The sequence below is a fragment of the Pseudarthrobacter sp. NamE5 genome, assembly GCF_005796225.1.
In the GTDB taxonomy this organism is placed as follows: Bacteria; Actinomycetota; Actinomycetes; order Actinomycetales; family Micrococcaceae; genus Arthrobacter.
In genome coordinates this window covers 1-57,062 of sequence record NZ_VAHO01000009.1, presented here as the reverse complement: position 1 = coordinate 57,062, position 57,062 = coordinate 1, and the positions used below count along the sequence as shown (strand labels likewise).

52 protein-coding genes are annotated in these 57,062 nt (G+C 65.4%); 16 read left to right on the top strand and 36 right to left on the bottom strand.

The genetic code is table 11. The annotated features are described in order from the left end of the window. Positions 1-49: 49 nt before the first annotated feature. The 4 genes from FDW84_RS12090 (at position 50) to FDW84_RS12075 (ending at position 3,652) form a co-directional block, all read left to right on the top strand. Complete coding sequence (locus FDW84_RS12090; RefSeq protein ID WP_138609785.1) at positions 50-490, top strand: VOC family protein; 441 nt, start codon at positions 50-52, stop codon at positions 488-490. Positions 491-512: 22 nt separating this feature from the next. Next, positions 513-1,466, top strand: a complete 954-nt coding sequence (locus FDW84_RS12085; protein ID WP_138609783.1) for a 1,4-dihydroxy-2-naphthoyl-CoA synthase — start codon at positions 513-515, stop codon at positions 1,464-1,466. A gap of 14 nt (positions 1,467-1,480) precedes the next feature. Further along, positions 1,481-2,701: an AMP-binding protein gene (locus FDW84_RS12080; protein ID WP_138609781.1), complete on the top strand. Its 1,221-nt coding sequence runs from the start codon at positions 1,481-1,483 to the stop codon at positions 2,699-2,701. A 69-nt stretch (positions 2,702-2,770) separates the two neighbouring features. Beyond that, positions 2,771-3,652: a 1,4-dihydroxy-2-naphthoate polyprenyltransferase gene (locus FDW84_RS12075; RefSeq protein ID WP_138609779.1), complete on the top strand. Its 882-nt coding sequence runs from the start codon at positions 2,771-2,773 to the stop codon at positions 3,650-3,652. Positions 3,653-3,692: 40 nt separating this feature from the next. Here FDW84_RS12075 and FDW84_RS12070 read toward each other — a convergent pair whose 3' ends face one another. Next, the gene (locus FDW84_RS12070; RefSeq protein WP_171046767.1) at positions 3,693-4,004 is read right to left on the bottom strand and encodes a DUF4229 domain-containing protein; all 312 of its coding nucleotides are present in this window, start codon (positions 4,002-4,004) and stop codon (positions 3,693-3,695) included. A 62-nt stretch (positions 4,005-4,066) separates the two neighbouring features. On the opposite strand from FDW84_RS12070, the gene FDW84_RS12065 reads away from it, so the two are divergent. Then, the gene (locus FDW84_RS12065; protein WP_138609775.1) at positions 4,067-4,459 is read left to right on the top strand and encodes a PLD nuclease N-terminal domain-containing protein; all 393 of its coding nucleotides are present in this window, start codon (positions 4,067-4,069) and stop codon (positions 4,457-4,459) included. A gap of 36 nt (positions 4,460-4,495) precedes the next feature. Here the strand turns inward: FDW84_RS12065 and FDW84_RS12060 are convergent, their stop codons facing one another. The 10 genes from FDW84_RS12060 to FDW84_RS12015 all read right to left on the bottom strand — a co-directional run bounded on the left by FDW84_RS12060 (position 4,496) and on the right by FDW84_RS12015 (position 17,875). After that, positions 4,496-5,983, bottom strand: a complete 1,488-nt coding sequence (locus tag FDW84_RS12060) for a dynamin family protein (protein WP_138609772.1) — start codon at positions 5,981-5,983, stop codon at positions 4,496-4,498. Beyond that, a complete protein-coding gene (locus FDW84_RS12055; RefSeq protein ID WP_138609770.1) occupies positions 5,980-7,869 on the bottom strand; it encodes a dynamin family protein in 1,890 nt (629 codons plus the stop codon). The genes FDW84_RS12060 and FDW84_RS12055 overlap by 4 nt, the downstream gene beginning before the upstream one ends. 51 nt (positions 7,870-7,920) lie before the next feature. Further along, complete coding sequence (locus tag FDW84_RS12050; protein WP_138609768.1) at positions 7,921-8,631, bottom strand: IniB N-terminal domain-containing protein; 711 nt, start codon at positions 8,629-8,631, stop codon at positions 7,921-7,923. A gap of 164 nt (positions 8,632-8,795) precedes the next feature. Next, the gene (locus tag FDW84_RS12045; protein ID WP_240721488.1) at positions 8,796-10,775 is read right to left on the bottom strand and encodes a helix-turn-helix transcriptional regulator; all 1,980 of its coding nucleotides are present in this window, start codon (positions 10,773-10,775) and stop codon (positions 8,796-8,798) included. Positions 10,776-10,866: 91 nt separating this feature from the next. Beyond that, complete coding sequence (locus tag FDW84_RS12040) at positions 10,867-12,879, bottom strand: Hsp70 family protein (RefSeq protein WP_138609765.1); 2,013 nt, start codon at positions 12,877-12,879, stop codon at positions 10,867-10,869. A gap of 151 nt (positions 12,880-13,030) precedes the next feature. Then, entirely contained in the window at positions 13,031-14,110 is a 1,080-nt protein-coding gene (gene ccsB / locus FDW84_RS12035) for a c-type cytochrome biogenesis protein CcsB (RefSeq protein ID WP_138609763.1), read from the bottom strand. After that, a complete protein-coding gene (locus FDW84_RS12030; protein WP_138609761.1) occupies positions 14,110-15,816 on the bottom strand; it encodes a cytochrome c biogenesis protein ResB in 1,707 nt (568 codons plus the stop codon). The genes ccsB and FDW84_RS12030 overlap by 1 nt, the downstream gene beginning before the upstream one ends. Continuing rightward, positions 15,816-16,571 carry a cytochrome c biogenesis CcdA family protein gene (locus FDW84_RS12025; protein WP_138609759.1) on the bottom strand — a complete coding sequence of 252 codons (756 nt, stop codon included), beginning with the start codon at positions 16,569-16,571 and terminating at the stop codon, positions 15,816-15,818. Before FDW84_RS12025 ends, FDW84_RS12030 begins: the two co-directional genes overlap by 1 nt. A 9-nt stretch (positions 16,572-16,580) precedes the next feature. Then, positions 16,581-17,120 (bottom strand): TlpA family protein disulfide reductase, encoded by a 540-nt coding sequence (locus FDW84_RS12020; protein ID WP_240721497.1) that lies wholly within the window; start codon positions 17,118-17,120, stop codon positions 16,581-16,583. A 74-nt stretch (positions 17,121-17,194) separates the two neighbouring features. Beyond that, a complete protein-coding gene (locus FDW84_RS12015) occupies positions 17,195-17,875 on the bottom strand; it encodes a histidine phosphatase family protein (RefSeq protein ID WP_138609757.1) in 681 nt (226 codons plus the stop codon). A gap of 204 nt (positions 17,876-18,079) precedes the next feature. Here FDW84_RS12015 and FDW84_RS12010 point away from each other — a divergent pair, with 204 nt between their 5' ends. The 3 genes from FDW84_RS12010 to FDW84_RS12000 all read left to right on the top strand — a co-directional run bounded on the left by FDW84_RS12010 (position 18,080) and on the right by FDW84_RS12000 (position 20,092). After that, complete coding sequence (locus tag FDW84_RS12010) at positions 18,080-18,628, top strand: YceI family protein (RefSeq protein WP_138609755.1); 549 nt, start codon at positions 18,080-18,082, stop codon at positions 18,626-18,628. A 101-nt stretch (positions 18,629-18,729) separates the two neighbouring features. Further along, positions 18,730-19,197 (top strand): hypothetical protein, encoded by a 468-nt coding sequence (locus FDW84_RS12005; protein ID WP_138609754.1) that lies wholly within the window; start codon positions 18,730-18,732, stop codon positions 19,195-19,197. Between the two features lie 109 nt (positions 19,198-19,306). After that, positions 19,307-20,092: a heme-copper oxidase family protein gene (locus tag FDW84_RS12000; RefSeq protein ID WP_138609752.1), complete on the top strand. Its 786-nt coding sequence runs from the start codon at positions 19,307-19,309 to the stop codon at positions 20,090-20,092. A gap of 47 nt (positions 20,093-20,139) precedes the next feature. Here the strand turns inward: FDW84_RS12000 and FDW84_RS11995 are convergent, their stop codons facing one another. Together FDW84_RS11995 and FDW84_RS11990 are read right to left on the bottom strand one after the other, a co-directional pair. Further along, complete coding sequence (locus FDW84_RS11995; RefSeq protein WP_138609750.1) at positions 20,140-20,865, bottom strand: redox-sensing transcriptional repressor Rex; 726 nt, start codon at positions 20,863-20,865, stop codon at positions 20,140-20,142. A gap of 104 nt (positions 20,866-20,969) precedes the next feature. Continuing rightward, positions 20,970-21,224 (bottom strand): glutaredoxin family protein, encoded by a 255-nt coding sequence (locus FDW84_RS11990; RefSeq protein WP_138609748.1) that lies wholly within the window; start codon positions 21,222-21,224, stop codon positions 20,970-20,972. A 90-nt stretch (positions 21,225-21,314) separates the two neighbouring features. Between FDW84_RS11990 and FDW84_RS11985 the strand changes: the two genes are divergently transcribed. Continuing rightward, positions 21,315-22,133 (top strand): HAD family hydrolase, encoded by an 819-nt coding sequence (locus FDW84_RS11985; RefSeq protein WP_138609746.1) that lies wholly within the window; start codon positions 21,315-21,317, stop codon positions 22,131-22,133. A gap of 121 nt (positions 22,134-22,254) precedes the next feature. On the opposite strand, the gene FDW84_RS11980 is transcribed toward FDW84_RS11985, so the two are convergent. The 10 genes from FDW84_RS11980 to FDW84_RS11935 form a co-directional block, all read right to left on the bottom strand. Further along, a complete protein-coding gene (locus FDW84_RS11980) occupies positions 22,255-22,353 on the bottom strand; it encodes a 30S ribosomal protein bS22 (protein WP_003792170.1) in 99 nt (32 codons plus the stop codon). A 151-nt stretch (positions 22,354-22,504) separates the two neighbouring features. Then, positions 22,505-22,717, bottom strand: coding sequence for a helix-turn-helix domain-containing protein (locus tag FDW84_RS11975; RefSeq protein WP_066278759.1), 213 nt, complete (start codon positions 22,715-22,717; stop codon positions 22,505-22,507). A 143-nt stretch (positions 22,718-22,860) separates the two neighbouring features. Beyond that, positions 22,861-23,994, bottom strand: a complete 1,134-nt coding sequence (locus tag FDW84_RS11970) for a 3-deoxy-7-phosphoheptulonate synthase (protein WP_138609744.1) — start codon at positions 23,992-23,994, stop codon at positions 22,861-22,863. Positions 23,995-24,210: 216 nt separating this feature from the next. After that, positions 24,211-25,539, bottom strand: a complete 1,329-nt coding sequence (locus FDW84_RS11965) for a glycoside-pentoside-hexuronide (GPH):cation symporter (RefSeq protein WP_138609742.1) — start codon at positions 25,537-25,539, stop codon at positions 24,211-24,213. Between the two features lie 57 nt (positions 25,540-25,596). Further along, a complete protein-coding gene (locus FDW84_RS11960) occupies positions 25,597-26,616 on the bottom strand; it encodes an acetylxylan esterase (RefSeq protein ID WP_138609740.1) in 1,020 nt (339 codons plus the stop codon). A gap of 16 nt (positions 26,617-26,632) precedes the next feature. After that, entirely contained in the window at positions 26,633-29,200 is a 2,568-nt protein-coding gene (locus tag FDW84_RS11955) for a glycosyl hydrolase family 95 catalytic domain-containing protein (RefSeq protein ID WP_171046766.1), read from the bottom strand. 62 nt (positions 29,201-29,262) lie between these two features. Further along, a complete protein-coding gene (locus FDW84_RS11950; protein ID WP_138609735.1) occupies positions 29,263-30,756 on the bottom strand; it encodes a rhamnulokinase in 1,494 nt (497 codons plus the stop codon). Further along, a complete protein-coding gene (locus tag FDW84_RS11945) occupies positions 30,753-32,789 on the bottom strand; it encodes a bifunctional aldolase/short-chain dehydrogenase (protein WP_138609733.1) in 2,037 nt (678 codons plus the stop codon). Before FDW84_RS11945 ends, FDW84_RS11950 begins: the two co-directional genes overlap by 4 nt. A gap of 5 nt (positions 32,790-32,794) precedes the next feature. After that, on the bottom strand, positions 32,795-33,961 hold the full coding sequence (rhaI, locus tag FDW84_RS11940; protein WP_138609731.1) for an L-rhamnose isomerase: 1,167 nt from the start codon (positions 33,959-33,961) through the stop codon (positions 32,795-32,797). A gap of 87 nt (positions 33,962-34,048) precedes the next feature. Next, positions 34,049-34,396, bottom strand: a complete 348-nt coding sequence (locus tag FDW84_RS11935; protein ID WP_138609729.1) for an L-rhamnose mutarotase — start codon at positions 34,394-34,396, stop codon at positions 34,049-34,051. A 149-nt stretch (positions 34,397-34,545) separates the two neighbouring features. On the opposite strand from FDW84_RS11935, the gene FDW84_RS11930 reads away from it, so the two are divergent. Next, on the top strand, positions 34,546-35,568 hold the full coding sequence (locus FDW84_RS11930) for a LacI family DNA-binding transcriptional regulator (protein WP_138609727.1): 1,023 nt from the start codon (positions 34,546-34,548) through the stop codon (positions 35,566-35,568). 17 nt (positions 35,569-35,585) lie between these two features. Here the strand turns inward: FDW84_RS11930 and FDW84_RS11925 are convergent, their stop codons facing one another. Next, the gene (locus FDW84_RS11925) at positions 35,586-35,960 is read right to left on the bottom strand and encodes a DUF7793 family protein (protein ID WP_138609725.1); all 375 of its coding nucleotides are present in this window, start codon (positions 35,958-35,960) and stop codon (positions 35,586-35,588) included. A gap of 129 nt (positions 35,961-36,089) precedes the next feature. On the opposite strand from FDW84_RS11925, the gene FDW84_RS11920 reads away from it, so the two are divergent. Then, a complete protein-coding gene (locus FDW84_RS11920) occupies positions 36,090-36,299 on the top strand; it encodes a hypothetical protein (RefSeq protein WP_138609723.1) in 210 nt (69 codons plus the stop codon). Positions 36,300-36,352: 53 nt separating this feature from the next. Next, a complete protein-coding gene (locus FDW84_RS11915) occupies positions 36,353-37,417 on the top strand; it encodes a spore photoproduct lyase family protein (RefSeq protein ID WP_138609720.1) in 1,065 nt (354 codons plus the stop codon). 25 nt (positions 37,418-37,442) lie between these two features. Here FDW84_RS11915 and FDW84_RS11910 read toward each other — a convergent pair whose 3' ends face one another. The 6 genes from FDW84_RS11910 to FDW84_RS11885 all read right to left on the bottom strand — a co-directional run bounded on the left by FDW84_RS11910 (position 37,443) and on the right by FDW84_RS11885 (position 43,025). Further along, a complete protein-coding gene (locus FDW84_RS11910) occupies positions 37,443-38,087 on the bottom strand; it encodes a DUF1961 family protein (protein WP_240721487.1) in 645 nt (214 codons plus the stop codon). Positions 38,088-38,114: 27 nt separating this feature from the next. Then, positions 38,115-38,807, bottom strand: a complete 693-nt coding sequence (locus FDW84_RS11905) for a rhamnogalacturonan acetylesterase (protein ID WP_138609715.1) — start codon at positions 38,805-38,807, stop codon at positions 38,115-38,117. A gap of 20 nt (positions 38,808-38,827) precedes the next feature. Further along, positions 38,828-39,700, bottom strand: a complete 873-nt coding sequence (locus FDW84_RS11900) for a carbohydrate ABC transporter permease (protein ID WP_138609713.1) — start codon at positions 39,698-39,700, stop codon at positions 38,828-38,830. A 2-nt stretch (positions 39,701-39,702) separates the two neighbouring features. Next, positions 39,703-40,677, bottom strand: coding sequence for an ABC transporter permease (locus FDW84_RS11895; protein WP_138609711.1), 975 nt, complete (start codon positions 40,675-40,677; stop codon positions 39,703-39,705). Next, the gene (locus FDW84_RS11890) at positions 40,678-42,207 is read right to left on the bottom strand and encodes an extracellular solute-binding protein (protein WP_138609709.1); all 1,530 of its coding nucleotides are present in this window, start codon (positions 42,205-42,207) and stop codon (positions 40,678-40,680) included. Between the two features lie 149 nt (positions 42,208-42,356). Next, positions 42,357-43,025: a YesL family protein gene (locus FDW84_RS11885; RefSeq protein WP_138609708.1), complete on the bottom strand. Its 669-nt coding sequence runs from the start codon at positions 43,023-43,025 to the stop codon at positions 42,357-42,359. A 240-nt stretch (positions 43,026-43,265) separates the two neighbouring features. On the opposite strand from FDW84_RS11885, the gene FDW84_RS11880 reads away from it, so the two are divergent. Continuing rightward, complete coding sequence (locus tag FDW84_RS11880; RefSeq protein ID WP_138609706.1) at positions 43,266-44,516, top strand: Gfo/Idh/MocA family protein; 1,251 nt, start codon at positions 43,266-43,268, stop codon at positions 44,514-44,516. Then, on the top strand, positions 44,516-47,914 hold the full coding sequence (locus FDW84_RS11875; RefSeq protein WP_138609704.1) for a family 78 glycoside hydrolase catalytic domain: 3,399 nt from the start codon (positions 44,516-44,518) through the stop codon (positions 47,912-47,914). The genes FDW84_RS11880 and FDW84_RS11875 overlap by 1 nt, the downstream gene beginning before the upstream one ends. 33 nt (positions 47,915-47,947) lie before the next feature. On the opposite strand, the gene FDW84_RS11870 is transcribed toward FDW84_RS11875, so the two are convergent. The 6 genes from FDW84_RS11870 to FDW84_RS11845 form a co-directional block, all read right to left on the bottom strand. After that, positions 47,948-49,237, bottom strand: a complete 1,290-nt coding sequence (locus FDW84_RS11870; RefSeq protein WP_138609702.1) for an ABC transporter substrate-binding protein — start codon at positions 49,235-49,237, stop codon at positions 47,948-47,950. Positions 49,238-49,324: 87 nt separating this feature from the next. Continuing rightward, on the bottom strand, positions 49,325-50,596 hold the full coding sequence (locus tag FDW84_RS11865) for an MFS transporter (RefSeq protein ID WP_138609700.1): 1,272 nt from the start codon (positions 50,594-50,596) through the stop codon (positions 49,325-49,327). A 78-nt stretch (positions 50,597-50,674) separates the two neighbouring features. Continuing rightward, positions 50,675-51,304, bottom strand: a complete 630-nt coding sequence (locus FDW84_RS11860; RefSeq protein WP_138609698.1) for a Poxvirus protein I5 — start codon at positions 51,302-51,304, stop codon at positions 50,675-50,677. Positions 51,305-51,323: 19 nt separating this feature from the next. Further along, positions 51,324-52,241, bottom strand: coding sequence for a carbohydrate ABC transporter permease (locus FDW84_RS11855; protein WP_138609696.1), 918 nt, complete (start codon positions 52,239-52,241; stop codon positions 51,324-51,326). Then, entirely contained in the window at positions 52,238-53,191 is a 954-nt protein-coding gene (locus FDW84_RS11850) for a carbohydrate ABC transporter permease (protein WP_138609694.1), read from the bottom strand. The genes FDW84_RS11855 and FDW84_RS11850 overlap by 4 nt, the downstream gene beginning before the upstream one ends. Before the next feature lie 33 nt (positions 53,192-53,224). Further along, on the bottom strand, positions 53,225-54,514 hold the full coding sequence (locus FDW84_RS11845) for an ABC transporter substrate-binding protein (RefSeq protein ID WP_138609692.1): 1,290 nt from the start codon (positions 54,512-54,514) through the stop codon (positions 53,225-53,227). A gap of 175 nt (positions 54,515-54,689) precedes the next feature. On the opposite strand from FDW84_RS11845, the gene FDW84_RS11840 reads away from it, so the two are divergent. Together FDW84_RS11840 and FDW84_RS11835 are read left to right on the top strand one after the other, a co-directional pair. Beyond that, on the top strand, positions 54,690-56,705 hold the full coding sequence (locus FDW84_RS11840) for a beta-galactosidase (protein ID WP_138609690.1): 2,016 nt from the start codon (positions 54,690-54,692) through the stop codon (positions 56,703-56,705). Positions 56,706-56,880: 175 nt separating this feature from the next. Continuing rightward, positions 56,881-57,062: hypothetical protein (locus FDW84_RS11835; protein WP_138609688.1), on the top strand; the 182-nt coding region annotated here is incomplete at its 3' end.

Below are 57,062 nucleotides of genomic sequence, written 5' to 3'. Positions count from 1 at the left end.
CAGCACGGCGAACCTACCGGAGAAGCACCTGTCACCGTACCCTGCTGGGATGGGACTGAACATTCAGATAGTGATCGACTGCAGGGAGCCGCACCAGCTGGCTGACTGGTGGGCAGAGACCCTCGGGTGGGCGGTGGAGCCCCAGGATGAAGGCTTCATCCGGTCCATGATCGACCAGGGCTTCGCCACCGGGGACCAGACGATGACCCACAACGGCAAGCTGGTGTGGCGCGACGGCTGCGCGATCCGCCCGCCCGAGGAACTGGACACAAAAACCCCTGCCCGGCGCCTTCTTTTCCAGACCGCACCCGAGGCGAAGACGGTCAAGAACCGGGTGCACTGGGACCTGAACCTGGCCGGCCGGGACAAAGATGGCGTGCGCCGGGAACTGGAGGGCCGCGGCGCCACCTTCCTATGGACGGCCAACCAGGGGCCGCACTTTTGGCACACGATGGCGGACCCCGAGGGCAACGAGTTCTGCATCAGCTGACCCCGATTACTAGACTTGGACGGTGAGCAAACAGATTCCCGCCCCGGTGTCCGATGTCTTCGACCCCACCCGCTGGCGCGTTGTGGCCGGCTTTGAGGACTTCCAGGACATGACCTACCACCGGCAGGTGGAGCGGGATTCCGCCGGCGGATGGGTGCGGGACCTGCCCACCGTCCGGATCGCTTTCAACCGCCCGGAGGTCCGTAACGCCTTCCGGCCGGGCACCGTTGATGAGCTGTACCGCGCCATGGACCACGCCCGGATGTCCCCCGACGTCGCCACCGTGCTGCTCACCGGCAACGGCCCCTCCCCCAAGGACGGCGGCCATTCCTTCTGCTCCGGCGGTGACCAGCGGATCCGCGGCAGGGACGGCTACAAATATGCCGACGGCGACACCCAGGAAACCATCGACCCCGTCCGCGCCGGCCGGCTGCACATCCTGGAAGTCCAGCGGCTGATGCGGACCATGCCCAAGGTGGTGATCGCCGTCGTCAACGGCTGGGCAGCCGGCGGCGGGCACTCCCTGCACGTGGTGGCGGACCTCACCATCGCCTCCCGCCAGCACGGGAAGTTCAAGCAGACGGACGCCACCGTGGGAAGCTTCGACGCCGGCTACGGCTCTGCCCTGCTGGCCCGGCAGATCGGGCAGAAGGCAGCACGCGAGATCTTCTTCCTGGCCCGCGAATATTCCGCAGAGGACATGGTCCGGATGGGCGCGGTAAACGAGGCTGTGGAGCACGAACGCCTCGAGGAGGTTGCCCTGGAGTACGCCGCGGATATCGCCCGGCAGTCCCCGCAGGCCATCCGGATGCTGAAGTTCGCCTTCAACCTGGCCGACGACGGACTGGCCGGGCAGCAGGTGTTCGCCGGTGAAGCCACCCGGCTGGCGTATATGACGGACGAGGCGGTGGAGGGCAAGGAAGCCTTCCTGCAAAAACGCGACCCCGACTGGTCCAGCTTCCCGCATTACTTCTAAGGCAGGAGCGGCACATGAACAGCACAACGCCCACCGGCGGCCCCCTTAACATCGAGCCCGCACTCAAGGCCCTCGCGGCAGCCCTCCACGGCGAGGGCCCTGCCGTCGAACTTTACATCGGCGAAGACGGCGCCCTGGTAGTGGGACATTTGGAAACGCCGGGCTGCGACGACGCCGTGGCCGTGGTCCGAACTTCCGGCTCCACCGGCACCCCCAAAGCCACGGTGCTGACGGTGGAGTCGCTGGCAGCCTCTTCCATGGCCACCGCACTGGCGCTCAAAGGTGAGGGGCAGTGGCTCCTGGCCCTGCCCGTCCAGTACGTCGCCGGGATCCAGGTCCTGGGGCGTTCGCTGTTCGCCGGCACCCGCCCCTGGGTGATGGACATGTCCGGCGGGTTCACGCCGGAGGCCTTCACCGCGGCGGCGCTCGAACTGACGGACAAGATCCGCTTCACGTCCCTGGTTCCCACCCAGCTGCAGCGCCTTTTGGAGGATCCCTCGCCGGACACGCTCGCCGTGCTCCGCCGCTTCAATGCCGTCCTGCTGGGTGGTGCGCCCGCCCCGGCTTCCCTGCTGGCAGCAGCCCGCGACGCCGGCGTCCGGGTGGTCACCACCTACGGTTCCGCCGAGTCCTCCGGCGGGTGCATCTACGACGGCTACCCGCTGGAAGGGGTCTCGGTCCGCGTTGCCGACGACGGCCGGATCCTGCTCGGCGGCGACACGATCGCCGCCGGCTATCTGGAAGCTCCCGACCAGGACGGCGCCACGTTCTTCGAGGAGGACGGAGTGCGCTGGTACCGCACCAGCGATATCGGCAGCATTGACGACGACGGCCGGCTCACCGTGCTGGGCAGGGCAGACGATGTGATCATCACCGGCGGGCTGAAAGTATCCGCGGCACACGTGCAGGAAGAGCTGGAAAAGTCCGACGCCGTCGCGGCAGCTTTCGTGGCAGGGGTCCCTTCAGCGGAATGGGGCCAGGCCCTGGCGGCTTACGTGGCATTGGCCCCGCAAGTGTCCCTCCCGGCGTCCCCCGGTGCGTCCCTTGCCGGGGCCGGACGGGACGCGGAAGGCGGGGACCCCGCCGTCGTGCTTGAACGGGAATGGCGCCGCACGCTGGGCATCCTTGCCCCCAAAACAGTCCTCGCGGCACCCGCCCTGCTGATGCTTCCCAACGGAAAGCCGGACCGGCTGGCGATGACCGCCGAGCTCAATGCCCTGCACGGCGGAAAGTAAAGTAGACCTGCACCACCCGGCAGGGTCCCCCTCCTGCCGACTTCCCCAACCACACGCGAGGTACTGACCGTGGCTACAGCCGCACAATGGATCCAAGGCGCCCGACTCCGGACGCTGCCCGCAGCGATTGCGCCGGTGCTGATCGGCTCCGCCGCCGCTTACGAGATGGATTCCTTCCTTCTGCCCAACGCCATCCTCGCGGCGCTGGTGGCACTCCTGCTGCAGGTGGGCGTGAACTTCGCGAACGACTACTCCGACGGCATCCGCGGCACTGACGACGACCGCGTGGGCCCGCTGCGGCTCGTGGGGTCCGGTGCGGCCAGCCCCGAACACGTCAAGCGGGCGGCGTTCGGCGCCTTCGCCGCCGCCATGGTGTTCGGGCTGATCCTGGTGATCATCACCCAGAGCTGGTGGCTGATCCTGGTGGGACTGGGCTGCGTCATGGCTGCATGGGGCTACACCGGGGGCAAGAACCCGTACGGCTACATGGGCCTGGGCGACGTTTTCGTGTTCGTGTTCTTCGGGCTGGTGGCAACGCTGGGCACCACCTACACCCAGGCCGGACAAATCAACCTGCCCGCCATCATTGGCGCCATCGGCACCGGACTCATCGCCACCGCCCTGCTCATGGCCAACAACGTCCGGGACATCCCCACGGACACGCAGGCGGGCAAGAAGACACTTGCCGTCCGCCTGGGCGACAAGCATGCCCGGGAAAGCTATGTCCTGATGCTGGCGGTGGCCATCCTGCTGGTGGTGGTCCTGGCCCCCGGCCGGCCGTGGATGCTGATTGTGCTCCTGCTGATTCCGGCCTGCCTCATGCCTGCATGGCTGATGATCAACGGGCGCAAGCGCAAGAGCCTCATCCCGGTGCTGAAGCAGACCGGGCTCATCAACCTCGGCTACAGCCTGCTGTTTTCACTGGGACTGGTGCTCAGCCACGGTTTCTGATGGCGTTGCCGGGGCGCACAGGGACTGTTGACGGAGGCGTTCAGGCCCTCTTGCGGTCCTTCATGTCGTTGCTGATGATCACGTCCGGGTTGGCGTCCAGCAGTGCGTCCTCGGCGTGCGCATCCTGGACCTCGCCGGCAGAGCGGAGCGGCTTGGCCTTGCCGGAGAAACGGTGGTGCAGGGCGGCCGCTGCTTCATCCCGCTGCTTCTGGAAGAACAGGTAGCTGAGGGCGAACGCAATCAGGGCCGCACAGATCACGGACATCAGGGCGCCCAGGCCCAGGAAGGTGAAAAGCACGAACAGGGGCGCAAACAGAGCCAGGCGGATCAGGGAATATTTCAAAAAGGCCACTATTCAAGTTTAGCCGCCTCCCGCCCGGGGCCCCTGCGCCCGCTGACGATAGACTTAATGGCATGCTCCTCCGTGTGGCTTTGGCCGTGGCAGTCCTCGTCATCTTCGTGTATGGCCTCGTGGACGTGATCCGGACCGACGGGCGCCTCACGCGCGGGATTTCCAAACCCGCCTGGATCGTGGTCATGATCGTGCTGCCTGTTGTCGGCGCTATCCTGTGGCTCCTGATTGGCCGGCCGCGGGGCACTCCACCGCAGCGTCAGAACTACCGCGGTCCCACTGCCCCCGATGACGATCCTGAATTTCTTCGCAACCTTGAAATCCGGCGCCGTAAGGAAGCCGAGGCCATACGGCTGAAAAAGCTCAAGGATGAGCTTGATGCCAAAGCGAAGGACGACGACGGCGGCAAGGACAAGCACGGGACCGACGAACACGATGCCGACGGCCTGAAATAGATTCCGGATTCTTGGCGCCCCTGGCGGGCACCGGGGCTAGGCGGGTTGGCGTTGCCTTGCGAACGAATCGGCCACCACGCCTTCGCAACTGCGGATGACGACCCTGCAGACGTCAAGGGCTGAGCGGTCCGTCAGCGGGCTCTCCGCCAGGGCGCGCCACCGGAGCAGGCAGCGGCGTGCTTCGTCGGCGATCTCGTTGGGCGCCGCGTCCCGGTCCAGCCCCAACCGCACGTGTGCCGCGGCGCCCCGCCCTCCGATCAGGGCCTCGGCCTCGGCAGCCAGTTCGGGGCTGAGCGGCGCGCCGGTGGTGCGAAGGGCAGCCAGCAGCCGGAGTTCGCGGAACTCATGGGCGTTGGCCTGCAGCCGTTCCAGGGCCGCGGCAAGGTGCCCGGTCCCGGGACGTGGCGAAGTGCGCAGCAGGGATTCCACCCCCACCAGGGCCGTCCGTGCCTTCAGTGTTTCTGCACGCGTCTGGAACTGGCGGCCCAGAAGTTCCAGCAAGGGATCAAGGCCACTGCGCCTGGCCAGCTCGTGGGCCAGCGGGGTGGGTTCATTGAATCCGTTGGGGATCAGGACCACAGCCAGCCGGATACCGAACAGCCCATACCTCGCGAGCAAGGCCGCTTTGACTTCCGCCGTCAGCCCTTCCGGACCGGCGGAGCGGACGAACCTGTCGGCCGAAAGCAGCGCCTTCTCGCGGTTTGCGCGGGCCATACCGGCAAGCAGTTGAAGAGCCTCGAAGTCCTGCTGGCGCATGGTCCGGGCGCTCTGCGCCAAAAGCCCTGCCACCGGCACCACACCCAGGGCGAGTCTCCGCAGGTTATGGTCACGGCGGTATCTGTCCGCGATCTCTCCCGCAGACAGCAGGGAATCGATGCGGCCACCGCCTATCTCATCCGCCCGTGAGAGCACGGCGATTGCGTTGACCGTACCTGAGCGTCCAGCTTCGGTGTCACGGAAGGATTCGAGGAACCGGAGGTCGGCTGCGTGCATGTGGCGCATCAGGTAGATGACGGCGTCCGCCTCCGAGTGCGTATCAGCCGGAGCAAGGAAGGCGGTGGACCGGGCAGAGACCTCTTGGGACAGAGAAGCGATGCCGGGAGTATCGATCAGGATCATGTTCCGCAACGCCGGGGACGGCCAGTCCACCTCCAACCGGTCCACGTCTGCCGCCGCCATGTCGCCGAGCACGAACACCAGGCGGCCATCCACGCGTTTGAGCGGCAAGGTCCGGGGGTTGCCGTTTTTGGGGTACAGGGTAATGCGGGGTGTATGCCCATGCCGGTACCAGGTGATGATCCGGGTGCACTCCCCTGTATCAGTGGGAGCGATCTCCTCGCCGATAATGGCGTTCAGCAGCGTGGATTTGCCAGCCTTTACCATGCCGGCGATGGCAATGCGCAGCGGCTCCGCGAGCCGCCGCGCCATTCCCTGCAGCACGGCGGCAATTGCCGGATCATCGGCATAGGTTTCCAATGCCTCCTGGACCAGCCCTGCTGCACCGGCAACTGTTGAACCGGTCACGGCGGACCACCTGCCGAAGTCCTGATTCCCTCACACGCTGCCTCCGCAGCAACTGCTTCGGCAGCCCGTCGGAGTGCATCCACCTTCTTGAGCTCCGCCTTGATGTGCTTGATGCGGGCGGCTTTTTCCAGGGCGTAGGTATTGGCAGCTTTCTGAGCCGCGGACACCGAGTCGGCCAAGGAACGGTGATGTTCGTCCGCCAGTTCAGTGAAGTGGTCGCGGATGGAGCGCTGCACAAGCCTCAGACGGTCCTTCAGCTGCTTGCCAACCTGGAACGAAACGTCGTCGAGCTGCCGCCGGACCAGGGCCTTGGCTTCCCCCTGCCGGCGTTTGAGCCGTGCCTCCTTGTCCTCCCGGTAGGCCTTGCGCCCCAGCAGGACGCCGGCGCCGAGGGAGAACGGGTTGATCAGTGCCATGCCGAAAATGCCTGTCAGGAGCCCGAACATCAGCACGCCGCCGTAGGAACCGCGCATACCGATCAGCACCTTTTGCACCGGATTGATGTATCCGGCGTCCATTCCCGGCATCGCGTCCACAGGATCCAACACGTCGGCAGTATCGGAAACGTGCACGGCCGGCAGCCTCACCTCTTCAGCGGCGAAGTGCTCGGCAACCTGGGCAGCCAGCCACTGCGCCCGTTCACTGGTCAGGATGAAGGTGTCAGAAATGGCGGCGGCGGTGGATACCTCAAGCCACCTGGAAAAATCGGTCCAGGCAGTTCCCGGATCCCCCTCGTCGATCGCGGCTTCGGCTTCGCGCTGGATGCGGCGAAGGCCGTTGCGGAGCTCGTATTCCATGTCGGCGATGAGGTCGCTGATGCCGTCGTTTAGCGTGAGCTGCCAGCGTGCAGACCGCTTCCGCAGGTCGTCGGCCTCCGCCCGGGCCAGCTCAAGCTGCGCAATTATCTGCGGCGTGCCTTCGGGGTTTTCGAGTGCTTCAAGCTCGGACTGAAGGGAAAGGCGCAGGTTTTCGGTGACAGTGAGAAGGTCCTGGCTGACGGAACGGCCCTGGAGTCGCTGCGCCCCGTCCACGATCCGGGTGCGAAGGTGGGCAATCAAGGCAGGGAAGCCGGATTCCTCGTTCAGCTCGCCGTCCTGCAGCCTGGCAGCTTCAAGGCGCAGGTCCGAGGAGACGGCAAAAAGCGGGATATCGGACGCGACCGTCTTGAGATGGCATCGGTCGATTTCCTCCACCCGCCGCCAGTCGGGGTAGAGGTCGGTCTTGGTCAGGACCGCTACGACGTTCGGGGTGATCCGCATGGCTTGGCGGAGGAAACGCAGCTCCGGTTCGGTGTATTCCTGCGACGCGTCCGACACCAGGAGCATGGCGTCCGCGGTGGGCAGTGCCGTGAGGGTGGCCAGCGTGTGTGCGGACCCCAAGCCCCCCACCCCGGGTGAGTCAATGACGGTGAGCCCGCCGGCCAGCACCTTCCGGGGAAGGCAGACCTCCGCTGCGAGGAGCTTCTTGCTGTTCCCTGGGTTCCCGTGCTCGGAAACATAGGCCGGAAGGTCGGCGATAGCGACCGGCTGGCGGTCAACCTTGGTTTCATCGCCGCGGTCGGTATCGGCGGTGGGCACCAGGATCAGAGCCGAGGCCTGGTCCCCATAACGGACTACGGTGGGTACTGAGGTGGCGACGTCGTCGTCAACCGGGCATGCCGGTGCCCCCACCAGGGCATTGATGAACTTGCTCTTTCCTTGCTTAAACTCACCCGCCACGATGACCCGGATACTGGGGTCCTTAAGTCTTCCCAACGTGAGGTCCAGGCGTTTTCGGAGATCCTCCCGGTCTCCGTCACGGACGAGCTGGAGGCCGTGCTCCACGAGTTGGATCAGCTTTCCGGCCGCTGCCGGTGATGCCGGCGTCGCCGGTCCTGCTTCTCCCACAGCCCGCCCTCCACACTGAGCCTTGAATTCCTACCACGACAGGTCTGGCAGCTAGGCACCAAACTCCAGGTAGCCTGCCGCCTCGCCACCAGCGTCGTCGACGTCATCTTCTGTGTCAATGGTGTCCGATCCGTCCGCGGTCAAGCCGAACCCGCTGTCATCGGCGCCCAGGATGGTTTGCTCAATGGCGGAATCCGCTGCCGCCAGCTGGCTGAGGGAATCCTCGATGGAGCTGCCTGGGGCGGAGACAGGGACCGTATCCTCCACCCCGGTTTCCGTGCCGGCTTCAAGGTCAAAGAAGTGGTCGATCCGAATGTCAGCGAAGCTCATCTCCGGGGTGGCACCTGCGGCAGTGCCTGTGAAAGCGGCATCGTTGTCGAACCATTGCTCAACATCGCCGTCTGCCCAAATGTTGTGGGCCGGGGATTGATCCGTTACGGGCGGGCGGTCATCCGGAGCTGAGGGGTAGGAGTGCTTGGCCACTACCTGGGCCAGTTGCTCCACGGCTTGCCCGTGATCGTCATGGGCACCGCCGGCGCTGGTGGCACTCGCATCCAACCCCCTGCCGAAGGTCGGGGCATTCACGCTGAGGGGGGCGTAATCCAGGACGACAGGCATGGCGGCATCAACGTCCGCAGAACTAAGACCGCCCAGTCCGTGGTCCTTCAGAACGCCTTCGGGATTATCCAGGAACTCCTGTGCTGCGTGGCGGTCGGCGAACATATTCATCAGGAACTGGACGATGTCCTTTGCGACTGTCATTTGCTGGTCCTCACATCTTTTCTCTTTACGGTTCGCCAGTCCTGGTGCTGAACTTGCACCGACTGTAGTTGCCTAGCGGGAAATCAGCATGGGGCGGCTCCCCCTAATCGGCGTTCCCTCTGGCGGGGAATGGCCACGGCCCACATTAGGGGTGTTGAGGAGGACTAGTCATGGGCTTGATCTTCCGGCCCCAGGGCAAGGCGCAGCTTGGCCATCAGGTCGGACCTGTTTTCCGCGCCCAGCCTGCGCCGCATCCGGGCAATATGGTGCTCGGCCGTGCGGGGTGATATGTAGATGGCCTCGCCGATTTCCCTGTATGTCTTGCCGTCGAGCACCAGCCTGGCAACTTCCTTTTCACGCTCGCTCAGGCCTGCACCATCCGACTGCGTGCCGGTACCGGTCTCGGCGGGCGACGCATTGCGGGACTCGGGTGTCGCCGCCCCGGACCCTGACGAACTGGCCTGTGGATGGAGGTCCCGGGCGCACGAGAGCAGGCGGACCATGTCCTTGCGCTCATGCGCGCGGGCTGCAGCGTGCCCGGCGAGCCTGGCCCCCTCCCACGGCATTCCCACCGCACCCAGGCCCCTTGCCGCCGCCTCGACGTCATCGGGACGGAATCTCTCGGCCAGCACGGTGACCCAGGCCTTGCCAGCCGCTGCAAGTACGGCCGCGAGGTGGCTTTGCCCTGCGGCCCGGGCCAGCGCGGCTGCATGGGGCGCCAGATCTGCAGGGCTTTCGTTCAACAGAGCCGCCTGTACTGCCGACCAATGGAACGGCACAGCCCACAACAGGGGATTTCCCAGCCGCTCCAGCACATCCCATGCCTCTTGAAGGTAGGGGGCGATCCTGTGGTTTTCGCGAAGGCGGGCGGCTGCGATCATGAGTTCGCCCCATGGCAGGAGGCTATAGAGATCAACCGCCGTGTGGAGCATCGCTTCCCGCGCCCGCTCCCACGCCTTGATGAGTTCAGGAAAGTCGCCGTTGCGCCGGGCGAGGCCTACTTCCAGGGCCGAACAGAGGAACTCGTCCCGTGGTACCAGGGGCCAGTGATTCGCTTTTGAGGCTTCATTAATAGCGAGCCGGGCGTCCTCAAGCTTTCCCTGCATCATCGCCGACCACCCTTGCACCAGGAACAGTCGTGGCTGGGCGGTATCACCGCCCTGGCCGGCTGCCGCCGCAGACCTGCAGATAGTTTCCGCGAGGTTCGGCTCGCCGCTGTGCAACGCCATTAGTGCAGCCAGCACGGCGGGCATCTCCGGCAGGGGCAGGGCCGCACCGGCCGCGTTGAACATGTCTGAAGCGTGAATCAGGATCTGAAGGCCCGGGTGCGGGTCTGCGGCAAGTGACTGGAGAACGCCCTTGCCGATTTGGGCGAAAGTGGCCGCAAGCAGGGTGGGCGACGTGGGCGGGGCGTCGGGACGGAAGATGCCTTCGGCGCCGGACCGGTCACCGCACCCGACCAAGGCAACGGCAGCAAGGGGTGCGGACTCACCTACACGGGAGGATCCGAGCCAACTGTAGACCTCGGCTCCACGTGCCACCATGCCCCGCTGGGCCCAAACCGCGGCGGCAACATCGACGGCACGGCGGACGTCCGGCGGATCCTGCTGCACCAGCAAGGCGTCGACGATCCGGGTGGCTGTGTCAAGGTCACCGCTGGCGGCGGCGGCCTGAGCACGGCGGGCCGCCGTGGCTTTGTCGTCGCTGCCTGCCAGCAGGGCCTCATTGTAGAGCTGGTATGCCAACCCCGGATCGCGTTCAAGCGCTTTGTCGCCTGCCTGCTCCAGTTCGGCTGCCACGCGCGGATCTGCCAGGCCGGAACGGGCCAGCTCCCGGGCAAGATCGCCCAGCGGCTGGCCGTTCGCGGCGTATACGTTTACCAGCTCCCGTTGGAGCGCATGCACCTTGGTCGTGGGGGCGACAGCGAGCAGTGCGTGCTGAGCCGGACCCACGACAGTCCCGTCAGGAGTCAAAAGGCCTGAGGACTCCGCCCGTTGTACCAGCGCATCGATGCTTTCCAGCCCGTTGCCGTCGAGCTTGCGCTGCAGATCGGAAGGCAGCGGTGCCGGCAGGGCAAAACCGACTGACAACGCCAGCAACAGTTCGCGGACTGCAGCATTTTCGCCCTTCAGCTGGCTGGCCATAAGCTCTGCACCTTGGCGTGCCTGCCCTTGATGGTTTGGCTCGGGATGAGGGAATACGGGCTTCTGCGCTTGCGGCTGGTAGCTGGCCATCCTAGGCCGCCGGACTAATTGTCGTGGCCGCGGTCGTAGCGGTCGCAGAGTTCGAGGACACCATTGGTGTGACCGAATCGCCGGTTCCGGGCGACGACGGCTCTTCAGATTCCAGCGGCGCAGTAGTCGTTCCAGATGGTGTAGATGTAGGGCTTTCCGTGTCAGGTGCACGGCTCGGCGCGGCGGAGGAAGACGTGCCTGTCGGTGACGGCGTTCCTCCCGAGGACGTCTCGGTAGGAGTGGTTGTCGTGTCTGTGGGAGTGGGGGTCTCTGTAGGAGTCCCCGTCGTGGGATTGCCCGTCGTGCCTTCCGTCCCTGGCACAGGTTCCTCCGCAGCGCTGCTGCTGGTGGCCGGAGCGGCCGGCGCACCGCCGGTGGAGGCTTCGCCGGAGGCGCTCCCCTCAATGGCCCGGATGGAGGATACCCGGCTGGTGGTACTGGGCTCCGCCGTCGGCCCCGTCCCCTGGGCAGAAGCTGCCCGCTCCAGGCCGGACTCAATGCCTGCCGCCGGGAACCGGACGTCCTCCAGCGCCGCAGCGGCATCGGTTCCGTCGCCTCCCCCGGGCCCGGTGGGCGGGAGGGACCCCAGGTCATTGGAAGCGCCGGCCGGCGGGACAAATACGGAGGTCAGGCTGTTGAACCCCTCCGGGCTCTGGGCTGCGGTGGCGGTGAGGGCGGTCAGCAGGACCGCGGTGGCCGTGACGGCAGTAAGCCGCACCCTCGGTTTCGGTGCATGCGCCCCGCTTCTCTCCCCGCGGCTTGGCCCGCGGGCCGCGGGCGCTACGGAACGTGGCGCGGCGGTGTCGTTACGGGACCAGCTGGGCAGCAACGGCGGCAGGTGACGGGCTGGCTCGTCGGAAGTATGGGGTACGACGACGGCGTGGGCTCCGTTCTCCGCCGCGTCCCCGCCGGTGGTCGCTTCCGCGGCGGTTTTCTGTCCCAGTACCGCGGACACGGCCGCCCCCAGGCAGATTGATGACTTGGGGTCGGCATCAACGGCAATGGGCCGCTCAAGCTGCTCCGAGATCAGCTGTGCAACGAGGGGGATTCGGGAGGATCCACCGATGAGGAGAACGGCTGTGAGGTCCGCCGGCTCCAGCTCAAGCTGCTTCAGCGACTGTTCAAGGGCATCCACGGTGTCCCGGACCGATTCTTCGATGAGGAATTCGAATTCGGGTCGGACGAGGCGGACCTGTTGCTGGATTCCGGGCAGCAGGACGGAGATGTTGGCTTCACTGTCGACCGAGAGCGCTTCCTTGGCTTCCACGCACTCGCGCCGCAGCCGGGCAAGGGCAGCTAGGACTCCAGGTTCGTTGGGTTCCAGCCCGGTCAGGGCGCCGCCGCTATGGTCAGCCACATAGCGGAAAAGGGCGGCATCGAAGTCGGCGCCGCCCATGTATTCAAAGCCTTCCGGCGGCCCCAGCAGTTCGAACCGGTTACCCGCAACTTTGCGCAGGACCGCGGTATCGAACGTTCCGCCGCCGAGGTCGTACACGGCGATGATGCTGCCGTCCTCCACCCGCACCTGCGACGCGTAATGCAGGGCGGCGGCTTCCGGCTCGGTCAGCAGGGTGACGTTTCCAAGCCCCTTATCGGCGAGGGCGCTCTGTACCAGGGAAGTCCTGTGGATACCCCAGGCGGCAGGGTGGGTGAGGATGATTTCCGACGGCGGCGCTCCCTCGCGCTCTGCGGCGCGGTCAGCCACCCAGCGGGCCATGGTGGCGAAGACGTCTTCAGCGGGGAGGGACAGCGTTCCCGCCGAGATTGGCACTGCGTCGCCTACCCGGCGCTTGAACTCCCGGACAACGCGTGCCGGCGAATCGAGACCTCGCCGTTCAGCAGCTTCCCCTACCAGCAGGGGGCCATCCTCCGGGTAGAAGAGCACGGAGGGCACGGATGCTCCGCGAAGTCCCAGTGGCAGGCACTCGGGGGCGGAAGAAGCTCCATGGTCAAGGCGCGCAACAGCGGCAGCTGTGAAGCTGGTCCCGACGTCAATGGCCAGAACGTAGCTCATGGGTACCTCAGGAAACTGTTGTCTCGCCTGCAAGCTTCATCACTGGCGAACGTCACCAAGGTAGCACCACCAAGGGAACGGGAACACCCCCGTTGCTACATCGAATTGCTATTCAGCGGGTGCAGCTGCGGTTTTTGTGGGGAATCCCCTGCTACAGGCCTGAGTACGAGTGCAGCCCGTTGAAGAACTGGTTCACGATGGTGAAGTTGAAGATCACGCAAAGGTAGCCGACAATCGAGAGCCAAGCAGCCCGGGTGCCCGTCCAGCCGCGGGTCGCACGCGCGTGCAGGTAGCCCGCGTAAACCACCCAGATGACGAAAGTCCACACCTCCTTGGTGTCCCAGCCCCAGAACCGGCCCCAGGCTTTCTCCGCCCAGATGGCGCCGAACATCAGGGTGAAGGTCCAGCCGATGAAGGCGATGGCGTTGATGCGGTAGGACAAGTTCTCCAGGCTCAGCGCGGACGGGACCAGGCGCATGAAGCCCAGCTTGTCTGTCCCGCCGGCAGCTACCGTTTTCTCCCGGTGGGACTGGACCAGCTGCAACGCGGACATCGCGAAAGTCAGGGTGAAGAGCGCCGAGGACAACACTGCGATGGAGACGTGGATGATCAGCCAGTAGCTTTGCAGGGCGGGAACCAGGTGTCCCACCGGGGTCCAGTAGGCCACTGAGGCGGCCACCAGCATGATGATGGTTAGGCCCACCACGAACGTGCCCAGGAAGCGGAGGTCACGGCGGACCAGCACCAGCAGGAACACGGCAACCGCCACGAAGGCGCCGGTTGTGAGGAACTCGTACATGTTGCCCCACGGCACCCGTCCGGCACCGAGTGCACGGGTCACCACGCCGGCGCCATGGATCAGCGCGCCGAGGACGGTCAGGGCCACGGCAACCCGGGCGGGAGCGCGCCGCTCGGCTGCATAGCGCATGTCGGCGTCGGCGGTGGCCGCTCCCCCGGCCCCTGCACCCCGGGAAGTGGACGACGACGGCCGTTCAGCCCGGTCCGCCGGCCCGGCAAGGTCGGACTCGCCGCGGATCCCCGCGGCGGCACCGACCGGCACGCGCGCCGCCTCTTCAGCCTGCGCCGCCTTGAGGTCAACCGCGCGCAGGGCCTTGCTGCTCTTGGCCAGGTCCCAGGCGAAGGCGATGAAGGCAACGGTGTAGGTGCCTGCGGCCAGCAGCATGAAGAGCTCGCTGTACTGGCCCATGGTTTCGTTGATTCCGTAAGGCATTACTGGTCCTTTTCGGGCCCGCTGGGGCCTGCTGGGGTGGTGGGGGAAGAAGCATGTGCAGGCTCATCCTGGGAAAGTTGCCATTCGGCGGCCAGCAGCTTCCGCAGGGCGGCGGCTTCGCCGGCGAGCCGGTGGTCTTCGCCACGGGCCAGGAGTCCGTACTCCACCATGGTCCGCCCGTCCCCGTGCGTGCCCGTGCGCACCCAGACGCGGCGGCGGTTCACGTAGAGGGAGAGGATCAGCCCGGCCACGGCGAGGAGCGCGAAAATCAGGGCGTAGAGCTGCCCCGGGTTGTGGTGGATGTCCACCCCGATGTAGCGCTTGACGCCGTCGAAGCTGATGGTGCCCTTGCCGTCGGGCAGCGTGTAGGAGGAGCCGGGCGCCAGGGTGATGCCGCCGGCATCGAGGTTCCGCGCGTTCAGCGGCGTGAGGTCCTGGACGTCCAGTTCGAACACGTTCTGGGGGGATCCCTCATCCAGGCCAAGATCGCCGTAGTAGGAGTTGAGCGTCAGCTGCGGGTTGAAGAGTTCCGGGTCCCCGCTGAAGGAAACCCCTTCATCGGTGACGAAGGCGGTGGGCAGGAAGAAGCCGGCGAAACCGAGCTGGTCAGGCTTGGCGTCGGGAACCTTGATCACCACTGAGGAGTAGTAGTTGTCCCCCTGCAGCTTGGCCACTACCGGGCCCTGCATGGCCACGTTGCCCGCACCGTCCCGGATGGTCACCACCGGGGCGTATCCGTTGCCGGTGAGGTAGATGCTGGTGCCGCCCAGGGTGATGGGATCGTTGACCTTCAGCGTCTCCTGGCGTGCCGGGGCGTCCGGGTTCTCCTTAGTGGTCACGGCGGCCGAGAAGTCGATTGGCTGGCCGAACTTGCCCTCTGACTCACGGTCGAAGGTGATGTCGAACTTGTCCAGCTGCACTGAATAGGGCTGCAGTTGGCCGGACTGGAAGTTGGTGCCGGGATTGAACTGGTCGTAGCCCACCAGGGTGTTCACGAAGGTGTCCCCTTCCACCAGGATGCGCTGCCCGCTGTAGCCGAAAAGACCGCCCGCGGCCACCGAAACCAGCACGCCGATGAGCGACGTATGGAAGACGAGGTTGCCCACTTCCTTCAGGAAGCCGCGCTCGGCCCCCAAAGACGGCCGCGCGCCGTCGTCGTCCCTCACCTCCACCCGGTAGCCGCGCTTCTTCAGCAGGCGGGCGGCACCATGGATGGCGTCCGACGCCGGGATGCCGGCATGGGCGGGAATCACCAGTGTGCCGTACTCGGGAAGGCGTGAGAGGCGCTGGGGGGTGCGCGGCGGCTGGGACCGCATCGCCTTGTAGTGGGCAATCGCCCGGGGCACCACACACCCGATCAGGGAAATGAACAGCAGCAGGTAGATGGCCGAGAACCAGGCCGAAGAGTAGACATCGTACAGCTGGAGGGAATCCAGCAGCTGTCCGTAGTCCGGATTGTCCTTGATGTACTGGGTAACGACGGCGGGGTTCGCCGGGCGCTGCGGGAACAGGGACCCCGGGACAGCGGCGACGGCCAGCAGGAGCAGCAGGAAAAGGGCCGTGCGCATACTGGTCAGCTGCGTCCACGCCCAGCGCAGCATCTCCTTTGGTCCCAGCGTGGGCAGCGCAGCGTCGGCCTTCGCCTCCGACACTCTGATGCCGCCCGAAGGTGCGGACTTCTTCTTTACGTTCACGCGCTCGCTCATCAGATCGGCAACTTCACATCGGTTTGGAACCAGTACTGCAATTCGGTCACCCAGGTCCCCCAGAGTCCGCTGGCCATCAGCAGGCCGAGCACGACCAGGATGCCGCCGCCGAGCCGCTGGATCGCTACCCGGTGCTTGCGGAAGAACGCCATCACGCCCATTCCCCGGCGGAGCGCCAGGGCGATCAGCAGGAACGGAATCCCCAGGCCCAGGCTGTAGACAAAGGCCAGGAAAGCACCTTTGGCGGCGGATGACCCGCCGGAAAGGCTCAGCAGCTGGACCGCCGAGTAGGTGGGTCCGATGCACGGCGCCCAGCCCAGGCCGAACGTCAGGCCCAGCAGCGGTGCACCCCAAAGCCCTGCCGGAGGCCTGGCATGGATCTTGGCGTCCCGCTGCAGCCAGCCGAAGCCGCCCATGAACACGATTCCCATGACGATCACCAGAACGCCCAAAAGCTGCGTTATCCAGGCGTTCTGCGAGCCGGTAATAAGGGTCCCCAGCTGGCCGAAAGCGCCTCCCAGGAGGACGAAGATCACGGAGAAGCCCAGCACGAACAGGCCGATTCCCAGCAGCATCCGGCCGCGCTTCTGCTTCTGCAGGTCCACTCCACTGAGCCCGGTGACGTAGCCCAGGTAGCCGGGAACCAGGGGCAGCACGCACGGGGACAGGAAGGAGACAAATCCGGCGAGCAGTGCCACCGGAATGGCAAGCAGGAGTGAGCCATTGAGGATGGCTTCGGCAAAGGGGCTGTTCATGGGTCCGCGCTACTCTGCCACGGCCGCAGCGATGAGAGCCTTCAACGTGCCCTTCTGGACTTCGCCCAGGACCCGTGACGCCACGCGGCCCTGCTTGTCCAGGACCAGGGTGGTGGGAACCGCGCCGGGCGGCACCAGCCCGGACACGGACAGGAGGACACTGCCGTCCTTGTCGTCAAAGCTGGGGTAGGTGAGGTTGAAGGTCTTTTCGAAGGCCTCCGCGGTGGCCTTCTCGTCCCGGAGGTTGACGCCGAGGAACTGCACGCCCTGGTCCTTAAACTCCTGGTGGAGCTCCTCGAGGATGGGCGCTTCCACCCGGCAGGGGGCGCAGGCAGCGAACCAAAAGTTCAACACCGTCACTTTGCCCTGGAAGTCGGCAGGCGCAACGGTGGTGCCGTTGAAAAGCGTGCCCTCGACCTGGACGGCGGACTTGCGGTCCCCGGCCGCAAACTCCGTCACGGACCCGTCTCCGGCCACATAGTTCTTGTTGTCCCCTGCCTTGGCCTGCTGCGCCAGGGCGTCCTCCTGCGCGCACCCGGACAGGCCCATGGTCAGCGCTGCGAGGGCGAGTCCGCCGGCGGCAAGCACGCTTCGGCGGGAAGTGTTGTTACTGTCGGTCACAACTAGGCTCCAGTGGTGCTGGCCGCACCCGGAAGAAGGGAGGCCGCCGGCTCGCTGTACTGCACGCGCAGGAGCGCGCCGTCGTCGTCGAACACCAGCGACGTGATGGAGGTCAGGGTGCATTCGCGTTTCCGCGGATCGTGCCAGAGCGGCTTTCCTTCAGCACTCAAGCGGGTTGCCCAGATGGGGAGCTGGTGGCTCACCATGATCGCCTCGGGCCCGTCCGCCCCAAAGTCCCCGGCTGCCAGCTCTATGGCGCGCAAACGCGCTTCCCGGGCTGCGGCCATGACCCGGGCCGCCTGCTTCTTGTAGGGCTCTCCCCAGGAGGGCCTCAGCGGATTGACCAGCCGCGGCCAGTGTTTGGGGCGGCGCAGTTCCGCCTTGGTGACCTTCATCCCCTCGAAGTAGTTCTCCGCCTCGATGATCCGCGCGTCAGTGTGGATCTGCAGGCGCAGTGCATCCGCCGTCGGCCTGGCCGTTTCCTGCGCCCGGTCCAAAGGTGATGCTGCGAGGTAGGTGATCCTGGCGCCGGCAGCGGCGCGGCTGCTGAAGTGCTCGGCGAGCGTGCGTGCCATCTGCTGCCCCAGTTCGGAGAGGTGAAATTCAGGCAGCCTTCCGTACAGAACGCCGTCAGGATTGTGGACCTCGCCGTGGCGGAGCAAATGGACAGTGGCTTGGGGCATGTTTACCAGTTTCTCAAAGATGGCGTGCGATCCGAAATTTTCTACACCCAGTAGAACTGAAGTTTGTGAAGAAATGTTCCGGGAGCGGGAACAAAAGATGCATATGCATGTTTATAGTAGATGCAGCAGTTAGTTGAGACTTCAACAGATGAAGTTCAACAGCACGACCGAACCGCAGCGCCACCAATTCTAAGGAGCAACATCATGGCACTTCCCGCAGACGTCACCACCGGCACCTGGGTCCTGGACAACTCCCACAGCGAGATCGGCTTCACCGTCCGCCACGCCGGCATCAGCAAGGTCCGTGGCCAGTTCAAGGAAGCAGCCGCAACCCTGGAACTCGCCGGGAATGTAGCCGATTCCAGGATCAACGCCACCATCCAGACCGCCAGCTTCGATTCCGGCGACGCTAACCGCGACGGCCACGTCAAGGGTGAAGACTTCTTCGACGTGGAGAAGTTCCCCGAAATGTCCTTCGTCTCCAACAACCTGGTAGCCAAGGGCAACAGTTACGAACTGATGGGCGACCTGACCATCAAGGGCGTCACCCGCCCCGTCACCCTCGAAACCGAGTTCAACGGTGTGGCCGTGGACCCGTTCGGCAACACCCGCGCCGGCGTCTCCGCCGAGACCACCATCAGCCGCAAGGACTTCGGCCTCACTTGGAACGCCGTCCTCGAGACCGGCGGCGTCCTGGTCAGCGACAAGGTTGCCATCAACCTGGAACTGGCCTTCATCGCTCCTGCAGCGTAAGCAGTTACTCCTTATAGAACGCGGCCACCCCGGCACCCGCTTCCAGGCGGCACCGGGGTGGCCGTGTTTTAACAGACGACGGCGGGACTACAGTGAACGCCATGAGCTACACTTCCGGCCCGCGGCAGGGCGTCCTCGGTTCGCTGTTCTCGGTTGCAGGCCGCCCCACCGAAATCAAGGTCTCGTTCTGGATCTGGCTTATCGGCGGCATCCTGGGCATGCTCGGCGGGCTCTTGGGAATGCTGGCATCGCTGGTGCTTTTTTCTGCAGCACCCTCAACCGCTGCCGCCGTCGTCACCCTGATGCTGCTGGCCGCCGCAGTGGGGGTTGTGCAAATGGTGCTTGCGGTCAGGATGAAAGCCGGCAGGAACTGGGCACGGCTGGCGCTGACGGCACTGTCCGGGGCCACCCTGGTACTGGCCGTGGCCAATGGCGCCATGGGCGTGGGACAGGCGGGCAACTGGATTGCCTTCCTCATCAGCCTGGTTGCCGCCGTGCTTCTTTGGCTGCCAGCGTCCCGGGCCTACTTTGCGGCAGCCGCAGCGCAGCGGAATACCTCTGCCGAATGATCCCCAAGCCGCCCGCCCGGGGGTACGGTGGACTTAAGCCATGCTGGGGGTAGGGTACAGGACCGATCCCGGCAGCCTACCTGCAACCCGACATGCCAAAGGACCGCTGATGAGCACTCCCCCTGTCCCGCCTCCCGTTCCGAACGATCCCGAGTCCGGCGGCGAGACTCCCCGCTACGGCCAGAACCCGCCGCAGTACGGCCAGTCCGGCGCTCCGCAGTACGGGCAAAACCCGCCGCAGTACGGCCAGAACTCCGGCACACCCCAGTACGGGCAGAACGCACCCCAGTACGGGCAAAACCTCCCCCAGTACGGCCAGAACCCTCCAGCAGCTCCAGGCTACGGGCAGCAGCAGTTCGGCCAGTCTCCGTACGGCCAGTCCCCCTATGCCCAGTACCCGTCCGAGCAGCCGCAGCCGTCCGGAACCGGTGGTGTTCCCCAGCTGGTGAACATTTCGTTCTGGCTGTTGATCGCATCTGCGGTGATCTTCGTGATTTCCACGCTGACCGGCCTGGCCACCCTGGACGATCCCATGTTCCGGGACGTGTTCGAAGACCAGGTTGAGGGCAGCGGGGCCGGCGTCACCTATGAGGATATGAAGGGCGTCATCGCCGGAACCCTGGTGGTGTTCGCCATCATCGGCCTGGCCCTGTATCTCCTCGTGGCGTTCTTTGTCCGCAAGGGCAAGAACTGGGCCCGTATCCTGGGCACCGTGTTCGCGGCGCTTTCCGTTTTCGGCCTTTTCGGCCCGCCCAGCATCGCCACCCTGGGCACCCTGCTGGGAATCGCGGCCATCGTGCTGCTGTACCTGCCGGCAGCCGCTCCGTATTTCAGGCGGCAGCAGCCGTTCGCCAATCCCTACGGCGGCGGCATGGGCAACCCGTACGGCCGGTAGGACGCGCACCAACCACCCCTGCGGGCGTGGGTCCCGGGCGCCGAATCCTAGGCGGTCTGCTCCGGGGCCTGCGCCCGTTGCGCGTGGTAGGCCAGGATCTGCAGCTCGGTAGCCATGTCCACCTTGCGGAGGTTGACCCCCTCAGGAACCTGGAGCATCACCGGGGCGAAGCTCAGGACGCTGTGCACGCCGGCCGCCACTACACGGTCGCAGACATCCTGGGCAACAGCGGCAGGCAGGGCCAGCACCACCATGTTCGCTCCGGTTCGATGCAGCACAGTCTCCAGGTCGGCCACGTCGCTGACGCGCAGCCAGCCCACCTCGTTGCCTATCACCATCTGGTCGGCATCAAAGATGGCCACGACGTCGAACCCGCGGGACTCGAAGCCGCCGTACCGTGCCAGCGCCTTGCCCAGGTTGCCGGCACCGACGATGGCCACTTTCCAGTCATGCGTTAAGCCAAGGGCGGCGGCTATGTGCCGGCTGAGGTACTGCACCTCATAACCCACGCCCCTGGTTCCGTAGGAACCGACGTGGGAGAGGTCCTTGCGCAGGGTCGAGGAGCTGACGCCGGAGGCCTCTGCCAAGGACTCGGAGGAAACCCGTTCCACGCCCTCCGCCAGCAGGGTATTGAGTGCGCGCAGGTAAAGGGTCAGCCGGGCCACGGCAGCGGGCGGAATCTGCTTAGCACCGGCAGCGGCTGCGGCACCAGCGGTGGAAGCGGCGTCGGACAGGTCCGGGACAGCGTGGGGAGTTGAATCCAGCGAACTCACCAGCCCCTCCCTCGCATTGCGTTGTGACTCCACTCTAGAGCCCCGCCCGCGATGCCAACAAAGCAGGTGACACCATTGTTCGCGCCGTCATAGGTACCGTTGGCCTACTGCGCCATGGCGCGTTGGAGCACCCGTTCGAGCCGGGCTTCGTCAATCTTCCAGAAATCCCGCTGCACGCCGTCCACCAGGACCACCGGAATTTCCTCTGCGAAGCGCTCGCGAAGTTCCGGCTGGTGGTCCACCGGCGCTTCGCTCCACTCAAGCCCCAGGGCGGCAGTAACCCGCCCGACGGCGTCGCGCGCGTCCTGGCAAAGGTGGCAGTCTGCTTTGGTGATCAGGACAACGCGGGGTATGGCCATACCTTAACCGTATCCCCGTTCGCGGTGCCCGGCGACGCTGGGGTGCAGCAGCGCAAGGGAATGCATAGTGGATTGACTAGACTCAAGTTCATGCCCGAGGAGAAATACGTCGCCGTAGTCACCAAGCCGGTTGCTGCGCCGCAGCCCGGCGAGGCGGCGTTCTTCGATGTGGACAACACCCTGATGCGCGGTGCCAGCCTCTTCCACGTCGCACGCAAGATGCACCAGCGCGGCGCGTTCACCATGGCCCAGGCGGCCGGCTTTGCATGGAAGCAGCTCAAGTTCATGGCCCGCGGGGAGAACATGGACGACGTCCATGCAGTCCGCGACTCCGCCCTGACCCTGGCCGCCGGCATCACCGTTGAGGACATCAAGGCCCTGGGTGAAGAAGTGTACGACGAAATGATTGCCTCCAGGATCTGGCCCGGCGCCAAGGCCCTCGCCGAGCAGCACCTGCGGGTGGGGCGGCGGGTATGGCTGGTGACCGCCACCCCCATCGAGGTGGCCACAGTGATCTCCACCAGGCTGGGACTCACCGGGGCCCTGGGCACGGTGGGCGAAATCTCCGACGGGATGTACACGGGCCGGCTGGTCGGGGACATCCTGCACGGCTCCGCCAAGGCAGTGGCTGTCCAGGGCATCGCGGAGGCCGAAGACCTGGACCTCAAGCGCTGCTGGGCCTACAGCGACTCCTACAATGACATCCCGCTGCTGTCCCTGGTGGGCCACCCGGTGGCCATCAATCCGGATTCCCGCCTGCGCCGCCATGCGCGGGACCACAACTGGCCCGTCTACGACTTCCGGGCAGGACGCCGGGCAGCCACGTTCGGGCTCAAGGCGGCGACGGCCGGCGGCGCCGTCTACGGGCTGTGGAAAGGCTTCGCCCGCATCCGCGGCCCCCGCATCTAGGTAGCAGCAGATGTCGTTATGAGCCCCCATAACGACATCTGCTGCTACCTAGTTGGGGGCTGGAAACAGAAATGCCCGCCGCTGGAAGGCGGCGGGCATTTCTACGCTGTCCGAAATATCTCTACTTCTTGTTGCGGCGCTGGTGACGGGTCTTGCGAAGCAGCTTGCGGTGCTTCTTCTTGGCCATACGCTTGCGACGCTTCTTAATAACTGAACCCACGAAAGTTCCTTACCAAACTAGATGCAGTACCTGTCTGATGGAAGTGGTTCGTGGACGAGGCTACGAACTGAACAACTGACAGATTCTTACAATGACGTAAAACGTTCCTTAACAGGGTACCGCTTCCCGGAGGCCGCTCAGGACAGGCTTGTCAGGCGGTCTCCGTGTGGCCGTCCACCACGGCACCCTTGAGGTACTGCTCCACGGCCTGCTCCGGTACCCGGTAGGAGCGGCCGAACCGCACTGCCGGCATCTCACCGGAGTGGACCAGCCGGTACACGGTCATCTTGGAGACGCGCATGACCTGGGCAACTTCAGCCACGGTAAGGAACTTCGCGTTGGAGAAGTTCTGTTCTGCCGACATTTCCCTATATTCCTTTGCTGACGGATGGACAACAGTCACCCCAGGTACGTGCCAATGCGGTGTTCCGATGCTGAGCCATCCACCAACCACCTATCTAGATACTCTAGATGTTCCTGTGGCAGAAGTGAAAGTAGCGGGAACCCCTAATTCGCTTCCCTCCGCTTGCGTGCACTGGCGGCGAGTTGGTCCAGCACGGAGACGGAAACGTCCCAGTCCATGCAGGCGTCAGTGACGCTTTGCCCGTACACCAGCTCCGACTCTCCCGCGGCATGTGCGGCGACGTCGAGGTTCTGGGCGCCGCCCACCAGGAAGCTTTCGAGCATGACGCCGGCAATAGCCTGGGCGGAGGCGCCGCCGTCTTCCAGTTGCGCCCCGATCTCCAGTGCCACTTCAGCCTGGCGGTGGTGGCTCTTGCCGCTGTTGGCGTGGCTGGCATCGACAATGAGGCGCGGGTTCAGCTGCTTACCAGCCAGCTTGGCCGAGGCAGCCTCGACGTCGGCCGCTGAGTAGTTCGGCCCCTTCCGTCCGCCCCGCAGGATGACGTGTGTGTCAGGGTTTCCGGCGGTGGCCACGAGTGCTGCCCGGCCGTCGCCGTCGATTCCGAGGAAGGCCTGGGCCGCAGCGGCCGCACCGCAGGCGTCGATGGCCACCTGGAGGTCCCCGTCGGTGCCGTTCTTGAAGCCGATGGGCATGGAGAGGCCGGAGGCGAGCTGGCGGTGGATCTGGCTCTCGGTGGTGCGGGCACCAATGGCGCCCCAGGAGATCAGGTCCGCCATGTACTGGGGGCTGATTGGTTCGAGGAACTCCGTGGCGGTGGGCAGCCCCAGCACGGTGACCTGCTGCAGGAAGTGCCGGGCGGTGCGGAGGCCGGTCACCATGTCATGGCTGCCGTCCAGCCGCGGATCATTGATCAGGCCCTTCCAGCCCACGGTGGTGCGCGGCTTTTCGAAGTAGGTCCGCATGACGATCAGCAGGTCTTCCCGGTGTTTCTCGGCCTGGCTGACCAGGCGGCGGGCGTACTCCAGCCCCGCTTCGGGGTCATGGATGGAGCAGGGGCCAACGATCACCAGGAGGCGGTCGTCCACGCCGTCCATGACAGCCCGGACTTCGTCGCGGCCCCGTTCGACGACGCCTGCCACCCGGGCATCCAGCGGCAGTTCCGCGATGAGTTCGGACGGTGTGGGCAGCGCCGTGAATTCGCTGACGCGCAGGTTCGACGTCGACTTTGCGGCTTTGGTGCCGGCGGTGGTGCTTGCGGGGGCTGTTGCGGTGCTCATGGTGTGGGTCCTGTTCCAGATGGGAAGCGGGCCCGGATCAGAACCCGCCGGAGAAACGGCGAAGGGCAGAGAGTGATCTCTGCCCTGTTGGCTCTGAAGGAAAGTTGGATGCGTGTCAGTTAAACGCGGGCCCCTCCAGAGCCAACGGAAAATACGCATACCAACGGTTAGTCATGCCTTGAACCATAGCGGGAGCATCCCCGCATGGCAAAACTGTTACGCCGCCTCCCGGGTCAGCCGCGCCACCAGCTCCGCATGCTTCTGGTCAGTCAGGCGGTACCAGTGCATGATTCCGACAGCTGCCAGCACCAGGACGCCGGGCAGCAGGCCGGCAGCAGCCCGGATGGCGAGCGTGGCAGAGCCGGACTGCTCCGGCACCCCGGATGCGTAGCCGCCCCAGGCAAGTGAAAAGGCCACCAGGCCGGCGCCGAACCCCATGCCCAGCTTCCTGGTGGCGGCCAGGAGCGCGTAATTGATCCCCTGCACACGGACCCCGGTTTTCCACTCGCCGTACTCCACGGTGTCCGCAATGAGCGCCCACGTAACGATACTGACGGATGCCGACGCAAGGAGCCCCAGCAGCAGGCCGGCCAGGCCAACCAGGGGCGCGTCCGCCGGGGCAAGGAAGACCAGCACTCCGCCGGCCCCGCCAAGGCTGGCCCCCGCACAGTACACCGCCCGTTTGCCCCAGCGTGCCACTGGACGCGGGATGAGGACGGCCAAGATAAGGGTGATGACCACCTGCGCGCCGGCCATGACGGGGAAAAGGTCAACGCGGGACAGGACGTCCCGGAGGTAGTAGAACTGCGCTGCGCCGGTGGCGGACGTTCCGGTGACGAACAGGACAGAACTGACGCACAGGATCACCAGCGGGGAGTTGGCTTTCAGGGCTGCGACGCTCTGCCTGAACGTGATCTTTGGGATGCCGCCGGGCACCTGCTCAACACAGACCACCCCGGTGAGGAAGTAGAGGGCTGAACCCAGCACCGCGAAAGCAAGGGTCAGCCAGGTGAAGATCTGTTGCATGTCCTGCCCAGCGCCCAGGAGCGGGGCGATGAAGAAGCCAAGGGTGGCTCCCACCGACAGCCCGCCGATGGTGCGCGCGCCGCCGAGCCGTGCACGTTCCTTGGCGTCCTGGGTCATGGCGCCCACGAGGCAGCCGTAAGGCACGTTGACCATGCTGTAGGCGACGCATACCAGGCCGTAGGTGCAGTACGCATAGAGCAGTTTCAGGGACGGGTCCACGTCCGGGACGTGGAACACCGCCACGCTCAGCAGCAGTGGAACGAAGCCGAACATCAGGAAGGGGCGGAACTTGCCCCAGCGGCGGCTGTGGAGGCGGTCTACGATCCGGCCGGCGGCAACGTCCGTGAAGGCGTTGAACACCCGGGCCAGCAGCAGCAGTGTGCCGGCCGCTGCTGCCCCGATTCCAGCAACATCTGTGTAGTAGACAAGCAGGAACATGTTCCCGGTACTGATGATCATGCTGTTGGCGGCATCTCCGGCGCCGTAGCCGAAGACGCTGAGCCTGCTGAGTTTCTTCATTGCTTCCTTGTTCCTGCCCGAGCCGGGAAACCGTTTTCTCGGCCCGCAGGAGGAAACTTACCCCAAAATTTTGCGCAGAAACAGCAGTTGCTGGATCCACTGGTGTTCCTGGCCGCCCTCGTGGTTGTTGAACCTGTAGACCTCGATGTCCTTGGCGGGGCCGTTGCCTGACAAACCTGCGGTCCCGGCCCCGTAGGCATTGAAGCTGGCGAAGACGGTGGAGGGCGGGCAGATGTCGTCCATCTGGGCAGCCGAGTAGAGCGCCGGCGCAGTTGCCCAACGGGCCAGGTTGACTCCGTCGAAGTAGCGGAGGACCGCGAGCATTGCCCCGTACCGGTCCCGGTGGCGGGCCAGGAACTGGGCGATTTCCGGGTAGGGGCCGCGCGGGGTGATATCGATGGCACGCGGGAAATCCTGCAGGAACGGGACGTCCGGCAGGGCGGCGATGACGCCGTCGAGCCTTCCTGCCACCAGCCCCGCGGCTGCCACGGCAATTCCGCCGCCCTGGCTGACGCCCGCTAGCACCACTTTGGCGGGGTCGACGTTGGGATGCGACTGCGCGGCTTCCACGGCGCGAAAGGCGTCCACGTACACCCGGCGGTAGTAGTAGTCCTCGCGGTTTGCGATGCCCCTGGTCATCAGGCCGGCGTGGGCTACCCCTCCTGCGGACGGATGCGGGTCGGGCGTCTCGCCCAGGGTGCCGCCGTATCCCTGGCCCCGCGTGTCCATGACGAAGTGCGCGTAGCCCGCCTGTGCCCAGCGGGTGTCCTGGTTGACCAGCCCGCGGCCGCCGGAGTAGCCCACGTACTGGACTACCACCGGCAGGTTGGCCTCCGCTTCCCGGTGGGCGGGGAGATGCAGCCAGCCTTTGACGGGGGCTCCGCCGTAACCGGAAAAGGTGACATCGAAAGTGTCAATTACCGAAAGGTAGTTCTCCACCGGTTCAAAGGTTGCCCGAAGCGGGAAAGCCCTGGCCTCCCGAATTGTCGCATCCCAGAAGGCGCGCAGGTCCGCCGGGGGCGTCACATCCGACGTGTAGGTGCGGAGCTGTTCGAGTGGAAGGTCAAAGAGCGGCATTGTTATCCATGTCCTGTCAGTAGGCGCGCTGCGATGGGCGGTGTTGGGTGGGGCCAGGGGTGTCCAGGCGCAAGGCACCGGAAGGGGAAACGTTGAGGATTGTTGCCTGTCCGGGCCTGATCGTGGCTTCCTCGACGGCCGCCCCGTGCCGGACCAGGACCTTCAGCTGCTCGCTGGCGGACAGGGTTGCCTGAATGAGCCGCCCGTGCTGCCACCGCAGGTCAAGTTCCACACCGGGCCGTGCGCGGAGCCCCTCTGCCCGGCCGCTGGGCAGTTCGGCGGGCAGGGCGGGCAACAGTTCTATCTCCCGGAGCCCGCTTCCGCTGCGGTGGCTCTGGACCAGGCACTCCGTGAGGCCCGCTACGAACCCCAGGTTTCCATCGATCTGGAATGGCGGATGGGCGCCGAACAGGTTCGGGTACAGTCCTCCGCTCTGCCCGCCGCGGTCTGTACTCATGTCCCGGAAGTAGAGCCGGAGCAGGTCGCTGACCTTGGCGGCCTGGCGAAGCCGCGCCCGGAGCAGGATCTTCCAGGCCAGCGACCACCCCGTGGCTTCGTCGCCACGCCCGTCAAGGCTGGCATGGACTGCGGCCTCCAGCTCAGCAGACAAGGGAGTATCTCCGGGGTAGGCGAGGTAAAGGTGGCTGAGGTGCCGGTGCCCGGGTTCCCACTCCTCCGGATCCGCCAGCCATTCGCGGAGCTTCCCGTCCCGTCCCGGTGTTGGGACAGGAATCCGGGGCAGTGCCCGCCTGGCTGCAGTGGCCACCGGATCAGCGTCCAGGCCAAGCTGCCGGGCCAAGGTGTCGAGCATCCTGAAGGCATCGGCGATGAGGGTGAGGTCCAGCGTGGAGGACTCGGCAGCGGCTGCCTGGGTACGCTGCCCAGAGGCCGGGTCTACTGCGGCGAAGGTGTTCTCCGGAGAGGTGGAGGGGCAGGTTCCCAGCGAGCCGTCCGGGAATTCCACCAGCAGGTCAAGCGCGAATTCGACGGCACCTCGGATGGCCGGCCATGCCATGTCGCGGGCAAACTCCTTGGAAGCAGCACCGAACTGGAGGTGCTCCCACAGATGCCGGACAAGCCAGAGGCCCGCCATGGGCCAATAGCTCCACTCCGGCGAATGGAATCCGTGGCCCACCGGCTTGGCGTAGGCCCAGAGATCCGAGTTGTGGTGCACCGTCCAGCCGCGGGCGCCGTAATACTCCCGCGCCACGACGGCTCCGGTCACCTGCATCGCCTCAATAAGGGCAAAAAGGGGTTTCACACACTCCGCCAGGCCTGCGGGCTCCGCACCCCAGTAGTTCATCTGCAGGTTGATGTTGGTGGTGTAGTTGGAGCTCCAGGGCGCCGGCAGCTCTGCATTCCAGATGCCCTGCAGGTTGGCCGGCACTCCCCGCCAGGCGCTCCCCTGACTGGCGGTTCCCTGGCTGAAACCTGAGGGCCCCGGCCTGGAGCTCGAGATCAGCAGGTACCGGCCGTAGTTGAAGAGCAGGGCTGCCAATCCGGCATCGGCAGCCAGCGGACCGGCGGGGTGCACGTTGGCCTCAAGCAGGCGCCGTCCCGTGTCTGCGCCCTTCCAGGCCGGCACGTCCAGCTCAATACGGGCGGCCTGGTAGAGCCGCGAGTGGGTGTCCTCGTGCTGTGCCTGCAGTGTACGCGTGCCGGCAGCCATGGCATGGTCCAGGACTGAGCGTGCGGCGGCGGCAGCTGTGGCGGCCGTCCCTTGGGGCTGCCGGGCCAGCCCCGCGAAGGTGGTTTCGGTGGTGACGTAAATGTCGGCGCGCCTCACGCCCGTGGCGGCCAGGCCGTCGTCGTACCCTGCATTGGGACGGGCCTGCCCGTCGTGTTCCCAGGAAACCGCCACCGCGCCCTGCAGGCTGAGGGCATCGTCCTCCGAGTACTCCACCCGGCCGCCGTCGTGGGAGGGGGCGGCGTCCGAGGGCAGCTTCAGTTCGAGCGAAAAGAATCCACCCACGGCCGACCGGCGCAGGACGCCCAGGGGCGAGTCCAGACGCAGTGCAAGGTCAAGGCCGCCCGGCGCCTCGGTCCGCAGCGAGATCACCAGCACGGAAGGGTCGTGGCTGATGAAGGCATCTGCCCGCACAGCATGGCCCTCCAGGCGGTAGCTGTTGGTGGCAAGGGCGCGGGCCAGGTCCAGGCCGCGGTGATACTGGGAGCCCGGCCCTGCAGTCAGTTCCCCGGCTCCGGTTCCGTCTGCTGCTGCCGCCGTCGAAGTCAGCGATGCCGCAAGGTACAGGTCGGCGAACGGAAGGTACGCCTGGGAGTGCCGGTGCTGCAGGCCCCTGAGGGCTTCGCTGGCTCCCGCAAAGTCACCGGCGCTGATCCGGCGGCGGCTTTCATCCAGGATCCGGTCCGCATCCCCCCGGTTGAAGACGGGCTCGCGGCCCTGGCTGCACGGGGACCCGGACCAGGCGGACGAATCGTTGAGCTGGAACCGGTGTTCCACTCCCCCGTCCGCCTGGCCGGCCCCGAAAACCATGGCGCCGAGCCTGCCGTTTCCAAGCGGCAGCGCTTCGAGCCACTGGGCGGCAGGGGCGTCGTAGGCAAGGAGGTGTTCAGCAGCCATGGGTCCAAATGTTAGGGCCGGCAGGCGGATAGGGACAGTGCGGCCCATGCATTGATCAACAGCTACAGCCGTGAGAGTTCAGGCACAAAGACCTGCAGGTCATGGCTGCGCACCACCAGTTCCCGCAGTTCCGCGAGTCCACCCGTGACAGAGCCCGCGGCGCGCGCCTGCACCAGGATGTTGCCCAGGGCTGTGGCTTCCACTGGGCCTGCCACCACTTTCCTGCCCGCTATATCCGCGGTCAGCTGGCACAGCAGCCTGTTCTGCGAGCCGCCGCCCACCACATGCACCACGTCCACCGACCGGTCGGCCAGCCGCTCGGCGTCCCGGATGGTACGGCCGTAGCCCGTGGCGAGGCTGTCCATGATGCACCTGGTGATGGCGGCCGGATCGTCCGGCAGCACATCGCCCACGCGGCGGACCGCCGCCCGGATCCGCTCCGGCATGTTGTCCGGAGCGATGAAGTACGGATCGTCAGGGTTGATATGCGGACCTCCGGGCGGCAGCGCAGCGGCGGCGGTCAGCAGCGCCGTGAGCTCGGGCCTGAAACCCTCCTGGGCCCAAGTCCGTTGGCATTCGCTCAGCAGCCACAGCCCGCCCATGTTCTTCAGGTAGCGGATAGTGCCGTCCACGCCCCGCTCATTGGTGAAGTTCGCCTCCCGGCTGGCCTCGGTGAGGACCGGGTGCTTCAGCTCAAGTCCTACCAGGGACCAGGTGCCGGATGAGATGTACGCGAAGTTTTCCTCCTGGGCGGGGACTGCGGCGACAGCCGAGGCAGTGTCGTGCGAGCCCACGGCCACCACCGGTGTGTCCTGTGCCAGGCCCACCTGCGCGGCAATTCCGGGCAGGAGGGTCCCAACGGTTTCACCGGGCTGGACCAGCGGCGGGAACAGGTCCTTGGGCAGGCCAAGGGCGGTGAGGAATTCGGCGGCCCACTCCCCCGCCACCGCGTCAAACAGCCCCGTGGTGGAGGCATTGGTGGCCTCGGTCCGGCGCCGGCCGGTGAGCTGGAACGCGATCAGGTCCGGAATCAGCAGTGCCTGCAGCCCGGCCAGGTCCGGTTCCGTGGCCAGCTGGTAAAGGGTGTTGAACTGCAGGAACTGCAGCCCCGTGGTGGCGTACAGGCGGGCCGGATCCAGTTTCCTATGGACGGGTTCGACGGCGGCACGGCTGCGGTCGTCACGGTAGCTGTAGGGCTGGGCTGTGAGCTTTCCGTCAGCGTCCACCAGCCCGTAGTCCACGGCCCAGGTGTCGATACCGATGCTTGCCACCTGCTCGCCCTGCACCGCGGCGACTGTCGCCGCAGCGGTCAGGCCCTTGAGCACCTCGGCGAACAGCGCGTCGAAGTCCCAGCGGAGTCCGCCGTCGATCTCCACCACGCCGTTCGGGAACCGGTGCACCACCTCGAGTTCAACAGCGCCTTCGGCGAGTCTGCCCAGGATGACGCGGCCGGAGGAAGCACCGATATCCACCGCGGCAAAAACGCGGGAAGCGGGAGCGGCGGAAACCGCCCCGGCCTCGGCCGGGGCGGTTTTCCTGTTCTGCTGAGCGGTCATCGCAGGAAGGCTGCGGCCACTCCGGCGTCCACGGGGATGTGCAGGCCGGTGGTGTGGGACAGTTCGTTGCTGGTGAGGACGGCGGCGGCGTTGGCCACGTGCTCGGGCAGGACTTCGCGCTTGAGCAGGGTGCGCTGGGCGTAGTACTCGCCCAGTTTCTCCTCGTCCACGCCGTACACGGCGGCGCGCTTGGCGCCCCAGCCGCCGGCGAAGATGCCGGAGCCGCGGACCACGCCGTCGGGGTTGATGCCGTTGACGCGGATGCCGTGCTCACCAAGTTCCGCAGCGAGGAGGCGGACCTGGTGGGCCTGGTCTGCTTTCGTGGCGGAGTAGGCGATGTTGTTCGGTCCGGCGAACACGGAGTTTTTCGAGGAGATGTAGATGATATCCCCGCCCAGGCCCTGGGCGATCATGACCTTCGCCGCGGCCTTGGCCACCAGGAATGAGCCCTTGGCCATGACGTTGTGCTGCAGGTCCCAGTCCTTCTCGGTGGTTTCCAGCAGCGGCTTTGAGATGGACAGGCCGGCGTTGTTGACCACCAGGTCCACGCCACCGAACGCCAGGACTGCGGCGTCGATCGCGGCCGCGACCTGGGCCTCGTTCGTCACGTCAGCCTGGACACCGATGGCGATGTCCGGGCCGCCGAGCTCTTCGGCCACCTTCTCCGCGTTCTCCAGGTTCAGGTCGGCGATGACCACGCAGGCCCCTTCCGCGGCGAGGCGGGTGGCAATGGCCTTGCCGATTCCCGACGCCGCACCGGTCACGAGCGCGATCCGTGTGGCGTGCGACTTCGGCTTGGGCATCCGGGCCAGCTTGGCTTCCTCCAGCGCCCAGTACTCGATCCGGAACTTCTCGGATTCCTCGATCGGGGCGTAGGTGGAGATCGCCTCGGCACCGCGCATCACGTTGATGGCGTTGATGTAGAACTCGCCGGCAACACGGGCGGTCTGCTTGTTGGCACCAAAGGAGAACATGCCGACGCCGGGGACCAGCACAATGGCCGGATCAGCGCCGCGCAGCGCCGGGCTGTCCTCGTCCGCGTGGCGGTCATAGTAGGCCTGGTAGTCCTCGCGGTAGTCGGCGTGAAGCTCGTGCAGCCGGGCGATCGAGTCCTCGATGGACGCATCGGCGGGCAGGTCCAGGATCAGCGGCTTGACCTTGGTGCGCAGGAAGTGGTCCGGACAGGACGTGCCCAGTGCGCCGAGGCGCGGGTGCTCGGCGGCTTCGAGGAAGTCCACGACGACGGCGTCATCGCTGAAGTGCCCCAGCTGCGGCTTGTCCGTCGACGCCAGGCCGCGGATCACGGGTGCCAGGGCTGCAGCTTTGGCGCGGCGCTCGTTTTCCGGGAGGACTGCGTAGCCGGGCAGCTTCGGGCCGAAGGGTTCGGCTTTGCCGTTGTCCTTGATGTATTTTTCGGCCTGTTCGATGATCCACAGCGAGTTCTGCTCGGCTTCTTCGCTGGTGGCGCCCCAGGCGGTGATGCCGTGCCCGCCGAGGATGGTGCCGATGGCCTGCGGATTGGCTTCCTTGATCGCGGCGATGTCCAGGCCCAGCTGGAACCCGGGACGGCGCCAGGGAACCCAGACCACCTTGTTGCCGAAGATCTTGGTGGTCAGCGCCTCGCCATCAACTGCGGTGGCAATGGCAATGCCGGAGTCCGGGTGAAGGTGGTCCACGTGCGCGGCGTCCACGAGGCCGTGCATGGCGGTATCGATCGAGGGGGCGGCACCGCCCTTGCCGTGCAGGCAGTAATCGAACGCGGCCACCATCTCGTCTTCGCGCTCGACGCCGGGGTAGACGTTCTTCAGCGCGTTCAGGCGGTCCAGCCGCAGGACGGCCAGGTTTTCCGCCTTAAGGGTGCCCAGGTCCCCGCCGGAGCCCTTGACCCACAGCAGCTGCACGTCCTCGCCGGTCACCGGATCCTTTTCGGTGCCTTTGGCGGAGGTGTTGCCGCCGGCGAAGTTGGTGTTCCGCTTGTCTGCGCCGAGGCGGTTGGAACGGGAAATCAGGTCTTCAACAGTCTTGTTCGTCATAGCTATCAGGCGCCCCATCCGGCTTGCTGGCCGCCCACGCGGTCCTCGTTAATCTTCTTCTGGTACCCGCTGGCCTCAAAGGCGGCCAGCGGGTCCGCGGGCAGGCCGCGGGATTCACGCCACTCGGCCAGGACAGGCCGGACGTCGGTGTAGAAGGCATCGTTGAAGATGCCGTTCGCGGCCAGGACATCCCCGGCGCGCTGGGCCTCGTTCAGGGCCGCGGTGTCCACCAGCAGGGCGCGGGCGGTCATTTCCTGGACGTTGAGGACCGAGCGGATCTGGCCCGGAATCTTCTCCTCCAGGTTGTGGCACTGGTCCAGCATCAGCGCAACGCCGGAGTCCTTGCCGTAGCCACCGCCACGGATGACCTCGTGCATGATGCGGAAGAGCTGGAACGGATCCGCGGCACCCACAATGAGGTCGTCGTCGGCGTAGAAGCGGGAGTTGAAGTCAAAGGACCCCAGCTTGCCCAGGCGCAGCAGCTGCATCACGATGAACTCGATGTTGGTGCCCGGGGCGTGGTGGCCGGTGTCCAGGCAGACAAACGCCTTCTCGCCAAGGGCCAGGGTCTGGGCGTAGGAGGTGCCCCAGTCCGGCACATCGGTGTGGTAAAAAGCCGGCTCGAAGAACTTGTACTCGAGCACCAGGCGCTGCTCATCGCCCAGGGCGGCATAGATCTCCTGCAGCGACTCTGCCAGACGGTCCTGGCGGCCGCGGATATCATCCTGGCCCGGGTAGTTGGTGCCGTCAGCCAGCCAGATCTTCAGGTCCCTGGAACCGGTGGCGTGCATGATCTCAATGCAGTCCAGGTGGTGATCGACGGCACGGCGGCGCACGGCCTCATTGGATGAGGTCAGCGAGCCGAACTTGTACTCGTCATCCTGGAAAGTGTTGGAGTTGATGGTTCCCAGTCCAACGCCCAGTCCTGCCGCGTACTCCTTGAGGGCAGCGTAGTCATCCACTGTGTCCCACGGAATGTGCAGGGCGACGGTGGGGGCCAGGCCGGTCAGCTCGTGGACCTTGGCGGCGTCCGCCAGCTTTTCCTGCACGGTACGCGGGGTGCCCGGCGTACCGAACACCTTGAACCGCGTACCGGAATTTCCATAAGCCCACGAAGGGACCTCAATTGCAAGCTCCTCGAGCCTGCCCAGCGCCGTTGCTACGTCATTCATGATGGTTCTTTCCGGTGTCTTGTGATGCTGTTGGTCTGATAAGCGCCGCCCCGCTGCTGGAGCCCGATGTTTGGCAGTCCGCCGGTGCTAGGAGGTGGAGGAACCCGCCGCCGCAAGCTGGCTGTCGAGATTGAAGACTTCCTCGAGGACCTGGAACCCTTCGTCGGGAGCCTGGCCGGTGTTCTCGAAAAGCGTTGCCATTTCCGCCTGCCAGCGGGCGTTGACCTCGGTCAGCGCCATCCGTGCGCGGACGGCATCGAAGTCGTCGCATTCCACGTAGCCCACCAGGAGGCCATCCTCCGCCAGGAACAGGGAGTAGTTGTGCCAGCCGGCGTCCTTGAGCGCACGGAGCATCTCTGGCCATACGGCAGCGTGCCGCCGGCGGTATTCGTCGATCAGCGCCGGCTGAATCGAGGAGCGGAAGCACACCCTCATTTTGGACCCTCCTGAACTCGCCAAAGTTTGAATCGTTTCATTGGTACGATTCAAAGTACTCTTGTAGTTGAGTAGGTGTCAAGCATTCCGGCCCGGCTGTCAGCAGCCCGGCCGGACCCGAGGCACGCGTCCCTGCAACACGGAGAATCATGAACCGCACCGCCAGTATCAAGGACGTCGCCAACCATGCCAGCGTGGCCGTAGGCACGGTATCCAATGTGCTGAATTACCCGGACAGGGTTTCGCAGCGGACCAAGGACCGGGTGCTGAAGGCGATCGACGAGCTGGGGTTCGTCCGCAACGACGCGGCCCGCCAGCTGCGGGCAGGCCACAGCCGAACCATTGGCCTGATTGTCCTGGACGTGGGGAACCCCTTCTTCACGTCCGTGGTGCGGGCCGCCGAGGATGCCGCTGCCCTGCACGGCAGCGCGGTGCTCCTAGGCGACAGCGGCCACGACGCCGGCCGGGAGGCCAACTACATCGACCTGTTCCAGGAGCAGCGCGTCCAGGGCCTGCTGATCTCACCAGTTGGGGATGTCACCGAACGGCTGGACCTCCTCCGCGAGCGCGGGGTTCCCACCGTGCTGGTGGACCGGCTGGCCGACGAGGCAAAGTTCAGCTCAGTGGCAGTTGACGACGACGCCGGCGGTTACCTTGCTGCGCGGCACCTGCTGGACACCGGCCGCCGTCGGCTCGCCTTTGTGGGCGGTCCCACCTCCATCCGGCAGGTGGCCGACCGACTGCAGGGGGCCCAGCGGGCCGTAAAAGAAGAAGCTGATGCCACCCTTGAGGTGCTCGAGTCCGAGGGGCAGACCGTCCTCGCCGGGCGCAGCGTGGGCAACATGCTGGTGGAGCGGGGGCGGGAAAACCTTCCGGACGGCATCTTCTGCGCCAACGACCTCCTGGCACTGGGCGTCATGCAGTCCCTTACCATGACCCACACCTACCGCATCCCGGACGACGTTGCGCTGATTGGTTACGACGACATCGACTTCGCGGTCTCGGCCGTGGTCCCGCTGTCCTCCATCCGGCAGCCCACGGAGGCGCTCGGACGCACAGCCATCGAACTCCTCGCCGAAGAGGTGGAATCCCAGAACCCCACGCACCGCGCGGTGGTGTTCACCCCGGAGCTGGTGGTCCGGCAGAGCACGGGCACTTCGTCCGCCGGCTGACGGGCGCGGCCCGGTGGCTACCCCGCCTGCTGCAGCCACTTCATGGACTCGGTCCGCGAAGTGAAGAAGCGGGTGGGGCAGGGCGGGATGTGCACGCCCAGGAAAAAGTTGGCGATGATCCGGTCCACCGGGCTGGCGCCCAGCAGTGCGATCCGGTTAGCGGCGCAGGGGATGGAAAAGACGGAACGGGCAGCCCTGGTGACGTCCTCGGTGGTGGCCATGTCCACCAGCATGGGGTAGGTCTCCTCCCCCGCAATCCGGTTAACCGCCGCCATGGCCGCCTGCGCGTCTTCGAGTTCTATGCGGACCTTGGGTTCCCAAATCAGGTGGATGATGCCGTCGGAGCGCAGCTCCACGGTACCCTTGCCGCCGTCGACAGTTTCCGGTGCCAAACCCTGCCTCCCTTCCTTATTCCCTTGTTCAGACTCTGGACCTCCTGATTCTCCTCCCTTGCCGCAGCTGGGGCGAATCCTTCGGCTACTGCTCTTGTGGGGGGCCGGTAGCAGAAGCAAGGATTGGTTATGGATGACCTGCGGCATACTGCCCAACACCTGCTGCAGCGCAAAGACCGTGGCTTGATCGACTTGTGGATCCTGTACTGGAACCATGGCGGACGCTGCCACCCCTTTGAATTCGACGCCTTCGTCCATCACATGCTGCCCGTGCAGTGGTTCGATATGGAAGCCCTTGCCGAGGCTGTTGAGGAACTGGCGCTGGAGAGCATGGCCTGACGCCTTCGGCTTAACCAGCCCCGGATCTTCCCGCGTCTTGGAAGAATAAAGGTATGGAATTCAACCGGCTGCTGCAGATCCGCCGCATCTATGCACAGCCTGCCGCATTGGAGCTCGCCCGGGGTAAGGAAATCGTTGAACGATGGCCGGACGCCGACATCGAGCTTGTTGACAACCACTGGAACATTCCGGCGGTGCACGGCGATGAGACGAACGTCCCCCGCTGGTCCCGGATCAAGACAGAGGCGCTGGTCCTCGGCGTCAAGAAGGCACTGACCGTCAAGCCGAACGGCCGGTCCGCAGACTTCATCGCCCCCTCCACCGCGAACGGCTGCGCCATGGCATGCGCCTACTGCTACGTGCCCCGGCACAAGGGGTACAGCAACCCGGTCACGGTGTTCGCGAACATCGACCAGATTGCCGGGGCGCTTGAGCGGCACGTTACCCGCCAGGGCATCAAGCTGGAGCCCAACCAGTGCGATCCTGAACTGTGGGTCTACGACATCGGCGAGAACAGTGACTGCTCCGTTGACGCCCTCATCAGCGACAACGTGGAGGACCTCGTTACCCTCTTCCGCGACCTGCCCACCGCCAAGCTGTCGTTTGCAACGAAGTACGTGAACCCGGCAATGCTCACGTGGGACCACGGTGGCCACACCAGGATCCGTTTCTCCCTCATGCCCGCCGATCTGGCGAAATCGATCGACGTCCGGACCTCCCCGGTGGCCGAGCGCCTGGCCGCCATCAACGACTTCGTCGACGCCGGGTACGAGGTGCACGTGAACTTTTCTCCCGTCATCATCACAGACACCTGGCTCAGCGACTGGGAGGAACTGCTGCGCCAGCTCGATGCCACGCTGACTCCCGCAGCAAAAGCCCAGCTCGCGGCGGAAGTAATTTTCCTGACCCACAATGAGCGCCTTCACGAGGTCAACCTGGGGTGGCATCCGCAGGCCGAGAACGTGCTGTGGCGTCCGGACCTCCAGGAATCAAAGGTTTCATCCAACGGCTTCACCAACGTCCGCTACCGCTCGGGAACCAAAGCCCGCTACATCCGCCAGCTGACCGGTCTTATGGAGAAAATCACGCCTTACTGCCGCATCCGCTACGCGTTCTGAACAGCATCAAACCCTGTCAGTGCAGCTAGAGCTTCTCCACCACCAGGTTCCGGTAGGCGGCCCGGAGCGGGGCCATCTGCCGGAAGCCGAGATAGCCGCCGCCCAGCACCTTGCCTGAACGATCCTGCCAGTCAAAGAGCGGGAGCCCGTTGATCGAGAAAGCCACCCGCGGCCCGTCCTTCACCACCTCCAGGCGGTAGAAGTCCAGCGCATCCTCGGCCGGCGGCAGCGGATCGGCGCCCTGGGCCACCAGTTCGAAGCCTGCACTTTTCCGCAGGTTGCAGGTCCGGAAGGCCCGCTCGGACTCGTATTTGTGCCGGAAGTAGGACACATGCAGGGCGTCGATGTCCCCGGTGTGGTACTGCGGGTAGTAACCCGTACGCGGCGCCAGGGCGGGTGAAAACAGGTCGAGTCCGCGGTGTCCGCGGGCGGCGAAAAACAGCATGGCCAAGCCCGGTTCCTCCACGGGAAGGAACTCCCAGCTGATCCGGACGCCGTCCGGGAACTCCACGGGGCACCAGAAGGTCCAGTGGGCCTGGTCGCCGAATTCCGCGTCGTCCAGCGCACCTGCGAGTTCAAGCGCACCCGCGTGGCGGCCCAGGCTCAGCGGCCCTTCGGCCACCCACCCTGCCACGTCTCCTGGCCCGGCGAGCGCATTTTGGTAAAGCACTTTCGTCTCCATGCCCGCCGTTGCCACTTAGCCGCGTCCCGCCGTCGTACTTAACACGCTGGCAGGCACCAGCCTCAGCTCCTGAAGCTCCGCTGCAACGTGCTCGGCCACCAGCGCCGCACCCTGCTGCGAAAAGTGCGTGTTGTCGGTAAGTCCGTCCGGCCAGTGGGCATGTTCCCCAGGCTGGAAATGGCAAAACAGCACCTTGGAGTCCTCCCGCCCCAGCCGAAGGTACAGCGCGCGGGTCCACCCGTTCAGGTCGATGACGGGCAGGCCCAGCTCGAGACCGATTTCCCGGACCACCTCCGGATAGTCCTCCAGGCTCTGTTCCAAGGCAGCAGTGCCCGACGGCGCCACGTCCAGGAAGTGCCGCCGCTCCACGGAGGTGCACAGGACAGGCAGCGCTCCCCGGCTCTCCACCTCACGCACCATGGCCCGGAGGTTCGCCGCATACCCGGTCCGGGCGGCAAGATGCTGCTTCTTCTGGTCGTTGTGGCCGAACTGGATCAGCACCAGGTCGCCCTCCCCGGCCTCTGCCAGCAGCGCCTCCCACAGCCCTTCATCCCGGAAGGATTCCGTGCTGGCCCCGCCCTTGGCGAAGTTGTGCACGGCGGCACGGGTGTAGAGGTGCGGTGCAAGCTGGGCTCCCCACCCGCTCATGGGGTACTCGTGGGTGGGGCAGGTGGCCACGGTGGAATCTCCGGCAAGCAGAATTTTCATGGTGTTCTTTCTGGTGAAGGTCACCCCTTTACCGAGCCGATAAGCATGCCTTTGGCGAAGTGCTTTTGCAGGAAGGGGTAGAAGATGAGGATGGGCAGGGTGGCAACCACGATGACGGCGAACTTGATGCCCTGCTCCGGCGGTATGTAGGTGGGGTCCACGTTGCCGGTGCCCAGGAGATCGGAGGCTGCGGTGACCTGGCGCAGGTACATCTGCAGGGTCCACTTGGAGTTGTCGCTGAGGTAGAGAAGCGGTGACATGAAGTCGTTCCAGATGCCCACGGCGTAGAACAGCGCGAAGGTGGCCAGCACGGGCTTGGAGAGCGGCAGCAGGATCCGCCAGAGGATGCCGATCTCGGTGGCACCGTCCATCTTGGCCGATTCCTCCAGCTCCGCGGGGAGTTCCTGGAAGAAGTTCTTGATGATGATCAGGCTGAACGGGTTGATCGCGGCCGGCAAGATGAGGGCCCAGTACGAGTTCAGCAGGCCCAGGTCCTTCACCAGCAGGAAGGTGGGGATCATGCCGCCGGAAAACACCATGGCGAAGACCACCAGGGACAGGATGACCTGCCGGCCGCGGAGGGTCTTCTTGGCCAGCGGATACGCCATGGTGACGGTCAGTGCCAGCTGGACCAGGGTGCCCACGGCGGTCACCAGGATGGTGGTGACCAGGGCCCTGATGAAGGCAGGGGTGGAGAAGATGTATTCGTAGGCGCTGAGGGTGAACTGCTCGGGCCAGACGAAGAAGGCGCGCCGGGTGATTTCCGCTTCGTTGGCGAAGGAGCCCGCCATCACGTAGATGAACGGCAGCAGGGTGACGATCCCGATCAAGGACAGGAAGACGTAGTTCGCGGCGTCGAAGATCCGCCCGCCGGTGGTGTTGTGGATTTTCATGGCTAGAACAGTCCGCTCTGGTTGAATCGCTTGGCCAGGGCGTTGGTGCCAAAGATCAGCACGATGCCCACCACGGCCTTGAACAGGCCCACTGCGGTGGAATAGCTGTAGGCGCCCTGGGTGATGCCGACGAAGTACACATAGGTGTCAAAGACGTCGGCCACGGACCGGTTCAGCGCGTTGGTCATCAGGTAGATCTGTTCGAACCCGGTGTTGAGCATCTGCCCGATGGCCAGGATCAGCATCACGATGATGGTGGAGCGGATGCCGGGAAGGGTGATGTGCCAGACCCTGCGGAACCGGCCGGCGCCGTCAATGATTGCGGCCTCGTACTGGTCCTGGTCCACCGTGGCGAGCGCAGCCAGGAAGATAATGGTGCCCCAGCCGGTGTTCTTCCAGATTTCCTGCAGCACAATGAGCGTCCGGAACCAGTTGGGATCGCTCAGGAAGTCGGTGTTGGTGCCCATGACCGAGTTCAGGAACAGGAACAGCGGGCCGAAGTCCAGGGCGAACAGCAGGAAGCTCAGGGACGCCACGATGGTCCAGGACAGGAAGTGCGGGATGTACACCAGGGTCTGGACGGTGCGTTTGAGGATGCTCAGCCGGACCTCGTTCAGCAGCAGCGCCAGGACGATGGTCAGCGGAAACGCTATGCCCAGGTTGAGGAACGCCAGGATCAAGGTGTTGCCCAGGAGCCGGGGGAAATCCGGGTTGGAAAAGAAGTCCTGGAAGTGCTGCAAGCCCACCCACGGGCTGCCGTTGATGCCCAGGAACGGCACGTAGTCCTTGAAGGCGATGCTCACCCCGTACATCGGGGCATAGCGGAACACCGCGAAATACACCACCCCGGGCAGCAGCAGCAGGTACAGCCACTTGTAGTGCGCGAAGTGGACGGAGAAACCGCCCCGCTTCCGGGAAGCGGACGCTGTGGACGGCGCCCGCTCCCCGGCCCGGGTGTCAATGACAGGAATTGCCATTTACTTGTTGTCCTGCCAGAGCTGGTTGATCTCTTCCTTGACCTTGTCGCCGCCGCTGGTGTTCCAGAGCTTGATGGCATCCTTCAGGCCCTGCTCATCGATTTGCCCGGCGAGGTACTTGATGCGGGCGTCGGCCACGATGTTGTCCAGCTGGGCGCCCTTGGCCACATAGGTGGCGGAGACGTAGGGAGCGGCCGGGTTGTAGACCGCGCTCTTGAGGTCCTCTGCCATGACTTCAGTGCGCTTGTCGAAGACCTGCTGCTCGTAGTCCGTAGGCTGCTTGACCGGGTAAAATTCGTTGCCCTTCACGTTCATGCCCAGCTGGGCGTAGCTCTTGATGTCCGTGGTGACGGCCTTGCCTTCTTCGGTTTCGGGCTTGATGGTGGCGGCCTTGCCGTCCTCAACCGTGAAGTTCACGCCCTCGATCCCGTTGTTGACCAGGATGGCGGCGTCCTTGCCGTTCATGGTGTTCAGCACTTCCAGCACCTTTTCCAGCTCGGCCTCGGTGCGGACGCTGGCCTTGGGTATGGCGAGGAAGCCCGAGTAGCCGTCCGTGGGGTGGGCGTGGAGTTCACCGTCGGGTCCTTTCAGGTTGCCCACGAAGCCCACCTTGTTCTCGAAGTTGTTCGGGTCCGCCTGCTTAAAGAGGTTCACCAGCACGCTCACGCGGGAATCGACGTCGACAATGATGCCGCCCTTGCCGTTGAAGAACGGTTCGTTCCACTTGGTGCCGTCGAAGGTGGCGAAGTCAGGGTTGATGAGCTTCTCGTCCACCATCTTCTTGACGAAGCGGTTGGCTTCGAGGAATTCCTCGGTTTCGAAGCTCGGGATCAGCTTCCCGTCCTTCTCGGTCCAGCGGTTTCCGGCGCCGTACCAGGTCTCGATGAAGTCGTAGGGGCTGTTGGTTCCCAGCGCGCCCCACTTGGGGATGGTGATGCCCCAGGTGTCGTTCTGGCCATTGCCGTCCGGGTCCTGCTCCGTGAAGGCCTTGGCTAACTTGTACAGGTCCTCGGTGGTCTTAGGCGCCTCAAGCCCCAGCTTGTCCAGCCAGTCCTGGCGGAACATTACGGCTGCGCGCATCGGGGCACGGCCTCGGTAGACGCCGTAGACCTTGCCGTTGATGCTGGCATTTTCCTGGATCTCCGGGAATGTGGTTTTGAGGTTCGGGTAGTCGTCCAATTTGTCCGTCAGGTCCCAAAAGGCACCTGCTTCAGCGTTCTTGACGAACCCGGGAGTCTTGCCCTGGATCACCATGATGTGCGGTATCTCCGACGAGGCCAGGGTGATGTTGGTCTTGTCCTCATAGGACGCGTTGGGGGTCCAGGAGATGTTGATGTCCTTGCCTGTCAGCTCTTCCAGCTTTTTCTGGACAGCACCGTCAGCAGTTGGCGGCTGGGCTTCCAGGAAGGGCGCCATGATGGACACCGTGGTGAGGTCAGCCGCCGGGGCCTCACCCCCGCTGCAGGCCGTGAGGGACAGTGCGGTGGCGGTCACGACGGCGGCAGCCAGGGAGAATTTTCTACGGAGCATGGTTTTCCTTTTCCACTTCTTCGGGGTTGTTTCGGGCAAATTGGGGTTGCTTTTGATACGTTTCATTACGACGCCGGCAGGGCACCTTCGGGGGTACAGGCAGGCCGACAGCGCCTTCCGGACAAAGGAGCGGCGCGGGGCGACCCAGGTCAGGCCACGGAGGCCACCGGGAGCGCGCGCTCCGCTGCCGGGACTTCTGCTGCCGCGACGAATTCATCATTGGCACTGAAGAACCTGTCGCACAGCCAGCCCGTGCCATAAAGCCAGGCGCCGATGCTGAAGAACGGGATCAGTCCGGGGACGGTGCTGCTCGCATGGAACACTGCGGCTGTAATGAACAGCAGGATGACAGTTCCGGCGAGGTGGCGAAACGCGAAGCGGGACGAGAGGAACAGGTACTGGCCCAGGGGCAGCTCGTACCGGGCGTACATCGGGAAGAGGTAGCAGCTGGCACCGGCCAGGAGGATGGCCACGGCAAGGATTCCCACCGCCATCAGCTGTGGAAACAGGCCGTCGGAGGTTGAAAAGAAGTTCCAGTTCATGGCCAACACCACGGCGACAGCCATCACCGGCAGGGCAAGGGCGTTGGCCCTGCCGAAGTTCCCGAAGAACTGGGAGGCGAAGCTCCGGGCCAATGGTGCCGCCTCGCCCCGCGCACGCTTCCGCACGGCAATGTGGGCAGCCGCCGTCGCCGGACCCGCACCGAGGACGCCAAGGCCAATCACGGTGAAAAAAATCCACAGCAGGTTCAGGCAGGCGATCCAGAGGAGGGTGTCAAAGAACGAGTAGGCCCGGGCGCTGAATGTTCCAGACAGCATGGCGCTGCTCCCTTCATTTCTCCATCGTTGCAGAGGCGAAGGCGGAAGTGGTCCGCGTCACGCCGGTAATCGGTTTCTCGAAATCTAGACCTACTTCGGCGGCAAGGTCAAGCTGTTTTTTGAATCGTTACACAGGTGGACTGGCGCAAGCGCCATGGCGCACAATGTTGTTTGGAAAGCGTTTGCTGGCGACGGCGATGCCGGTGGAATGCGTGCCCCGAAGGGGCGGAATGGAGAACCATGGGAATGCCGACTGGCACCCACAGCCCGGACGCCCCCGCGGGGACTCCCCCAACTTCGGCTGAAGCAGACGCTGCCTCCGGAGCCCCCCACAGCGCTCCCGCCCGCGTCGCCCTGGTGGGCGTGCACGGCTTCGGCACCCACCACCTGCGCAACCTCGCACGCCTCCAGGCTGCAGGCGCCCTCGAACTCGTCGCTGTAGCTGATCCGCAACCGCCGGCACCCGGCTCCGTGCCGGCGTCGGCCCAGGTTTTCCCGGGGCTGGACGAACTGTTGTCCGCCACCGGAGCGCTGGACCTGATCATCGTGGCAACCCCCATCCAGACGCATGCCCCGCTGGCGCTGGCCGCCCTGGACGCCGGGGTAGACCTGTACCTGGAAAAGCCCCCCGTCGCCTCCCTGGCGGACTTTAACCGGCTTTGTGATGCCGCTGCATCATCGGGCAGGAGCGTCCAGATCGGCTTCCAGAGCCTCGGCTCGCACGCCCTGCAGGGGATCGCAGACCTGCTGTCCGCCGGCACCATCGGCACGCTCGAGGGCATCTCGGCAACGGGGCGCTGGGTCCGGGACAGGGCTTATTACAAGCGCTCACGCTGGGCCGGAAAACGCAGCATCGGCGGTGTTGATGTGGTGGACGGCGTGGCCACCAACCCCCTGGCGCATGCAGTGGCCACGGCCCTGAGGATTGCGGGGGCCAGGACCACAGCCGATGTCTCCTCGGTGGAGACGGAGCTGTACCGCGCCAACGACATCGAATCCGATGACACATCGGTGATCCGCATCCGCACGTCCACCGGGTTGCCTATCACCTGCGCCTTGACCATCTGCGCAGCGGAGGCCGTGGAGCCGTACGTCACCCTCCACGGTTCTGCCGGAACGGCCGTTTTCCACTACACCGAGGACCGCCTCACCGTGACCACGGCGTCAGGCACGTCAGAGAAGACTTACGGCCGCGATGACCTAACGGAGAACCTGCTGGCACACCGCAGCGCAGGCGCCCCGCTGATCAGCCCCCTCCTGGACAGCGGCGCCTTCATGCTGGTGCTGGAAGCCGTGCGGACCGCGCCGCTGCCGGCACCCATCGGCGACGCGTACGTCCGGTGGGAGGGGGAAGGGGAAGCAGCCCACGCCGTCGTGGTGGACATCGAGGCCGCCCTGGAACAGGCTGGCCGCAGGCACCTCACCTTCAGTGAACTGGGCCTGCCCTGGGCCACTTCTGCCCCTTCCGCCTGCAGCGTGCCCGCCTTCTGATGCGGCCGCAGCGAGCAAAGGCGCCCGCCACCGCGCCCGCCGCGGGCCCAAGCCAGGAGCAGGGGCAGCTGCACGCAGTCGGCCTCCTGACGGACGGCCTCGCCGAATGCCTGACCTCGTCCCCGCACCCCACCTTCACCTGGCAGCTTGCCCAGCCGGAGGAGGCGGACCCGGCACGCGCCGTGCAGACCGGCTACGAGATCGCGCTGGAGGACGCCCAGGGCACGAAGTTCTGGAGCTCCGGGCCGGTTTCCTCCCCTGCCCGGCGCGGCATCCCCTACGACGGGCCGGCACTCGAGGACGACGCGGACTACGCGTGGCGCGTGCGGGTCCGTGATGCGGCGGGAATCCCCGGGGATTGGTCTTGCCCGCAGCCGTTCAGCACCGGCCTTGGAGATGCGGAGTGGCGGGCCGGCTGGATCCGGCGCGCCCCCGGCGGCCGCTCACCCCTGGAAGTCCTGAACCAGGCACTGCGGGTTGCCGGCTCGCCTTTCCTGCCGGCCCCCTGCCCGCCGGTCCGCAGCTTCCGGCTCGAAGCCCGCGTCCGGCCGGTCATGGGCTGGGCCGGGCTGATCCTGCGGAGCACCGGCCCGGGAACTGGGCTGCTGCTGGAACTCAACACTGAAGGCGAGGTGGTCCTCCGGCAGGTCCCGGAGTGGGAAATTCCCACCCCGGGGGTTCCCGAAACCGCCGTACTGGCGAAGGCCCAGGCGTTCCGGACGCATGACATCCACCAGGCCCGGCTGCCAGGCAAGGACCTGGTGGCCGGTTCCTGGCAGAACCTGGTGGTCTCCGACGACGGCGCCACGATCACCGTCTCATTGGACGGCGCGGAACTGCTGGCGGTGCAGGAGCCTCAAGCGTCGGCCGCCCCTGGCAGGTTTGCGCTTCACCAGGGACCACGCAGCCAGGCGGAGTACGCGTCCCTGCGTATCACCGGCACCTGCGATCCCGCCGGCACTGACGCCGTCCTCCTGGACCACCGCTTTGACGCGTCCGAGGAGCACGCACGCGCCTGCCTGGCCCATTGGGCCTCCACCACAGCGCACCGGCAGCCGGATGAATGGACGCTGTTCCGGACCAGCGTGGAGCTGAAGGGCATGGTACGCCGGGCCCGGCTGTTCGTAGCCGCGAACCATCACGCCCAGCTGTCCCTGGCCGAAACCCACTGCCTCAGCACCACGTCCTTCGGCTACCCCGGCGAGGGCTATTACGACGCCGCTGACGTCACCGCCCTCCTTGCCGCGCAGCCGTTGGACACTCCGGTTCCGTTGACGGCGCTGCTCCACTGGTACGGCCCCGGGCAGGGCCGGGCGGCAGGCCTCCCTGGCCTCCTGGTCCATCTGAGCGTGCATTACACCGACGGCCGCCGTGAAGTATTTGGCTCCGGGGCGGACTGGTCAGCGGGCGAGGCGCCGTACCGGCAGTCCGGCTACCGCAACGACGAAGGCGATCCCGTGGAGCACCTGGACGGGCAGGCCGCCGCGGCCCTTGCCGCCGCGCTGTCTTCCGCCATGGATGACATGCCGGCAGCTATCAGCTACGGCAGCCACCCCACGCTGGAGTTCCCACGGGTGCACCCCCGCCGCACTTTTATCGCTGATGAATTCGTGGCGCCCAAGGCGTTCCTGACGGCCGATGACGGGACCTTGGTGGCGGATTTCGGCCAGGTTCTTCCCGGGCGGCCCGAGGTGGACTTCCTTGACGGCGTGCCGGGCCGCACCCTGATGATCCGGGCCGGGTACGGCCTGCGGCCGGACGGACGGGTGGACGCCGGAAAGACGGCAAGCCAGAACACGGACATGTCCTTTCCGTACACGCAGGCGGCAGGACCGCAGCAGTTCCGGGCCAGCGTCCACCTGGGATTCCGTTACCTCGAGCTTCCCTTTGTGCAGGCAGCGGACCTCTCCAAGGTGGGCGCTGTGGTGGTTCACGGCCGGCACCCGGGCGAGGGAAGTTTCAGCAGTTCCGATGCCACGCTGGATGCGGTGTTCAAGCTGCTGCGCGACTCGGCTCTGTACGGCGTCCAGGAACAGTTTGTGGACACGCCCACGCGTGAGAAGGGCCAGTTCCTGGCAGACGCCGTAAACATCTCCTATGCCACCATGTCCCTCTTCGGGGAACACGCGTACACGGCCCAGGCATTACGCGAGTTCGGCTGGTCCGCCGTCCGCTACTGGACCACCGGCGAGGACAAGGGCCGCTACAACGCCGTCTACCCCAATGGTGACGGCAAACGGGATATACCGGACTTCTCGCTCATGATCCCGGAGTGGATCGAGGAATACCACCTGCGCACCGGGGACCTTGCCCTGGTCCGGGAACTGCTGCCGCACCTGTGCAGCACAGCCGACTATGCCCTGCGGTACATTCCGGCAGAGGGCCCGACGGCGGGACTGGTCACCACGCTGGGTGGCGGCTCCGGCCCCTATCTCCACGGCATTGTGGACTGGCCGGAACCCGGCCGGTTCGGCTACGACATGGAGTGCGCCGCCAAGACCACTGTCAACGTGCAGGCCTACTCCGCGCTGATGGCCACGGCACGGCTTTGCGGCCTGGCGGGCGAAGAGGAGGCCGCCATCCGCTATGCCTCCTCGGCCCGGCAGCTGGCGGACACCATCCGCACCCGCCTGCGCGTCGACGGGGTCATGGTGGACGGGCTGCATGCCGACGGCACCCCCAGTGCCCACGCGTCGCAGCACGCCACGTCCTTCCCGCTGTCGCTGGGCATCACGGCCCCGGACCTGGCCTTTGTGGATGCCCGGCGGATCGCTGCCATGGGGATGCAGCAGGGACCGCTGACTGTGCACCGGCTGGTCCGTGCGCTGTTGTCCCAAGGGCTCACGGATGCCGTCCTGGACCTCCTGACGAACAAGGACCAGCCCGGGTGGGCGCGGCTCCTGGAACGCGGCGCCACCTTCACCTGGGAAGCCTGGGACCTGGTGGAGGGGACCGACTACAGCCAGTCCCATGCCTGGTCTGCTTCAGTGGTCAAAGAGATCTTCGAACACCTGTTAGGCGTCCGTTACACGTCCGCCGCAGGCGCCGAACTGCTGATAGAGCCCCCCGTGTGCCGGCTGGAGCATGCGCGCGGCAGCGTTCCCGCGGCCAGCGGCTGCGTGGAGGCGAGCTGGCAACGGGAAGGCGGGCTGATGCGGCTGGAGTGCACCATCCCGCCCGGCGTCACCGCCGTGGTCCGCCTGCCCGCCGGCAGCTACGCCGTCGCTTCCGGGCGTGAGGGCCCGACGGCGGATGCCGCCGTCGTACCTCCTGCCCGCGAAAGTGCCGGAACAGCCCGCCTTAGCCCCGGCGGCGAAACGGCAGCAGGTGGGGAAAAAGTGGACTTCCGCGTCCACCCCGGGACCTGGACCTTCACCCCCAGGCCCGTCCCCGCTTAGCCTGCCGTCCCCGGCGTGCGTGGGACCAGTAGGTCAGAGAAGGGCACTCTTGGCCTCTTCGATCGCCTTCTTGGCGGCCTCCTGCGGCGACAGCCGGCTGAAGTGCACTTCCAGCGAGTAGCGGGTCAACGCTTCCACGGCGGCGCTTGAGCCGGCAGGGGGAACCGGCACCGCGTTACCCAGTTCGTCCGAGATTTCGTCAATGAACTTCGCCGTCTTCGCGTCTGCCGGGGACAGTTTGGACGCCACCGCTTCGCGGATCTCGGAGTTGGCGGGGATGCCGCGGTCCGCCAGGCTGATCTCGCCGGCAGCCGGATTGTTGGTGACGAAGTCGATGAACTTCTGGGCCTCAACCGGATGCTTGGTGCGGGAACTCGCAGACCAGAACATGGACGACTTGTAGAACTGCTGGGCTTCTGAGGCCTTGCCCTCCACACTTGGCGGGCGCCTGATCTCCAGGTCCTGGCCGGAGGCCTTGCTCAGGGCCCCCAACTGGTTGGACCAGTACATGTTCATGGCGAACTTGTTGGTGGACAGGCCCTGCTGGTCGATGGATGCGTTGGCGTCCTCGGTGATCACCGAGGCTGGAGGAACCGCCTTTGAGTCCCGCATCGCAGCCTGGTACTCGTACCACTCCGCCAGGTCAGCTTCCTCGAAGCCCAGCCCGTCCGAGGTGAACAGCGATTTGCCGTGCTGGCGGAACCACAGGTTTGCGGCGGCGTCGCTGTTGACCTGTCCGATTCCGTAGACACCCTCCGGGCTGGCCTTGGTGATGGCGGCCGCAGTGCTGTTGAGGTCGTCCCAGGTCCAGGACTCGTCGTCGGGCAAAGTCACGCCGCTGGCGGAGACCAGCGCGGGGTTGGCGAGCACCACCATGGCGTTCACGCCGCTGGTGACCGCGTACTGCTTTCCGTCCACTTTGCCCGAATCCGCTACTGGCTGGTCGAACTTGGAAAGGTCCACGTCCGTCAGCTCCAGCAGGGCGCCGCGGCCGGAGTACTCGCCCAGGTAGGCGGCGTCCATCTGGATGACGTCGGGGGCGTCCTGCGATGCCACCTGGGTCGCCAGCTTGTCCCAGTAGCCACTCCAGTCGCCGTACTCCCCCTCAATGTTGATGTTCGGGTTTTCCGCCTCAAAGGCTGCGATCAATTTCTCCGTCAGCTTGTGGCGGGTATCCGATCCCCACCAGCTGAACCGCAGCGTCACCGGCCCGTCCGACGCGGTTTCCGGGGAACTGCTTCCGCAGCCGGTAAGAACCAGTGAAAGGGCGACTGCCGTGGCGGCGGCTTTAGGCAACAGGGTTTTTTGGGCGCTAAACATCATTGTTTGTCCTTTGGCGCGGGTTTGCTGAGACCTAATAGAAACCGGTTTCCACAGCGTAGGTGTGACTCAGCACACACGTCAAGGGTGCTAACTTATGGCTGCAAGGGTGCGGCGGCGGCCGTGCCACCACAGCAGCAGGCCGATGACCAGGGCCGAGAGCATGCCCAGCCCGCCCGTGACCACCAGCCCTGCGCGCACGCCAAACTGTTCCGTAAGCCAGCCTGCCAGCAGTCCACCCAGCGCGTGCCCGCCCAGCAGCAGGGGAAGGTACAGGGCCATCACACGGCCGCGGATCTCCGGGCCGGCTTCGAGCTGCACGGCGGTGGCCGCGCTCGTGAGGAAAAGGAGGGTCATCAGGCCCACCACCACCAGCATGGCCACGAACAGCACCAGGTTCGGCATCAGCGCCGCGACGAGCTGGGACAGGCCGAAGAGGGCGGCAGCGGCCACGATGCCTTTGCGCCCCATATTCTTGAGGCGGGCGGCGAGGAGTGCGCCGGCCAGGGCGCCCACCGCGCTGACGGTATTGAACAGGCCAAAGCCCTCAACGCCGTTGTGCCACACGCGCTCGGCGAAGGCCGCCAGGACCACGGGCCCGTTCATGCCGAAGGCGCCGAGGAGTCCAGCCAGCAGGATGATGAGCAGCAGCCGCGGCCTGTCGCGCACATAGCTGAAACCGGCCAGCAGCTGCCCGCGCCCCCGTCCGGCGGGGGCACTGGGGTGCAGCTCGGCCGGCCGGATCGCGGCGATCATGCTCAGCACCAGCAGGCACAGGAATGAGTTTGCGGCAAAGGCGGCGGCCGATCCTGCCTGGGCGATGACCACTCCAGCCACCGCCGGACCCGCCATCGCGCCCAGCTGTCCAATGGCGTTGTTCAGGCCTATGGCGGGCCGGAGGGCTGCGTCACCCACTACCTCGTTGACGAAGACCTGGGTTGCGGGCTGGTTGATGGCTGACGTTACGCCCAGTGCAACGCAACTGGCATAAACGGCCCAAACGGTGATGGTTCCGCTTGCGGCCCAGGCGGCGAGACCAATCGCCAGGAGGGCAATGACGGCCTGGCAGGCGAGCATGATGCGGCGCTTGGGGAACATGTCCACGAGCAGGCCGCTGAGCGGACCCACAATCAGCATCGGGAGGAACTGCAGTGCTACGGCGACGCCCACCGCCGCAGGGCTGCCGGTGAGCTGCAGCACCAGCCAGTCCTGGGCCAGGCGCTGCATCCACACCCCCACGCTGCCGGTGAACACCATTGCCAGGAAAATCCGGTAGTTGCGCTGTGTCAGGGGCTGATACCAGGTGGGCTGGTTTTTTGGCTTGTGGAGGGACTGCTGGGAACGCTGGCGGTCGGAAGACACGTGGGACTCAACTCGGTAGTGGCGGGCAGCACCAGACGATTACATGGCGCCGGTGGTACCTCGGACGCTTTTGGTGTGTCAGGAGCGGGTGGAGCGCATCTTGACTGCCGCTGCCGCGAGGATGAGGGTGCCGGGGACCACTACGAAGAGGGCGACGAGCATCCAGACGAACACCACAGCCCCGAACAGTGCGGCCGCGAGCAGGAGCGAACCGGTCCAATCCTTCACTGACAGCGCCTGCCCCGTCTCCAGGGCGGAGCGCCAGGTTGCTCTTGCATCGGCCGTAACGCCGGTGAGGACAGACCAGGCAGAGGAGGTCCGCAGCAGGAGAATGGCCCCGCAGGCGGCGAGGATCAAGGTGGACGGCAGCACTATCTCCCGGCCGGGAAGCTGCCCTGCCCATGCGAGCAAAAGGTTCAGGACAATCACGACGGCGGCCGCCGCCGTCGCGAGTCCAAGCTTCCAGCTGCCGGGCAGCGCAGCCTTGAAGAGGCCCCAGAGGCCGCGGACGGAATCATCCCGGCCGGAAAGGTGCCGTTCCAGATGTGTGATCCCCGCCGCATACGCGGCGGGGATCGTCACCAGCGGAAGGGACAGCACCAGCACCAGCACCCCGGCCAGGAGAGTCTCAGAGAACAGCGCGAAACGGTTCACCGGGACGGGTTCGTGGTGGTTGGGGGCGGGTGTGGTGCTGTCCATGACGGTCATATTCTGTCTCGCTCTTCCGTTAGCCCTTGAGGCCCTGGGTGGAAACGCCTTCAACAATGTACCGCTGGAAGATCAGGAAGAAGATCAGCACCGGCAGCAAAGCCAGGACCGACATCGCGATCATCGCGCCGTAGTCCGAGGACTGGGTCTGGTCCACGAAGAGCCGCAGGGCCAGCGGCAGCGGGTACTTGTCCGGGGTGTTCAGGTACAGCAGCGGGCCCAGGAAGTCGTTCCAGCTCCAGATGAAGGAGAAGATCGAGGTGGAGATCAGGGCCGGCTTCATCAGCGGCAGCATGATGGACCCGAAGATGCGGGCATGTCCGGCGCCGTCGATCCGTGCCGCCTCGTCCAGTTCCGCGGGCAGGCCGCGCATGAACTGGACCATGAGGAACACGAAGAACGCGTCAGCGGCCAGGAACTTGCCGATCAGCAGCGGGATGTAGGTATCCACCAGGCCCAGCTGCTGGAACACGATGTACTGCGGAATGATCACCACGTGGAACGGCAGGAGCAGGGTGGCGATCATCATGCCGAAAAACAGCCCGCGGCCAGGAAAATTGATCCTTGCGAACGCGTAGGCCGAGACGGACGCGGAGAGGACGGTGCCCACCACCGCGCCGATGGCCAGGACCAGCGAGTTGGTGAAGAACTGCAGAGTGGACACCCCCCCGATGCCCTCCATGGCGGTGACGAAGTTGTCCATGCTGAAGTTGCTGGACCACAGCGAGGTGTTCGCGCCGCCGATCTCCGAGTTCGGCTTGAACGCCGAGGCGATCATCCACAGGCCCGGGTACAGGACCACGGCGGTCAGTGCCAGGGCCACCATGTGGAAGAAGGTGCTCTTGGCGCGCTTGGCCCCTGCCGATTCGGACTTGGGGTTGTAGTGCGGCGCCGGCGCGTCCGGTGCAGACTGGGTGGGGGTTGCCATTGTTGTCATCGTGAATCACCGCTGTAGTGGACCCAGGACTTGGACGTGCGGAAGAAGATCAGGGTGATGATTCCCACCACGATCACCAGCAGCCAGGCCATGGCCGAGGCGTAGCCCATCCGGAAATCGCTGAAGCCCCGCAGGTACAGGTAGAGGGTGTAGAAGAGAGTGGAGCCGGCCGGGCCGCCTTCACCGTTCGAGATGATGTAGGCCGAGGCGAAGATCTGGAACGCGTGGATCGTTTCCATCAGCAGGTTGAAGAAGATCACCGGCGAAAGCATGGGCCAGGTGATGTTGAAGAACTTCCGCACCGGGCCGGCACCGTCCATGGACGCCGCTTCGTAGAGCTCGTTGGGGATTTGCTTGAGGCCGGCGAGGAAGATCACCATCGGGGCGCCGAACTGCCATACCGTCAGGAGGATGAACATCGGCATGGTCATGGCCGGGTTGCCCACCCAGCCGCCCAGGTTGATCCCGAAGATGGACAGGCCCTGGTCCACGGGACCGTTATCGCCGAACATGGCCTTCCACACGATCGCGATCGACACCGAGGCGCCGATCAGGGACGGTGCGTAGAACGCGGACCGGTAGAAACCCTGCCCGCGCCGTTTGCTGTTGAGCAGCATCGCCACGGCCAGTGCGGCTGCGAGCTTCAGCGGGGTGCCGAAAATTACGTAGTTCACGGTCACGCCTACCGACTGCAGGAACCGCTCGTCCTGGAACAGGGTGGTGTAGTTGTCGAAGCCGATCCATTTGGGCGCCTCGAACAGGTTGTAGTTGGTGAAGGACAGGTAGAGCGAGGAAATCATGGGCCCAACAGTGAGGGCAATGAATCCCAGCAGCCAGGGCAGCAGGAAGGTGTAGCCGGCGCGGGCATCCGCCCCGCTCCGCTTCGACTTGCGAAGCGGAGCCGGGGCGGACGTCGTCGAACGCCTGCTCAGTGTTGGGCTTTGAGTCACGAGTTCAATCCGTCAGTCTTGGGCGCCTGGAATTTAGGCGTTCTGCTTGATGAGGTCTTCGGCTTCCTTGAACCAGGCATCCGTGGCGGCGTTGATGTCCAGCTTGCCGTAGTTCAGGTCCGAGGCGATGCGCTTGAAGGAGGCCTCCAGGGTGCCGAAGCCGACGATGGGCGGCTCGGGTGCGTCCTTGAGGTACTGCTCGATGGACTTCTCGTAGTCCACCACGAGCTTGTCGGTACCCTCGAAGGTGGTGCCGTCGCGCTGGGTCTTGGAGGCCGGTACGCCACGGGAGGTCTTGAAGATCTGTCCCACCTCGGGGTCATTGACCATGAAGTCGATGAAGCGGGCGGCAGCGTCCTTGTACTGCGTCTTGGCGCTGGCCACCATCAGCATCGACGGTTTCAGGAACAGGCCCAGGTTGTCCGGATCGTCGGAGGGAACCGGAACCAGCTTGAGCTCCTTGGCGCCGCTGTCGGCGAGGTAGCCGGCCATGAAGTTATCCCAGGTGACTTCGGTGGCGGTGACGTTGGAACCGAACGGCGACTTGGGCGCCAGCTGGGTGACGCGCTCTTCAGAGATGATGGCCGGGGTGCCGCGCAGGGCCGCCGTCTGGTTCCACCACTTCTTCAGGTCATCCTTGGTGAAGCCGAGCTTGCCGTCCTCGGTAAAGGCCTCGATGTTGTTCTGGCGCAGCCAGATGTTGAACATCCACCAGACGCCGGTGTAATCGGTGCCGCCGAAGAGGGCACCATTGCTCTTGGTGCCTACCTCCGTCAGGAAAGCGTTGTACTCGTCATAGGTCCACTTGCCGGTCGGCTCGGCGATGCCGAGTGAGGCCAGCTTGGCGGGGTCGTAGTAGACCGCGAACGCGTTGGTGCTGGTGGGGATGCCGTAGGTCTTGCCCTTGATCTGGCCCGACGGCAGGAGGGATTTCTCGAACGCATCGGTGTTGATGTTGACGGTGCCCAGGTCCAGGAGCTGGTTGCGCTGGCCGTAGTCGCGCAGGTAGGAGAGGTCCCACTGCATGACGTCCGGCAGACCGCCGCCGGCTGCTTCGGTGGCGCGCTTCTGCCAGTAGCCGGCGAAGTCGGTGAAGTTGCCATTGACCTTGACGTCCGGGTTCTTGGACTCGAACAGCGCAATGGCCTTGCGGGTACGCTCGGCGCGGTCGTCATTGCCCCACCAGGTGTAGTTGATGGTGACGGGGTTTTCAGCGGAACCGGTCTTCCCGGCGCTGCTGGATCCGGTTCCGCACGCCGCCAGGGCTGCGGCAGATGCGGTGCCGACTGCGACGGTGGTGAGGAAATGCCTTCTGTTGATCACGGGAGCCTCCTTGCTCAATGTGTGCAATCCCTTTTCTCTTCTACAACGCGAGTAGTGAGCTGGCTTACACGGCTTCTGAAACGATACAATATCCCCATTCGTGCAAATGGGCAAGCGTTTTCCAATCACCTGGTTTTCGGTTCGCCACCATCGTCCCAGCAGACAAAGGAGTCCCATGACCAAGCAGGCAAGCTCCATCCCGGCCAGCGTTTGGAACAACATCGAGGGCATCGCGTTCGGCGGTGACTACAACCCGGAGCAATGGCCCGTAAGCGTGAGGCTGGAGGACCTGGAGCTGATGCAGGAAGCAGGTGTGAACTTCCTCAGTGTCGGCATCTTCTCCTGGGCGCTCCTGGAGCCTGCTGAGGGACAGTACGACTTCGGCTGGCTCGACGAGGTCATGGACAACCTCCACAGCATCGGCGTCAAGGTAGCCCTGGCCACGGCAACTGCGGCCCCGCCCGCCTGGCTGGTGCGCAAGCACCCGGAGATCCTGCCCGTCACTGCTGACGGGACCGTGCTGGGACCGGGCTCGCGGCGGCACTACACGCCGTCGTCGGCCGTCTACCGGCGGTACGCAAAGGGCATTACCCGGATGCTGGCGGAACGGTACAAGGACCACCCGGCACTGGCCCTGTGGCACGTGGACAACGAACTGGGCTGCCACGTCTCCGAGTTCTACGGAGAGGAGGATGCTGCCGCTTTCCGCGAGTGGCTGGAGCGCCGATACGGGAATACTGACGCGCTCAACGCATCCTGGGGCACGGCCTTCTGGTCCCAGAACTACGGCTCCTTCGAGGAGATCCTCCCGCCCGGCGTTGCCCCGTCCACCCTCAACCCGGGCCAGCAGCTGGACTTCCAGCGCTTCAACTCCTGGCTTCTGATGGACTACTACCGCGAGCTCGTTGCAGTTCTGCGCGAAGTTACCCCGGCTGTCCCCTGCACCACTAACCTGATGGCCTCCAGCGCCACTAAAGCCATGGACTACTTCAGCTGGGCTAAAGACCTGGATGTCATCGCCAACGACCACTACCTCGTGGCCGCAGACCCCGAACGCCACGTCGAGCTCGCGTTCAGCGCGGACCTAACCCGTGGCATCGCGGGAGGCGACCCGTGGATCCTGATGGAACATTCGACGTCGGCCGTCAACTGGCAGCCGCGCAACCAGCCCAAGATGCCCGGCGAAATGCTGCGCAACTCGCTGGCCCATGTGGGCCGCGGCGCGGACGCCGTGATGTTCTTCCAATGGCGGCAGAGCTTCGCCGGTTCCGAGAAGTTCCACTCAGCGATGGTGCCGCATGGCGGACGGTTGACCCGGGTGTGGCGCGAAGTGGTGGACCTGGGGGCCGCGCTGAAGCTTCTGGAGCCGGTGCGGGGCTCGCGGGTGGAATCCCGGGTGGCCATCGTGTTCGACCACGAGGCGTGGTGGGCCAGTGAGATCGACTCCAAGCCGAGCATCGACGTGCGCTACCTGGACCTCCTGCGGGCCTTCCACCGCTCGCTGTTCCTGCGGGGTGTCTCCGTGGATATGGTCCACCCCTCCGCCACCCTGGAGGGCTACGACCTTGTCCTCGTCTGCACGCTCTACTCCGTCACGGATGAAGCTGCGGCAAACATTGCTGCCGCGGCTGCCGCCGGCGCCACCGTACTGATCACCTACTTCAGCGGCATCGTCGACGAGAAGGACCACGTGCGGCTTGGCGGCTACCCGGGCGCGTTCCGCGAACTCCTGGGGGTGCGGGTCGAGGAATTCCATCCCCTGTTGGCCGGCTCGCAGCTGAAGCTCAGTGACGGAACCGTTTCCTCCATCTGGAGCGAGCACGTCCACCTCGACGGTGCTGAAACCCTGCAGACATTCACCGAGTACCCTCTGGAAGGCGTGCCGTCCCTGACCCGACGTCCCGTGGGGAGCGGGGCCGCGTGGTACCTAGCGACGTTCCCCGATTCGAACGGTATCGAGTCAGTTGTGGACCAGCTCCTTGGTGAGTCCGGCGTTGCCCCTGTTGCTGTGGCAGATCCCGGTGTGGAGCTGACCCGCCGCCGCCTGGCCGACGGGCGGAACTTCCTGTTCGCCATCAACCACAACCGCTCTGACTCTTCCGTCCAGGCCGCCGGGACCGACCTGCTCTCCGGGGAGCGGTTTAACGGCACGGTTCCTGCTGGCGGAGTCGCGGTAATCGAAGAAGACTGACGCCTGCCTCGGTGGCGCCGCTGCTCGCTCTTTTGGCTGGGCGGCGGCGCCTCCCCTGCCTGCCTGGAGGACGACGGCGGCGCCTCCTTGGCATTGTGCAGGCGCCTTGGTTGCCGTTATCCACATAGCGTCGGTGGCGCCGGTTTTTCTCTGGCTCTGCTGGAAGACTTTGTGTATGGAGACGTTTGGGGAAGCGGTGGCGGCAGCTGTGGACTGGGGTGATGAGGTCCGTCCGGTTGCCGGTGTCCGTGCTGTTGTCGGCGCCGCGCTCGTGGAGGATCTGCCTTCTGTTGCCGGGGTCCCTTCGGTGGCTGGGGTTCTTGGGATGCTCGATTCTGTGCCTGTGGCGCCGGACGC

Coding starts and splice junctions, on each gene's coding strand:
- FDW84_RS12090 (WP_138609785.1), top strand. CDS start 50: ATGGGACTGAACATTCAGATAGTGATCGACTGCAGGGAGCCGCACCAG.
- FDW84_RS12080 (WP_138609781.1), top strand. CDS start 1,481: ATGAACAGCACAACGCCCACCGGCGGCCCCCTTAACATCGAGCCCGCA.
- FDW84_RS12065 (WP_138609775.1), top strand. CDS start 4,067: ATGCTCCTCCGTGTGGCTTTGGCCGTGGCAGTCCTCGTCATCTTCGTG.
- FDW84_RS12050 (WP_138609768.1), bottom strand. CDS start 8,631: ATGACAGTCGCAAAGGACATCGTCCAGTTCCTGATGAATATGTTCGCC.
- FDW84_RS12045 (WP_240721488.1), bottom strand. CDS start 10,775: ATGGCCAGCCAGCTGAAGGGCGAAAATGCTGCAGTCCGCGAACTGTTG.
- FDW84_RS12040 (WP_138609765.1), bottom strand. CDS start 12,879: ATGAGCTACGTTCTGGCCATTGACGTCGGGACCAGCTTCACAGCTGCC.
- ccsB (WP_138609763.1), bottom strand. CDS start 14,110: ATGCCTTACGGAATCAACGAAACCATGGGCCAGTACAGCGAGCTCTTC.
- FDW84_RS12030 (WP_138609761.1), bottom strand. CDS start 15,816: ATGAGCGAGCGCGTGAACGTAAAGAAGAAGTCCGCACCTTCGGGCGGC.
- FDW84_RS12025 (WP_138609759.1), bottom strand. CDS start 16,571: ATGAACAGCCCCTTTGCCGAAGCCATCCTCAATGGCTCACTCCTGCTT.
- FDW84_RS12020 (WP_240721497.1), bottom strand. CDS start 17,120: ATGGGCCTGTCCGGGTGCGCGCAGGAGGACGCCCTGGCGCAGCAGGCC.
- FDW84_RS12015 (WP_138609757.1), bottom strand. CDS start 17,875: ATGCCCCAAGCCACTGTCCATTTGCTCCGCCACGGCGAGGTCCACAAT.
- FDW84_RS12010 (WP_138609755.1), top strand. CDS start 18,080: ATGGCACTTCCCGCAGACGTCACCACCGGCACCTGGGTCCTGGACAAC.
- FDW84_RS12005 (WP_138609754.1), top strand. CDS start 18,730: ATGAGCTACACTTCCGGCCCGCGGCAGGGCGTCCTCGGTTCGCTGTTC.
- FDW84_RS12000 (WP_138609752.1), top strand. CDS start 19,307: ATGAGCACTCCCCCTGTCCCGCCTCCCGTTCCGAACGATCCCGAGTCC.
- FDW84_RS11990 (WP_138609748.1), bottom strand. CDS start 21,224: ATGGCCATACCCCGCGTTGTCCTGATCACCAAAGCAGACTGCCACCTT.
- FDW84_RS11985 (WP_138609746.1), top strand. CDS start 21,315: ATGCCCGAGGAGAAATACGTCGCCGTAGTCACCAAGCCGGTTGCTGCG.
- FDW84_RS11975 (WP_066278759.1), bottom strand. CDS start 22,717: ATGTCGGCAGAACAGAACTTCTCCAACGCGAAGTTCCTTACCGTGGCT.
- FDW84_RS11970 (WP_138609744.1), bottom strand. CDS start 23,994: ATGAGCACCGCAACAGCCCCCGCAAGCACCACCGCCGGCACCAAAGCC.
- FDW84_RS11965 (WP_138609742.1), bottom strand. CDS start 25,539: ATGAAGAAACTCAGCAGGCTCAGCGTCTTCGGCTACGGCGCCGGAGAT.
- FDW84_RS11960 (WP_138609740.1), bottom strand. CDS start 26,616: ATGCCGCTCTTTGACCTTCCACTCGAACAGCTCCGCACCTACACGTCG.
- FDW84_RS11955 (WP_171046766.1), bottom strand. CDS start 29,200: ATGGCTGCTGAACACCTCCTTGCCTACGACGCCCCTGCCGCCCAGTGG.
- FDW84_RS11950 (WP_138609735.1), bottom strand. CDS start 30,756: ATGACCGCTCAGCAGAACAGGAAAACCGCCCCGGCCGAGGCCGGGGCG.
- FDW84_RS11945 (WP_138609733.1), bottom strand. CDS start 32,789: ATGACGAACAAGACTGTTGAAGACCTGATTTCCCGTTCCAACCGCCTC.
- rhaI (WP_138609731.1), bottom strand. CDS start 33,961: ATGAATGACGTAGCAACGGCGCTGGGCAGGCTCGAGGAGCTTGCAATT.
- FDW84_RS11935 (WP_138609729.1), bottom strand. CDS start 34,396: ATGAGGGTGTGCTTCCGCTCCTCGATTCAGCCGGCGCTGATCGACGAA.
- FDW84_RS11930 (WP_138609727.1), top strand. CDS start 34,546: ATGAACCGCACCGCCAGTATCAAGGACGTCGCCAACCATGCCAGCGTG.
- FDW84_RS11920 (WP_138609723.1), top strand. CDS start 36,090: ATGGATGACCTGCGGCATACTGCCCAACACCTGCTGCAGCGCAAAGAC.
- FDW84_RS11915 (WP_138609720.1), top strand. CDS start 36,353: ATGGAATTCAACCGGCTGCTGCAGATCCGCCGCATCTATGCACAGCCT.
- FDW84_RS11905 (WP_138609715.1), bottom strand. CDS start 38,807: ATGAAAATTCTGCTTGCCGGAGATTCCACCGTGGCCACCTGCCCCACC.
- FDW84_RS11900 (WP_138609713.1), bottom strand. CDS start 39,700: ATGAAAATCCACAACACCACCGGCGGGCGGATCTTCGACGCCGCGAAC.
- FDW84_RS11895 (WP_138609711.1), bottom strand. CDS start 40,677: ATGGCAATTCCTGTCATTGACACCCGGGCCGGGGAGCGGGCGCCGTCC.
- FDW84_RS11890 (WP_138609709.1), bottom strand. CDS start 42,207: ATGCTCCGTAGAAAATTCTCCCTGGCTGCCGCCGTCGTGACCGCCACC.
- FDW84_RS11885 (WP_138609708.1), bottom strand. CDS start 43,025: ATGCTGTCTGGAACATTCAGCGCCCGGGCCTACTCGTTCTTTGACACC.
- FDW84_RS11880 (WP_138609706.1), top strand. CDS start 43,266: ATGGGAATGCCGACTGGCACCCACAGCCCGGACGCCCCCGCGGGGACT.
- FDW84_RS11875 (WP_138609704.1), top strand. CDS start 44,516: ATGCGGCCGCAGCGAGCAAAGGCGCCCGCCACCGCGCCCGCCGCGGGC.
- FDW84_RS11870 (WP_138609702.1), bottom strand. CDS start 49,237: ATGATGTTTAGCGCCCAAAAAACCCTGTTGCCTAAAGCCGCCGCCACG.
- FDW84_RS11860 (WP_138609698.1), bottom strand. CDS start 51,304: ATGACCGTCATGGACAGCACCACACCCGCCCCCAACCACCACGAACCC.
- FDW84_RS11855 (WP_138609696.1), bottom strand. CDS start 52,241: ATGACAACAATGGCAACCCCCACCCAGTCTGCACCGGACGCGCCGGCG.
- FDW84_RS11840 (WP_138609690.1), top strand. CDS start 54,690: ATGACCAAGCAGGCAAGCTCCATCCCGGCCAGCGTTTGGAACAACATC.